Consider the following 57,671-nt stretch of genomic DNA (forward strand, 5'->3'; position numbering starts at 1 on the left):
TGCATAAGAGTTTCACACTGAGGCGACAACTAGCTTGAAATTTTCCGCGACATATTTCAGCATGTTTGGCAGCAGAGTGTTAGCGGGCTTTATGCAGAAAAAATGCCAGTGTGATTGTAGTGCAATGATGCCAACAATTGCACCGTAGGTAAGAGAACTTTCGGGACAATTCGAATAACCGATTCCTATAAAATGTCCCTATAAATCAAACAACCGATATGTTTTGAGAACATCCCGGAAATTTGGCGCGCTATACTCCTACGCAGTACGTCGTCGATGTTATTACAGGATTGTTCGAACGGGAGTCCTTTCTACGATAAACTACGGCTTGATAGGATCAAAAAAACCGCATATTCACCTAAATGTAAAGCTTAATCGCTAGACTGCCGGTATCAGGCTAAATTTGGCTTTTTCGTTGCCAAGGGTGCCCGCATGCCGCTAACCGCTTGCCCAGGGAAAAACCATGGACAAATTTCCACTTTTGGCTTTTTGCATAATCGTACTTCCAGCATGCACCAACCGTACATCGATAAATCATGACACGGCCAATGCCGACCGAGGCTATTTTACCGATACTTTGGAATGCCGCCAATCCGCCATGCGTAAAGAGACGGTTAACGTGCCCACCGCAAGCTCTGTCAGTGTCGTTGAAATACCGACCACCTATGACGCCGGTAAATTTATCGTATGCATGGAGTACGCAGGGCGACCGGTTTCGCGCGCCGGCTTAACCGACGATTACTTTAATGTCTCAAATGCCTGTGTTAATGAAGCCCGAAACATGAAAAATCCCGATGCAGGTTACGCCGACTGTATCAGCCGCAGTCGCTTGAATGTAGAAGTCATCACCGACAAATAGGCTATCCCCCGAAATCATTACCGCTGCACGAATAATCGACAGTAACGATTTGCCGCTTGAAGACCGTTCAATCTCAAACCGACTGTCCCGGCCTCCCAGCAACACCGATCCGGAAACAGCCATAGCCGCCCTTTTAGGCCAAAAATGGCCTGCAAAAGAACATTCAGACTTCAACTCAACTTGTCACCAATCCAATTTGATTTTGGACAGAATGGCATCATAGACAAGGGCACTAAAATGCTTGGCATGCATTTGTAGCTGCAATTCCTCATCGGATTCTACCTTGCCCAATCTGGAATACTTGTGCGCAACATTGTTGCCGAACTTGATTTCCGACTGGCAAGAAACTTCATCGGTCATTCGGTTTTTTTCGATCACTCTCAACGCCAGCGCATGCAGAAAACGATCCTCGATCCCTTCGTAATACCCTGCGATTTTGCAGATGTACTCGTGTCTAGTGGCCGAACTTGTGGAGGGAAAAATGGCCACAGTCAGCAGCAAGTAAAAAAATAGCTTTTTCATAATCATCCCCTTTGTGGCAAGTATACACACTTAAAAACGCCGCTTTAGCCCGGCGCACACCTGCAACCGTCAGTTTTACCCCGGACTTTTGCATGACAAAAGTATCCACAAAAACCCGCGGTTGACAACCGAGCGCCTGGTTTGGACTAGCGGACCCAACCGAACCTTGAGATAAATCTGAATTTTACAGTCAGGATTCGGCGCCCTATTTTAGACGCAGTGGTAGACAACAGACTAATTTTGTCGCGTCTTGCACCGAATAAACCCGCCAAAAACCGGGCAGGGGCTAGCCTCTGAAGCTAAAAATCGTATGCGGTACCGCGCGCGTTAGACGAACAGGAACTTCCGTCCATAGCCGACGGCTTTGTTCACGCCGCCCACGGATAAATCGTGCCGGTCTGCTGTTTGAAGTCAGCGAAGCGGTCGGCGCTGCCATCGGCCAGCTGGCTGGCAAAGCAGCGGCATGCCTTCGGCGGCTTATTTGCAGGTCATGCGCGGCGAGTTCCTGTCCGAACAAACCGGTGCCATCATGATGCCGATTCGGGCGCATGTTACCGGCACAAGATTAATAAAACAGTGCCTATATGCGCCGTTGCTTTCCCGATAGCACGGTATCGGTGCACTGAATTAGTGCAATAAAATCAAAGATAATATCGCCTTTTTTCTTGAACTTAAGAATATGTCAATAGTCTTAAAAATGCCTATAAAAAACATAAAAAGGGATGATTGCCATGAAAACATACAAAATTAAAACGTCACAGTCTTTATCAATTATCGCGGCTGCGATGATCAGCGGATTTATCTCGTTAAATGCCGGCGCCACCGAAATATCAAGCCCAACCAACAACGCCGAATTGATCTACCAATCCAAAGCCGCCAGCCCCAGTATCTACAGCTATCAAAACAGCATTGCGGGGGAAGTGTCGCGCAAACCGGAGCTGATCTATGTCAGCCAGGCTTACGGACCAGCTATTCATAGCTATCCACATGTGGGCAATGAAACGGTTGTGCCCTGGAATGTCGAGTATGTCGATACCGCTTACGGCCAGGCTATCTATAGTTATGACAGACATCAGCCCAAAGGCGCAGTGGATGTGCTTCCGCTGGTGACCAGATAAAACCCCGACAGGAATGCCAAGGGTTATCCCTTCGGCATTCCTGAATTGTTACTATCCCAAGCAAAACTGGCGTGTGACGGCTTCCGGCGGTAAAAATTATTCACCATCTCTGAGTGAATAATCGCGCCCACACTGTCACGGTGATTGCCTTTGGCGGCCTTGGCCGCCCGGGTAACCTCGGTTTTGACCCAGCGAGGGGATCAAAGCCTTGGCTCTGGCATGACTCGACGCCGTGTCGCGATGTCTTGAAATTTTCCACCTCCGGCTATAGATTCTAATTGATAGGAACAACTATGAAGATATCCGGTTTGATAAAGCGCTTATACCCGCATAACACCTCACTCATCCGGACGCTGCGCGCCCCTTAAGACGTCAAGGCATCTACCCTTGCAATCCGCACCAATATCAACGATCTTTCACGCGGCACTCGTTTACTTCGCAATTGTGCTTGGCACAGGCTTCGTACTCGGCGTGTTCCGCGTTCCGATACTCGTTCCACGCGTCGGTGAGCGCTGGGCGGAGCTTGCCGAAATGCCCGTTATGGCCGCAGTGATCTTCTTCGCAGCGGGGCATATACTGCGCCGCTTTCCTGAAATCACACTTCCTGGTCGGTCATTGGCCGCAGGTCTTCTAGCACTTGCCTTTTCAATCGCTGCCGAATTAGGACTTACCGTAGTCCTTCAAGAGCAAACCTTGGCCGAGTTCGTCGGCAGCAGAGACAAGATATCCGGCTCGGTATATATTGGCTTGCTACTGATATTTGGAATCATGCCAAGGCTTCGCCTATCAAGCCATGAGCAAGCAATCCACGAACGCGACGACGCCTAACGAACACAGTGATCGGGCCTTTCAATCGAGTAAAATAGGCAAGAACCGGTTGCGGGTTCAGTTTGATGATTTATAAATGAAGGACCATAAACTCTGAATTTCAATAACCGATGAAATTTCCGGCACAGCAAAACCTTAACTTTGTAACGCCTATTTCAAAGCAGCCAATTTGATAACTAAGAAATTCTTGCAAATTCGCCCGCCCCGGCTTTTCATTCAAAAATTGCTCGCCGATCTCTGTTAAAATGTGCGGTTTTTTGATCGCTGTGCAACGCGGTAATTCTGTATTGCCAATATCGACACCGCACCAGCCAACCTCGGACACACTCTTGATTTCTACCGCCAACATCACTATGCAATTCGGGGCCAAGCCCCTGTTTGAAAACATTTCCGTCAAATTCGGCAACGGCAACCGTTTCGGTTTGATCGGCGCCAACGGCTGCGGAAAATCTACCCTGATGAAGATCCTCAGCGGTGATTTGGAACCCTCGGCCGGCAACGTCAGCGTCACCCCCAACGAGCGCCTGGGTATCCTGCGTCAGGACCAATTCGCCTACGAAGACCGGCGGGTACTGGATGTGGTGATGATGGGTCACGCCGAAATGTGGGCGGCCATGTCGGAACGCGACGCTATCTACGCCAATATGGAAGCCAGCGAAGCAGACTACATGCACGCCGCCGAGCTGGAATCGGTATTTGCCGAATTCGGCGGCTATACCGCCGAATCCCGGGCCAGCGAATTGCTGCTGGGCCTGGATATCCCGATGGAACAGCACAGCGGACCGATGAGTGCGGTGGCGCCCGGTTGGAAATTGCGGGTGCTGCTGGCGCAAGCGCTGTTCTCCGACCCAGACATCATGCTGCTGGACGAACCGACCAACAACCTGGACATCAACACCATCCGCTGGCTGGAAAATGTGCTCAACGAACGCGACAGCACCATGATCATCATTTCGCATGACCGGCATTTTCTGAACAGCGTCTGCACCCACATGGCGGACCTGGATTACGGCGAACTTCGGGTTTATCCGGGCAATTACGACGATTACATGACCGCCGTAACCCAGGTTAGAGATAGCCTATTGGCCGGCAACGCCAAGAAAAAGGCTCAGATTGCCGAGCTGCAAACCTTCGTGGCCCGCTTTTCCGCCAACGCCTCCAAAGCCAAGCAGGCTACCTCGCGCGCCAAGCAGCTGGAAAAAATCAAACTGGACGAAGTCAAACCGTCCAGCCGGGTCAATCCTTTCCTGCGTTTCGATCAAAGCAAAAAACTGCATCGCTTGGCGCTGGAAGTGGAAAATCTAAGCAAAGGCTATGGCGACCAACCCTTATTTAAAGATCTGAATCTGATGATTCCGGTTGGCGAACGGGTAGCCGTGATCGGCCCCAACGGCATCGGCAAGTCCACTTTACTGAAAACCCTGGTCGGCGATTTAACCCCCGACTGCGGCGAGGTGAAATGGTCGGAAAACGCCGACATCGGCTATTACGCGCAAGACCATGCCGAGGATTTTGCCGAAGAGATGTCATTGATCAACTGGATGGGCCATTGGCGCAAGGAATCCGACGACGACCAAACCATCCGCGGCACGCTTGGGCGGCTTTTGTTTTCGCAGGACGAAATCAACAAATCCGTCAAAGTCTTGTCCGGCGGCGAGCAGGGCCGTATGTTGTTCGGCAAATTGATGCTGCAAAAAAACAACATCATGATACTGGACGAACCCACCAACCATTTGGATATGGAATCCATCGAATCGCTGAACAGCGCCTTGGAACAATATCCCGGCACGCTGATTTTCGTCAGCCATGACCGGGAATTTGTGTCCTCATTAGCCACCCGCATCATTGAGCTTACACCAAACGGCATCGTCGATTTCAACGGCAATTACGAGGAATATTTGAACAGCCAGGATTTGTAAGCGGCCGGCCGACAAACACTTACCAATCCGGGAGTACAAACCTAGGTTTGTACTCTAAGTTGACTCGGCGTTGGCAAACAGGCGATACGTTATTTTCGACAGCACGCCAAACAGTACTCAAGCCGGCCTGGGCAATTCTCCGAAAAAGCGCCCTACCTTCGCGGCTATTTTAAGGTAAAATGCCCTGCCTTTTTGACTGCTTGTGCATCCATGCAAATCGGCCCTTACCAACTGCCCAACAATTTAATCCTCGCCCCGATGGCGGGCATCACCGACAATCCGTTCCGACGCCTGTGCAGCCAATTCGGCGCGGGCTTGACCGTATCGGAGATGGTGATATCCAACAGCGAATTGCAGCAGCACCCGCGTACCCTAAAAAAAACCGACTACAGCGGCGAAAGCAGCCTGCGTTCGGTACAAATTTTGGGCACCGATCCGCAACAAATGGCAGCCGCCGCCCGCCTGAACCGAGACAGAGGCGCGCAAATTATCGATATCAATATGGGCTGCCCAGCCAAAAAAGTCTGCTCGGTCGCCGCCGGCTCGGCGCTATTAAAAGATGAAGGTTTGGTCGAGCGTATTTTGAGCGCCGTAGTGAACGTAGTAGAGGTCCCGGTCACCTTAAAAATCCGCACAGGCTGGGATTTAGCTAACCGGAATGCGCTAAAGATCGCCAAAATTGCCGAGGCTTGCGGCATTCAGGCCCTAACTATTCACGGACGCAGCCGGGCCTGTAAATTTAACGGACAGGCCGAATACGACACCATCAGACAGGTGAAACGCCACGTTAATATCCCTATCATTGCCAATGGCGATATCGATAATGCCGAAAAAGCCCGCCAAGTGCTGGACTATACCGGTGCCGACGCCATCATGATCGGGCGTGCGGCGCAAGGCAGGCCATGGATATTTCGAGAATTGCACAGCCAATTATCCGGTCAGGAAATTCCTCCGCTTTCCTTGTCGGAGATCAAAACCGTCATTAATCAACACCTGGAGAATTTATACTGTTTTTATGGGGCTACCAGTGGTGTTAGAATTGCCCGTAAACATATTGGCTGGTACTTCGATCAACTCGGCAGTTTGCCAAGCGAACAAAAAACAATAATCAATCAGGCTCAACAACCGGCGCAACAACTGGCACTGGTCAATGCCTCGTTTACATTCATTACTCCCCGAGTCGCCTAGATGGAAGCAGAATCAATCAAAATCAGCAACGGCAACGGCCATACGCTATCCGAACACGTGCGCCAGTCTGTCGAAGACTATTTTACACATTTGAACGGTCACGACTCTTCAGGCTTATACCAATTAGTACTGACCGAAGTCGAAAAACCGTTGCTGGAAACCGCCTTAAAACATTCCGATTTCAATCAAAGTAAAGCCGCCAAAATTCTGGGTGTAAGTCGCAGCACCCTGCGTAAAAAACTGGAACTCTACGGCATCGGCTAATTTCTTTTCCCTTCCTTATCTTGAGGCTTGCATGAATACCCCTTTGGGCATCAATAAAAAAGTGACCCGGGCGCTAGTTAGCGTGTCCGACAAATCCGGCATTCTGGATTTTTGCCGCGAACTGAATAATCTGGGCATCGAATTACTCTCCACCGGCGGCACCGCCAAACTACTGGCAGAACATCAAATTGCCGTAACGGAAGTCTCCGACTACACCGGCTTTCCGGAAATGATGGACGGCCGGGTCAAAACCCTGCATCCGAAAGTGCATGGTGGCATACTGGGCCGTCGCGGTATCGACGATGCGGTAATGGCGGAAAATGACATCAAGGCCATCGACATGGTGGTGGTCAACCTGTATCCCTTCGAACAAACCGTAGCCAACCCGGATTGCAATCTGGCCACCGCCATCGAGAACATCGACATCGGCGGTCCCACCATGATCCGGGCCGCGGCAAAAAATCATGCCGATGTTGCGATTGTGGTCGATCCCGCCGATTACGCCGCCACGCTGGCCGAATTACAAGCCAACCAAAGCGGATTAAGCCACAAAACCCGCTTTAAACTGGCCTTAAAGAGTTTCGAGCACACCGCCCGTTACGACACCATGATTTCCGCTTACTTAAGTAAATTCATGGATGCCGGCAATTTTCCCGACACGCTGAATCTGCAATATCATCGCCTGCAAAGCATGCGCTACGGTGAAAATCCACATCAAAACGCAGCGTTTTACGGCGAGAAAAATCCGCCCGTCGGCAGCATAGCCGCCGCCAAACAATTACAAGGCAAGGAATTGTCATATAACAATATCGCCGATGCCGACGCGGCTTTGGAATGCGTCAAAGGCTTCGCCGATCAGCCGGCCTGCGTTATCGTCAAACACGCCAATCCTTGCGGCGTGGCTATCAGCGATAACATTCTGGACGCTTACAATCTGGCTTACGCCACCGACCCCACCTCGGCCTTTGGCGGCATCATCGCCTTTAACCGGGAACTGGATGAAACCACCGCCGCCGAAATCGTCGGTCGCCAGTTTGTCGAAGTGATTATTGCCCCAACCGTTAGCGAAGGCGCCAAAGCCGCGCTGGCAAAAAAACAAAATGTCCGCTTATTGGAATGCGGTATTTGGGCTGGCGCAGCCGTCGCGGCCCTGGACTTCAAACGCGTTGCCGGCGGCCTGCTGGTACAAGATAAAGACTTAGGCAGCATCAACGCTGCGGACCTTAAAGTCGTCAGCAACCGCACACCGACCGAGCAGGAAATGGCCGATTTGCTGTTCGTGTGGAAGGTAGCGAAATTCGTAAAATCCAATGCCATTGTCTACGGCAAGAACGGCCAAACCATAGGCATAGGCGCCGGACAAATGAGCCGGGTCTATTCCGCCAAGATCGCCGGCATCAAAGCCGCCGACGAAGGTTTGCCGGTACCGGGTTCGGTGATGGCATCCGATGCGTTTTTCCCGTTCCGCGACGGCATCGACGCGGCGGCGGCGGCCGGCATCACCGCCGTGATCCATCCCGGCGGCTCCATGCGCGATCTGGAAGTCATCGACGCCGCCAACCAACACAACATCGCCATGGTGTTGACCGGCATGCGGCACTTCAGGCATTGATCCGACTCGCCTGTCGAGGCATCTTAGTCCAGCATCGACAGGCGAATTCAAAACCGGAAAGCGTTTCAGCGACGCACAGTCAAATAATTGCGGCTGACTTTAACGGATTAAAAATCAGCTGAATGTCGCATTACCCCGCAAGTCATTTCTAAAGCATCCTGCGCACATGACTACACCTTCAAGCTTACAACAGCCGTCATTTTCCTCAGCTTATCTGGCCATAGGCAAGATCTGAAGCCGCTGTAACGAACTTTACACCGGCGGTAATAGACATTTTCTTAGTTGACGCCAGCTGGATTGCGGCATATGGTGACCGACTTACGCTTCATTTTCAAATCCTGGAACTACCTCAACGGTAGTTTATTTCGACGGGCCGGCATTGCTGACTTTGTGCCTACCCTCAAACTATCATTAGGCGAGGCTTCAGCATGAATATATTCCAATCAATTTTAGGCGACCAAAATTCCCAGTTAGTCAATCAATTGGCCAAACAAGCAGGACTAGACTCCGCCGATGTACAAAACATTCTGGGACAACTGCTACCCGCTTTATCCAACGGCATCAAACAAAACACCACTAGCGGTAATGGCCTGCAAAGCTTGGTGCAGGCCTTACAGAACGGCAGCCACGCTAAGTATCTGGAAAACCCGGAAGTGTTAGCCGAGCCATCGGCAACGGCTGAAGGCAATGCCATTTTAGGCCACATTCTGGGCAGTAAAGACGACAGCCGAAATTTAGCCCGCCATGCGGCGGAAGCTACCGGTGCCGACGAAAGCATTGTCAAAAAATTACTGCCTTTGGTAGCGGCAACCGCCATGGGCGCCTTGAGCAAAACAGCCGGGCAAGCCAATTCAAATAGCACAAGCAGCCCTGACTTAGGCAATCTGTTAGTTTCATTTTTAGATAGCAACAAGGACGGCAACATTACCGACGATTTATTCAATATCGCCAAAAAACTTTTTTAAGCTAAAACATCCATTTTGAAATGGGTACTCAATAACAACACTTAAGTTCGGGAGCATCACATGGGATTATTTGATTTTGTAAAAGACATTGGCCATAAATTATTTAGCAGCGATGCCGATGCCGCGGAAAAAATTACCGCACATATTCTTGCCAACAATCCTGGCATTGAAAATCTGAACATTATTTATAAAGATGGCCAAGCCACTGTAATCGGCAGCACTCAAAGCGCGGAAGCTGCACAAAAAGCAGTTTTGATGGCCGGCAATATTAAAGGCGTTAGCGAAGTAATCGCCAAAATAGACATCGTCGACGACGGCGGTACGGGTGTCGATACCACTACCGCATTAGAACCGCAAAACGTGGAATATTACCTGATTCAAAGCGGCGATTCGTTATCCAAAATCGCCAAAAAATATTATGGCAACGGCAACGACTACCCTAAGATATTCGAAGCCAACCGGGAAGTCATTAAGGACCCCAACTTAATCTTTCCAGGTCAAAAAATTAGAATTCCACTACCTTAATTTCTGCTTTACTGAATCGGTTTGAAATGACGCATCATCCTGACCCGTCATTTCAAACCAAAATAACTGCGGCAAACTAAGCTCAAGTTTAATAGCCTGCCTCAATCGGACAGCCCCCCCCCTGGAGCAACTGCAAAAGTTTGTCTGGATTGTTCCAACCAGTAGGCCTTATGCATGCTGAAACAGCGCTTTATCACTAATGGCAGGCATCTGTGCGAAGTGCCCAGTTTGTAGCCCAGCCATTTCAGACCGGTTCTCAGCCATGCCGATGGAACCAGACTGGGAGCGTACTTCAACAAGTAAAACAATTCCGAGCGGATATACCTCAAGCCTTCGCCGGTAGCGCCGCCAAAATCCCGCTGCAGCCAAGCGGTTTGGGAGTGAAAAACGCCGATATCGAAATAGCGCTTAAATTCTTCCGCGAAACCGTAATTGTGCGAATGAAACACTTGCGCATCCGCACAATAGGCAATTTTCCAGCCCGCCTGCACCATTTTCCCTACCACATAAGTATCTTCGTTCATGATGGTGTGAACAGGAAAGCCGCCTACTTGCATCAAGGCACTGAGGCGATAGGCGGCGAACGAATTGGACGTGAACACGGTTTTAATCCCGAACCGGTCGCGGTCCTCCCATCCGCGTAACCGGCTGGCGGCGGGATAATTGAATAAGCGGGCATGCGCGGCTATCGGCCCGGCATTTTTATGCGGCAATTGCCGGCCATAGGCCGTCGCCACCCACGGGTTTTCGAAAACCGCCAACAGCTGTTCGATGGCGGTTGAGTCCGCCAAGATCGCATCCTGAGTCAGAAAGACGATAATCTGCATAGCCGACAAATGTTCGACACCTGCTTGCCGGGTGCCGCCATGATTAAACTGATTTTTGGTAATAATCTTGATTTCAAAGCCGTAATCGTATGCCGATTGGACGGTTTCGTCGCTGGAGGACGAATCTATCAATAGTAATCTATCCGGTTGGCGGGTCTGTTGCGCCAAGGCCTCCAGCCAAGCCTGCCAGCCGGGGCCGGCATTTAAAGTGGGGACTATCAACCCTACTTTAATCATAAAACCCCGTCTTTGCTGATTTGGGTCTCGGTTTTAGCGGCCGGTTTCTGCTTGCTCAGCACTTGCCAAACCCGCTCTCCCAGTCTGACCGGATTTAATTGTTGTTCCACATAGCTACGTCCGCTTTTCGACATGGTTTGCCATTGACTAGCATCCAGGGCTTGAGCCGATTGCAACGCCTCGCAGACGGAACCTTCGTTCCGCTCAAACACGAACCCTGCCCCCATCGATTCTAAATGATCCCAGGCCAAGCCTTTAGCGACCATAACCGGCCGACCGGCCGCCATGGCTTCCGCCACCACATTGCCGAAATTCTCCCGCATGCCGCCGGCCTGTTCCAAACCGGATGGCAACACTAGAAAATGGCTTTCCGCTAACAACTGCAGGACTTCGTGGCGCGGCAAATAACCCCGGTAGGTTATGCCGCCATCGGCCTGGGCCAGTAATGCTTGAAATGCCTGAAAGTATTGGCCGTCCACACTGCGACCCGCCACCACCAAGCGATCGTTGGGCCGGCGAACTTTTAACCAGGCCCGAATAAAGGCATTGATACCTTTTTCCTGTTGCACATGGCCTAAAAAACACAGTTGCATGCCCTGGTCCGGCGGATAAGCGGCAAGCTCGATATCGCGCGCATCGATGCCGTTCGGTACCAATAAAATACGCGCATGTTCGCCCAATACCTCACGCACGCCGGCGGCTTCCGTGTCGCTGGTGCAATGCACGGCAATGGCCCGGCGCAAGGTTGGGAAGGTCAACAACTTGTAAAACCACCACTTATGCGGTTTGCGTTGGCGGATCAAATCCACATGCTCCGGCATCAAGCCACCATGCACCGCCACCATGAACGGTTTGCGCAACACACTGCAAAACAGCGCCGCCAAAGTAACCGGCCAGGTGGCGATACCGTGGATATACACCACCGGCGCCCGCAGACATAAATTGAGAATTTCAGGTAGCGCCGCCAAGCCGAAGCCCCAGCGTCTGAACCCATAACAACGATATAGCCTGACATCGACGTTAGCGCCGACATCCACGTCTTCGGGCTTTAACCGGCCGTCTATCGATTCGTCCGCGGCGACCAGCGCCAGCTTGTGGCCGCTTTCCGCCCAGGCCTTGGTTAACACCCCGCACGTCACGGACACCCCGCCATAGCCCTTGGCCGGCGGCACGTGAGTGGTAACAATCCCTACTTGCATATTTGTTCTCCTGCCTTGATTCGTGAATTTTTTTTCAAACACCTAATGGGTTGCCGCACCCCTCTTTGGCAAACAGGGGTTGGGGGGAGATGTTTAAATAAATCCCCCTCTATCCCCTTATGCCAAAGGGGGAAGTTATTTATCTTAGGTTCAAGGCTTAAGACCCAGGAAAAAAAGCACGCCGTCCTGTCATACCTTGACACCTGAACCCTAAACCTTGAAATTTGCGCCGCCTCTTCCATATGCGAAAAACCCGCGCCAGATGCCGACCAGGTTATAAAACGAATAAGCCAGTTTGGCGGGGTTAAAAGTCAGCACCGCCAGTAGCATTTTCAACACCGGTGCCACCAGCATCTTGCGCAGGATGTAATACGCGATGAACAGGTCGTGTTGGTTGGCGAATTTGCGGATATAAGCGCCGATACCGGTGGAGTACTTCAACATACGGGCCGTGCCCAGGCTGTAATGGTCTTTATTGGCGTGATAAATTTTGATATTCGGCGTATAGAAAGCCTGATTGCCGGACCGTAACAAGCGGTACAACAATTCAAAGCCTTCGGCGCCGGAATATTTGGAGCCAATCCCGAAATCGTGATCCAGATAAAATTGTCGGCGATCGACTCTATCCATGGCAAAAAACTGGGTAAATTCCACTCCCATCATATTCAGCCGCGAAAAATAGCGGGCCTTGCGGCTGTTGACGCCTATGCTGAAACGGGTGTCGGAAAAATCGTAGGAGCCCACCACCAGAATCGCCAGTTTTTTACGCGTTTCAAATTCCGCAACCACGTGTTCCAGTACGTTTTTGTCATAGACGCAGTCGTCATCCGGAAAGGCGATAATGCGGCCCTGCGCCAATCCTATCCCGTAGTCCCTGGCCTTGGCGTTACCGGTAAAGTCCACCTTCAGATGTTTGATATCCAGGCATTGCTTGAAACCCGCCAAAATATTGTCGATCTTGCCGTCCCGGTTTTGATCGATAACGATTAATTCGAAATCCTGATAGGTCTGAAAAATCAGGGATTTCAACAAATCCAATAATTCCAGATCCCGGCCCAACGTGGCCAATACCAATGAAATTTTCATGCGTGTCCCCTCGCCTGCCGGGCGGCTTTAGCCTGCAGATAAATAGTGGCTTCGTACCAAGTAAACATCAACGCAAACTCCAGACCAGCCCTGCCGTCCAGAAATCCGGCCCGAAACAGGTAGTGATATAAAAAGCGCGCCAGTACCCGCAGCCAGGAGCGCCCAAGCAACACGCTCAAGCGGCCACGCGTGGTTATCACCGCGCCGGCGGTAGGTTTGAGCTGCACTTCCTGCGCGGCTTTATTGACATGTTTATGCATCCATTCGATGATCTCGCCATGGTAGAAGTAATGCAGATAAGGCGTTTTGCCATAGGCTAGCCGGCAACCGTCGAGCACCGCTTCACCGTGGCCGGTATGGTTGCGCACAAAGCGGGTGGTTTCCCGCCGGACCAGACGCGGATGATAAATCGGATAACCCGGCGCGTGATTCAGGCGTTTTTCGCGCAGGTACAAAATCGACGGCACCATCAACACATCGATGTTTTCCAGCTTTAGAGCACCGCTATCGAATTGCCGGTAAAAATCGTCGGGATAGATTTCGTCGGCATCCACGAACAAGATCCAGGCGGTTTGTATATCGCATTGATACATGGCGAAATTGCGCTGCTCGGCGAAACCAGGCCAGGGATTGCTATAAATCTTGCAGCCGTGTTGTTGGGCGATAGCCAGCGTAGTGTCGCTACTGCCCGAATCGACAATGACAATCGGGTACCGGTCCGGAATCGCCGCCAGACAGCGCGGCAAATTCCCGGCTTCGTTATGAGTCAAAATCACCACCGTCAACATAGGCCCTTTTTGTCCTTGGCCGGATTTTCACGGCTTTGCGTTTTCATGCTGTTTTAACCGCGTATACATTGATATAAATCCCCAGCCCCAGTCTATTCATCAAGCCAGTAAAAGGCCTTTGTATGCGCTTGACCAAGCCATCCATCAGCGCGGCCTGCCGGCCGGATAGCTTCAAGCGTTTCGATAGGGCATTGGGCGGAATGCGAGTTACCTGTTCGACTTTGATAATCTGCAAGCCGTGCCGCGATAACAACTGCCGCAAACCTTTCTCGGTAAAATAATTGACGTGCTCCGGCACCCATAAACAGGCGTTATCCCGAGTACCCAACAGCTTGACCAAAAACGAATTGAAATTTGGCACCGCGCAGGCGTAAACACCGCCGTTGACCAACAAACCCGCCACTTTTTTGACGGCCCTATCCGGCTCCAAGAGATGCTCCAATACCTGGGACATCACCGCCACCCCAAATGGTTGTTCGGTTTGATATTGTTCGAACATCATCTGCAGCGGTTCTTCGCCGTTCATGGCTTTGAATACCCGGTTTTCGTATTGCCCCGGATTAATACTAACCGTGTCATAGCCTTTGACGCGCAAGGCCCGGGTATAAAATCCGAATCCGGAGCCCACATCCAGCGCCCGTTGATTACCCGATAAATTCAACTTATCGGCCATCTGACTGACCCGTTCGGCATCGATGCTGCAATTGGGAAACTCGGCCTCTCTGCCCAGCACATCGGCCAAACTAATAGGCTGCGTCAAAGCCTGTCCGGAATATTGATAAATGGTATGCAACCACTGCGGATGCGGCGGTTGGTTCAAAAAACCGGTGCCGCAGCTCTTGCAACGATAAATTAGAAATACCTGCTCCGTGTTACCCTGGGTGTACTGATAATTCTTATGCCGCCAGTACCGGATATTCTCGCCGGCACAACTGACACAGCGGTGTAATATCTGTCCGTAACTGCCTGAAAGGGTGGGTGCATATGTCATAGTTTTCTCTTTAATCAGCTATTGATAACCGGCGAGGGATTTAAGTCGACCGACAGAGTGTCGATTTCGGCAAAATGAATATCCTTGGGCTCGCGCCAGGGTTTGGCCAATAGCGCCAGCACCAGGGCTTCGATGCCGAAATAAACCGGATTGGCGATGGCGGCGCCCGGCAAGCCGTAAACCGCCACCAACAGGGGCAGACTGATGACCGCCGCGATGGCGCCGCAAAGCCGGCCTTTCAGTACCGCCCGGGTGTTTTTTTTAGCCAGCAAAGGTTGCGCGAGAGCGGTTCCCAGCGCATGCAAGGCCGACCCCATGGCGATGGCCGGCATCAAGCCCACGGCCGCGTGGTAAGTCTGGGCCAGTAATAATTCGGCCACCCAGTCTTTGCACATCATCACCAAGCCGGTGCCTATGACGCCCAACCCCGTTACCGCGGTTAACCAGACCTTCAGTATCGAGAAAGCTTCACGGCCGTTGCCTGCCGCAAACGCTTGAAAATAGGCCGGTTGAAACGTACGCAGCAATACCATGGCACTGCGGTTAAAGGCTTCGTTAATAATGGTGTAACTGGCGGCGTACAAACCCACTTCCGCGGCGCTCAGAAAATAGCCGATCACATAACGGTCGCCTACACCGTTCACCCAAAAGATGAACTCCATGGGGATCAAGGGCAAGGCATACACCCAGATATTACCTCGAAGCCGAGCGAATAAACGCGGCTGACTACCTGAATGACTCTCCGAATCGGCACCGTGCACGATGCTCCACACCGTATTGGAAACCACGCTGGCAAAAATATAGCCCAGTAAAATAGCGCCCGGATTAGGCCCGGCCCAATACACCAACCCTATCGCCACTAACGGCCGCAACAAACTGTCACTGGTTTGCCAGAAGCTGGCGCCGCGTTGTCTGCGTTCGCCTATCAACAACTGTATGCCCAATTCCCGCCGCACGGTGACGGCCAATAACAAGCCCGTCAAAACGTACAGGCCAATTTCGCTATCATTGACATAACAGTACACGCTGCCACCCAGCATTAGAACCGCTATGGCCAGGGCCGTGGAACGTGCCGTCAAGCCGAACACCGCCTGATGCAAGGCGGCGCGTTGCTGCTGATTGCGGCATTCCGGCAGCATGCGCATGCCGGCGCAAATAAACGGATAGGAAAACACCGCAACGCCCAAGGCCACAAAACCGCTGAGCAAGGCCACTTGACCGAAAATATCGGGAGAAACCAACTCGGTCAGCATGCGGGTGCCCGCCAGCAGTGCCACCGCGGAAACCAATTGCCCGGCCAAGGCCCAGAAGGCATCCCCCAGCAAACGTTGTTGTTTTAATACTCTCAACATAGTCCCAACCTTACGACCATCGTTGCCGATATAGCGGCGCGGCAAGCGTGTGCGGTATCGGCGACGCTACGGCAGGCTTGCGGTTGGCGCCGATTACCAAGCCCCATAAAAACATCAACAGGGCGTTTTGCGGGAAATATTCCCACATATTGAAGGTTAAACCAGCCACGAAAATAAACATCATTACCAGACCTTTATGGGCGTGGACGGACATCCTTGTCGACATCCACATAAACAGGAGATATGCCAACAACCCCAGCAAACCGTAACCATTCAGTAAAAATAAATACAAACTGTCCGAATCGAATTGCCCCTGAAAATGCTCGGCGCCGAACAAAACGTTAATAGTGTTGGAGCTCAACCCCAGCCCCCAGCCGAACAATAAATCAATCGGATCGTGCACATAATCGGCAAACACCCGCTGCCACAGATCGATACGGCCGTCCTGAGTCGGGTCGGCATCATCCCGACCGCTCAGCATCGGGCTGGAGGCCAGCAATAAAGCCGCTACCGCCAACATCGGCGCAGGCATGATCAGAGCCCAGCGATCGCGAGGCCGCAACGCGGCATACATCTGAAAAAACACCACCAGCAGCGAACTGATAAAAGCCGTGCGCGAACCGCTCAACAAGGCCAAAAACACGCTAACAGCCAACCAGTTGCGCATGCCGGGCACTACCGCGAACACCAGCGCGCAAGTCGCCATGGTCGCGCCGAACAAATTAGGACTGACGAAGGTACCGAACGGCCGACCGCCACCGAGAAACGACACCCCGAACAACGGCGGCGCCCACAAGGCCTGGGCAATCGCCAGCACCAACTGCAACACCATGAAATAACGCAGATAATGCGCGAATCTGATCAATACATAATCGCCCGCCCCTAGGCGGCTGACGGCAAAACCGATCAAGGCCACCGGCAAATATTCGAATACCCGCATCCCTGCCATCGGCACCACCAACGGTAAATCCAGATACAAGGCATAAGCCACTTCCAAGAGTACATAGCTGGTAATAACGGCCAGAAACGCCAGGATAGAACCGGCAAATACCCCCCGCCGCAAGCGGGGTTCCAAAAACATATACATAATCAATACCAGCAGCATGGCTTCCCGCAGGATGCGCAAGCCGAAATCCTGCTGGCCGTAGACTTCCTTGACGCCCATCCAGGCCGACTCCACTTGCGGCAGCGCGGCGACAGTAGAGGCGCACACCAACGCAAACAACAATACCGGCAGGTCTTTTTCCAGACGTATCCGCATGCTTAAATCCGTACGCTGTCGTCCGGGATTTCGGATTCGTCGATCTCCGGCAGATATTCGCCATCTTCCGGTTTATTCAACCACTCGCCCATGGCTTGCAGACTTGCCAACCAGGATGGCGGATTTTTCTGTTGCAGGTCGCTACGCTGGTAGGCATAGCCGTAATAGGGGTAATAAGAAGAACCTTCTTTCATATCGTTGATAATAAAACCGCTCGGTTTCACGCCCACTTGCTGCAAGCGTCTGAAACTGACTTCCATTTCCTGCGCGGTGTAACGGCTTTCCTTGACCACCAAAAAGGTGGCATCGGCGTTTTTGCCCATAATGGCGGCATCGGTGGCACCCAAAATCGGCGGCGAATCGATGACGATATGGTTATAAAAACTTTTCAGCTGTCCCAGGGTTTCGGCCAATTCGCCCAACACCAGCAATTCGGCCGGATTCAATACCATGGTACCCCGGGGTATCAAATCGATACCGAGATCCGGCAGACTGACGATGACTTCCGCCAAAGTCGCCTTACCGGACAACAAATCCGACAGTCCGGGCTGTTTATCGGTCGAAAAGGTTTCGTGCAAGCGGCCGTTGCGCATGTCCGCATCGATAATCAACACCCGCTTTTTGATACTGGCCAGCAAGGCCGCCAGATTGGTGCTGATAAACGACTTGCCCATGCCAGGCGCCGGACTGGTCACCATAATAACTTTGCTTTCATCACTGGCCAAAGTCGCTTCCAGCGTGGTGCGCAAACCGCGCAGGGATTCCACCGAGATATCCAGCGGGTCATGGCTGACCAGCACCCCCGTTTCCCTATCCTTGCCCTTGTCGATCAAACGGGTTAGTTGGCGTTGTTTTTTGCTATGCGGAATGGCGGCATACAACGGTAAACCGACCTGATATTCCAGCAAGGCCGGATAATTGTCATGCCGTTGCAGCGAATGACGCAAAAACACCAGCGCCGAGCCGAAACTCAAACCCAGCAGCCCGGCAATGACCAACAATAAACCCGGCTTGGGCCAATAAGGTTTTTCCGGTATCACGGCAAAATCGACGATACGTGAATTACCCAAGGAACCGGCCGCCGCTATCCGTTGCTCCTGGGCACTGTTCAGCAACGAGGTATACAGTTCGGTATTGACCTGTACATCCCGCGACATACTAACTATGTTTTGCTGGGTCTTCGGCAAATCCTTGATGCGTTTTTCCAAAGCAGCCAGTTTGCGATTGACGCGCTTGATCTGGGCATTGGTGGCCATCATGTCCGGATGCGCCGATTCCAAACGTTGGTTTTGTTCTTCGAATTTTTGCCTTAATTGAATACCCAGAGTCTCCATCTCCGCAGCCTGTTTCAACAAAATCTCCGCTTCTGTGGAAATATCCACCGCACCGTGTTTTTGCCGATAGGCGCTCAACTCTGCTTCGGCTTTCTCCAGATTTTCCTTGACCAGCGGCAATTGGCTTTCCAGAAAATCCAGTTTTTGCGAGGCCTCGGCGGATTCCCAATTCACCGTGGCATTCACGTAAATATTGGCGATATCGTTGACCGATTGAGCCAACTGTTGCGGATCACGGCCTTTCAATTCCACGCTGAGAATATCGGTGTCCTTGGAGACTTCCTGCACCGAAAAGGCTTTCTGCAAGGTTTCGATTGCCGCTAAAGACGTTTTGCGGGTCAGCTCGAACTCGGTACCTGGATGGGCGGCCAATTCCGCCACCTGAATCAGTACCGGTTTGATTTCGCCGATGTCGGCACTGATCAGCTCGCCCAACGGACCTTCCGCCAAAATTCGATCCTTAGGATCGCGCAACTGAAATTGGTCATCCGCCAGCGCAACGACGGTAAATTCTTTATCCAAATAACGATCCGGCACTTCGAATTGCGCAATTTTTAATTTTTCGCCACCCCAGGCCCAGCGGCTAAAGCCCCACCAGGGTTGAGCGATACCGTCATGTTTATCATGCTTGCGAGCCAGCGTTTCGCCGATGATGGGAAAATAACGCGGCGAATACTCGACCATTAAACTCAGGTCTTCCACCACCTTGCCCAATACCGAGCGCGAACGCAATATCTCCACTTCCCGCTGCGCGCGCGGGTTTTCCGCTTCGCTGGACATACTATTGCTGTCGCCGCGTAAATTGGCCGCCAACAAGGCTTTGTTTTTATCGATCCGCAGCAAGGCATCGGCTTTATAGGTTCGCGGCGCCAATACCAGATAGATACTGGTGACGCTTAACACCACCAATAAGCTCAACAACACGGTCCTTTTGCCTTCCAGCAATAGATCGAGATAATCGCGGATACTGACACCCTGTTCCTCGATTCGAGAGTGATGCATTGGCGGCAGTGCGGGAGTAGCTTGATTGTGTGGATACATCATTTTTCATAACCCAATAGGTTGAAAACATCTTTAATAAAGGCGCGTACCATGGCTTAAATTCCCATCATCGCGGCTGTCGACATCATGGCGGTAAAGGAACCCGGTAAAATCTGGTTCAACACGCGCGACCACTGCGTTACCCCGGCGGTACCCACAAACAGCGTGTCATGCGGCTGTAACGGAAATTGCTCGGCTAAAATCATGGCGTCGGGCGATTCGGCATTTAACCGGAAAATCTCCGGCTGCATGTCGCCCGCCCGCAGCACGTAAATATTGCCTGGCCGGGAGGTATTGAAATCCACCCCATAGGCCTCTGCCAGTGCCTGCGACAGACTCATCCGACCCTTATTGATCTGAATGGCCTGCTGCCGACCCACTTCGCCCATCACATATATTTTGCTGTCTTTTTGATCGCCAACGTTCAGTACATCGCCGTCCCGCAGCAGTAAATTATGAGTAGTCAGGCCTTTTTCATACATTGCTTGTACATTCAATCGGTAAAGCTTGCCGCCCCTAGCCAATGCCACATTATTGAGATCGGATTCCTTGGTGGCACCGCCCGCCCGGCTAATCGCTTCGGCGACAGTCAGCGGCGTTTCGGTCATGGCCACGATGCCCGGGTTAGTCACTTCACCCACCACCGCGACCCGATGCGATTGAAACGACAGTACCCGCATGTCGAGCTTGACCTTCTTGAAGTATTTGGACAGTTCGCGGGTCAGTTCCTCGCGTACCTCCGGTACCGTTTTGTCGGCTACGTGCAGGGTGCCGACATAGGGGTAATACAGATCGCCATTGTCGTCGACGACTTTACCGGCCATGTCGGGGTTAATTCTTTCGCCACCGGGATCGTTGAGTTCCGGATGCTCCCACACCGTGATTTGCAATCTGTCCTGAGGGCCAATGCGATAACTGGTTCTGTTGTCGCCAGCCAACGGCAAATGACTCACCGCCTGCCGTTTGGCAGTTTCCCGCTGGATGATCAGGTCAGCGGTAATCGGCTGAATGGGGAGCTTTTCCTTGACCAGTTGGCCGTTTTTCAGGGTCGGCAACTCGATTTCGCTCATGCCGTGGTCGGTTTGCATATCCATGCCGGGCGTCAGAAAACAGCCCGGCAATGACACAATCAGCAACAAGAAAGTCAGTCTTAACATCACATATTTCCTAGTAGGCATTTTTATTAACAAAACCGGTTACAACGGTACGTAAGGCAATCTCCAGATCGAACCACAGCGACCAATGTTGGATGTAGTACAAATCGTGTTCGATGCGCTGGTTCAAATCGGTATCGCCGCGCCAGCCGTTGACTTGCGCCCAACCGGTGATGCCGGCCTTGACCATGTGTTTTTTCATGTAATTGGGCACTTGTTCCTTAAACACTTCCACAAAATCCGGGCGCTCGGGGCGCGGACCGACCAATGACATATCGCCTCGCAACACATTGATCAATTGTGGCAATTCGTCCAGACTGGTTTTGCGTAAAAAGGCACCGAAGGGCGTGGCGCGGCTTTCGCCGGGCTTGGCCCACACCGCGCCGGTTTCGGCTTCCGTATTGACCGGCATGGAGCGAAATTTCAGCATCACGAATTTGCGATTGTTCCAGCCTACCCGTTCCTGTTGGAAAAACACCGGCCCGCGCGAACTGAGTTTGACGCCGATGGCAATCAGCAACATCAATGGGCTGATCAGCAGTAGAAAAATCAGCGCCAGCAACCGGTCTTCCAGTTCCTTGATATAACGGTTGATGCCATGCAAAGGCGATACCGACACATCCAGGGTGGGAATACCGGCCACCGTGTTCAGGCTGAGGAACTTGCTTTGTTTAAAGGCAAAACAATCGATCACCAAACGGATACTGACCGGCAAATGTCGCAGTTCGTGTTGTACCCGTTCCGCCAGAGACGCGCCCGGAAAGGCCACCCAGACTTCGTCCACCGCTTGTTGGGTCACGATATGGGTAAGATCGCTTAATTTACCGAGCCGCGGCAGCGCATAATCCTCAACCGAATATCTATCTTCTTCCCGATCATCGACAAAACCGATCACCTGCAAACCCGCCCAGGAAGACTGGTTCAACTGCCGACTGACGGCAACCGCCATATGATTCAGACCTACTAAAATGATACGCCCCTGGCTCCAGCCGCGGGCCCGCAACCAGGCCAGTATCCGTGACATCACGCCGCGGGCGGCCAACACCAGCAGCAAACCCAGCACACCCCAGGAGGCGATCCAGCGATAACTGGAACCGAACCAGAAATGCATTCTCACCAAAAACACGATGGAGACCACCGTCAGTAGCGCCAGTAACCAAGCCCGCACGATACGCGGAATTTCTCCGCGCATCGCATCGTTGCGCCAGGGCCGGTACACCTGGCCTATTTCGAAAAAAATGATGGCGCCCAACACGCCCAAGGCAATCACGAAGCGGTAATGTTGGTCTATGACATTGTCCGGCAGCCAGAAGTAATGCGCCAGCCAGGCTGCAGCCAATAACATGACTACATCGATAACCCTCAACAACAGGATCACCGTGTGCCCGTATTGCTTGAACAGCCCGTTGAAGATATTTCCCAAACCGAGTGGCATTGTTGTTAAACCCCTGTTTCTCTGTAAACAATCGAACGGCTATCGCCATTCCGCCGCCGCGCATCGAAAAAATCGACTCGCGACCCTTGGTTACAAAGGTTACAGAAGCAAGATGAGGAACAACTACTGATTAGATTAAGATCGGATGAGTCTGAAATTAAGGATTTATGAGGATGCTTATCAAGCGGTCCGGCCAACGACGTCGATACTTAAGCCATTGCAGACAGTAAAATATCCAAACGCGGCGCCTTCAGCCCAAAGGGGGGGTATCTTGGCTAAAATCAGGCAAAAAAAGCCTCTACCCTGAACAAGGATAGAGGCTATAGAGTATGCGGCACAGGAGTTACCGCTTGACAAGCAGGGAGGTCACACAGAAAAACTTAGCTACGAACGGGTTTAGCTAAAATCAGGTTACTGCTAAAAAACGACATGCCGAACAAAAAGGTAGACGCTACAAACTGACCGGACATAAAACTCAAAATACCCGTAACCAGAAACAACTTGGTCATGACGTCTCTATACACATTTTTGGATCTATTCATATTCGCCACCTTGAAATGTTTTCAGTCGTTGTTGAGTACGGTTTAACTATATACCCCTAATTAATATTTTCAATCAGGCATTCATCGTATTGTTTATTTCGTATTACAAAACAATTGCCGGTTAATTTTTCCTATATACTCAACTAATTACAAAATTTAGCATCTTATAGCCGACGATCCTGCCTTGCCCTACTATCTGTACCCATATAGGTCTCCAGCAGCTAGTTGCGAAGGAAATTAAAGCAAGGAAAACGCTTATGATTCCCTCCTCGCGGCCCTCTCCCGCGAGGTGAAAAGGCGAAATGCCTCTCCGAGCAATGCCTGGTTTTCTTTAGCCATCAAATCCTGAATCTGCTGCCTCACATCCCGCCCTCGACCATCCTGCTCGACCGGCATAATAAACATACTCTGCCTCTGGCTGGAGTTAGCAACCGCACGTTTTTCAAGCCGATAACCAGCACCGATAGGAGGCGCATCGTTCGCGTGGCTCAACACCATTAATTTCCACTTCCTCAACATTTCGCCAATTTTCCAAATAAATGCCTTACTCAACATAACCATGAAAACTTGAATAAGGCCAATCGAGTACTCGTTCAATAATTCCCACGCTGGAGCGTGGGATCTATAAATCGTTGTTTTTTAGCACCCGAAAATTTGCCTTCAGCATTCCGCAAACCCAGTCTTTTCAATCGCATTTAGCCCGCTTAAAGCCTTTATTGGCCTGTTCCTCCCACACAACATTAATTCCCCAGTGTTTGAAGGCGGTCACATTGGGCTTGGAAATTGGCTGTTTCAAGCGGGCGAATAAACGCCTATACTCGGAACCTCCTACTAACGGATGGAGATTAAGCATGAAAAAATTGGTATCAATTCGCGCACTTACAGCAAGAATTAATCGCAAGCTGGCTAAAGAATCCAAAAAACTCATGAAGTACAAGCCGAGGCTGGAAGAGAATGAGCCGCTTGTCGAGTACGCAGTCGTGGATTTAAAGACAAACTCCATCCTCAATTTTCACATGGCCAGCGAGATACAGGAATTTGCCAGGGGGCTGGGTTGCTTAGCGTCCTTGGAAGATGTTTCACTCGAAATATAAATAAACATCGCCAATAGTTAAAGCCGGGGTAACCCGGCTTTTTTGTGCCGGTTACCTTGCTCAACAAACAGCCATGCGTACGGCTATCCTTCGCGCCCTACCCCGAAGGGAAAAGCAATCGAGATACCGAAATTCGATAGGCAAAAGCTATAGTCTATAAGCAGCGCAGCATATCCATTGTTTCAATGGCGGGTTAAGGCTTGGTAATCCCGCTGTTGCAACACATAAACCGGGCTGGCTGAAATATTCAAATACGCCCTCCCCGTCTGGTCAACCGGCAAATCGCGGCGCGCACCCACCACATCGACCACCACCCAGCTTTTACCTGGATCGAGCTGTAACGGCCAATCAGAGACGCCGGCATCGTCGCGCCAGATCATCAATGTAGTTCCGAAATAGGCTGCTTGAATCGCGGCATCGCGGGTATCGACAGCTTGATACGGCAAACCGTCGATTAAGGCGCTGGCGGTATATAACGCTGCCTCGCCCGGCTTGTGTCCCATGGAATAATCCCAAATGCGACCATAAGCCAGATCGTATTCGTGGGCAATGCAAAATGCCAGGCCCAGATAATCCTGACGGCTATTCACCCAGGCAATCATCTTGGCCGCCTGCTCGGCTTGCCAGCGCCGACCGCTAACACCGTGCATGGCTTTAGCGCCGGTTTCGCCCAGCCAAAACGGCAGGCTGTTCTGTTTGCCCAAATCGGCATAAACCGCCAGCACCCCGCGTTCGTCTTCGGTACTGCCGTTGCCCAACGGCTCGCCGAAGCGCGGGGCATTTTGCGGATAGGCGTGTACATCCCAGGCATCCTGGTATTGGTCCAGCCCCAGTTGCAAGACTTGCTTGAACCAATCGCCCTCGCCCGGCCGCACCAAGCTGCCGCCCAGGTAATGCGCATCCGGGCGCGCCTGATGCGCCAGTTGAAATTCCCGCTTGGCCCGTTCCAGCCAATGCCCGGGATCGCGCAATTTTTGCCATTCAGGTTCGTAGCGAATATCAATTTCATTGCTGGCTTTGAAGTAGCGGGTATAAGCGGCGGCGGCATTGACGAAATTGCGCCCTTGTTCCGCTTGGTCATTCAGCCAATGACTATCGCCGGCGGAATCGGCAAACAGCTGCAATCCCAACTGCTTTGCGCGCCGCCACTGGCTTTGATATTGGTTATCGAAGCCCGGATAACTGCCAAAACTGTTAAAAATACCCATGCGTTGCAGCCAGTTAAAATACGCTCCGGCCTGTCCGAAACTATTATCGCCGTCGGCCAAGGCGTAATAATCGTTATTCCAGAGTTTTTTCAGAGCCAGACGCTGTCTTTGTGCCACATTACCCGCCACCACCGAAAAACCGTCGGACGGGTAGTTCATAATCAAGTGGCCGTCAGGGGTATATAACGACGGATAAACCGCGTAATAGCCGGGTTCGGCAATCGGCCCCAAATCGATTTCAACCTGACCTGGAAAAAGACTGCTGATTTCGTGTACGGCGATCTGCTTACCGTTATAGTCCTTCAGCCGCAAGCGCAATTTGGCCTGAAAGCGAGGTAGCGGGGCCGGCAGGGTTTGTTGTTCCAATATCGGCTGCCAGCGCATATCCATCCGCAGTTTTAGCGGCTCGCCCGGATGCGGCAAATTGGCGGGTGCATCGACGAATACCAACGGTCGAATTCCGGCCGCGATGGCGTTCAAAGCCAGCTCGGCGGCCGGGTCGCTAAGTCGAGTCTGAATAGTCTCGCTGGCCTGACCGTTGGCATCCGTGAATTGGGCTGTAAAGGAAAAACGCTGGCCTTGATCATGCTGCATGGTCAGTTTCAGCAACAGACTATGCCAGCCGGGCGCCAACGCCAGTTTGGCGAGTTGCGGTGCTTCCCGGCGCTCGGCAATAGCTGTCGCCGGCAAACCCTCCGTGGTCAGCCCCGTTAGCAAGCCGGCGATTGCGCCGCCGCTGGATGAAAAGCCGCCGGGTGGCTTGGAATCAACCGCAAACCGAAAGGCTTGTCCGTCCAGCCAACCCGCGGACTGGATGCCGGATTGGGCCAGATGCAGCCAAACATCGGTCGCGTGTTCGGTATGCAAATATAGCTGCGCGTATCCGGTACCGCGCGACCAGCCGTAGGCATGCGGCGCGGCTTTAAGTATTTCCACACTGGCATCGCTTTGGGTCGCGGCAGGCTGCCAGCTTTTCATCTCCCCGCCCATCATTTGCAGGCTCAAATAGGGCTGCCCCGGATTAGGCCGCAGTATCGTTTCGGTATCCAAACCGGCGATCGACACTCCCGCCAATCCGTCCTGCAAACCGCCCACCAACCATGCGGCCGGCCTGCCGTTCCGCAGCGGTTTCGGTGTATCGGCAACGACTGTCGGCGGGACAGGCATGCCGCCGGCTTTGTCCGGATCGGCCAGAAAATTCACTACCTCGGCTGCGTGTTTCGGATTGCTCAATACGCCCAGCAGCGTGAAATGATCGTCGCTGATCAAAGCCGCCGGTAATTGCGAAATATTCAACTGCCTTGCCATCGTTTCGGCTGGCTCGCCGAGCAAATAGGTTATGGGCAATTGTCGACCCGTTGCTTGGGCCGCGGTGGCTGAAAGACCGGCAAACAAGACTTTATCCCCCTCGCCCTTGCCATCCAGTACGTACAAACGCCGATCTGGATTTGCTACCGGCCGGGACTGGGCGAGAAAGCGGTTTCTGGCTTGAGCCTGCTCGGGGCTCATCCATTCCCCTACCGGCATTTCCAGTTGCAGTAAAAACGCATCGAATACCTTGGCGCCATCAGCCTTGCCGCTGTTATCGATTTCCAACCAACGGTCGCCCGGCAACAGGGTGACGCTTTCCTCGGCCGCCAGCCACTGATATTGCCATGGGGTGTTATTGGTCGTCACTAATTCGGCACGGGTCGCTAATTGCTCCGGCTTGGCGCCGGCCTTGAGCACAAAATGCTGCGCGACCTGCGATACTTCCCCGCCGCTTTTGTAACGGGCGAAAAAACGATAGCGGCCGGGCACGATGCTGGATTGCAGCGGAAATTTGAAATTGGCTGCCCAATCGCCAAAACCCGCATGAAACACTTGCACTTCATCGTCTAGTGTCAATAGGGATTCGGCACCCTGCCCTGCTTGGGCACTACCGATATCGACCTGTAAATCCGTCTGTATATCCACAGCGGCTAAACGAGGGGTATTGCCCAACTCCAGCAGCAGCAGCGGATGATTAACGCTACCACTAACGGGTAACGTGGTTTGCGGTTGGGCCAGTAAAAAAGCATCAAAGGCTTTGGCGTCTTGCCCGGCACCGTGATTACGCAGCTCGATAACTTTATCGCCGTCCTTCAAGTAAAGTGTCGAGTCCGCTCCGATCCAGGCCGGCTCCCACCCCTTGGGCTTTAGACTAAATATTGCCCGTTGCGCCAAATGTTCGAGGTCCGGCCCCGCCCAAATTTCAAAACGTTGCACACAGAGATCGGGCTCGCCGCCCTGACGCCAGCGCGCCCAAAACTGATAAACGCCCGCCTTGGGAGCGGCGGCCAGTTTAAATCTAAAATCCACGCCCCATCGGCCAAACCCCGGGTGCAGACTAACCGCTTCATTTTTATCAACCTGAACCGTGGCGTCTGCTGCGTTCAGCAATAACTCGCCTGCCGTCCGACTGAGCTGCGCCGTTTCGGGAACCGCCATCGGTTCAGTGCCTAAATCGAGCAGCAGCGCCGATAAAGGCCTGGCCGTAGGCGCGGGGAACTGTATTACATCCGCGTTCGCAGTTGTTGACACAAGCACTTGCGCAAGCCCTGCAACAAACAAAAATGTTAACTGGGACAATGTTTTCATAGTTCGGTTAGGGGAAAACGACGAAACGGCTTCGCAACATGAAAAGCGTGCTAAATTAAGGGTATCATAATGCTATAAAACTCCAACCAGCCAAATGCTTTTATTGCCAAACCATGCATTGGTCTTAAAACTATTTGTAGACTGCCACTTCATCGAATCGATGCAAAAATCTAAACACCGTTCAAAGTTTAATTTTCATGAAATCTGAATTTGTCGGTACTATGGACACGTTATTTTCTTTGTTGAGTGCGGATGAAATATAAGAATCTTTTATCGTTAAAATCTCTGATCGTACTGGGCTTTGCCACAGCTGTTATTCCACTCTTTCTGGGCGTAATGTATGCCGCATACGGCCTGCGGGAAACCGCGGAGCTTGGTAGAACCATTAATTCTCAGGTTTTCGAACAAACCAAAACCATACGCACGGTATTGCAGAAATCATCCGATATAGAGCGCAAAGCCCGGCTGTTTGTTTTGTTATCCGATCCCGCGCTTCGGCAACCCTATGAACGCGAATCCTATGAGGCGGCCCGTGCATCGTTCAAACAGTCGCTGAGCGATTTGCTGAAGCTGCACGTGGATAACAAAATTGCCCTGCTGGTAAACGAATTATCCGAAAAGGAGAACCTGATTTATCAACAAATCATCGGCTCGGAAACCGACAATAGTTTTAAATTACCCATAGATGAAGCGTTTCAAGGTTTACGGGAATCCTCCAATGTTTTATCGCGCGAATTTGAGAATCATGTCGAGCATACTTTTAACGAATTGCGCCAGTTATCGGAGTCCCTGGAGCAAGGTTTATTAATCAAGGGCGCCATTTTACTGATGCTTTCCTGTGCCTTGGTGTTGGCCTTACTCAACGTACTATCGGGATCAATGCGCCAGTTGGACACGGCTATTCGCCGCTTGGGGTCCGGCGAATTGCAGGAACCGATCGAAGTCAGCGGACCGGCCGATTTACGTTATCTCGGCGAGCGTCTGGAATGGCTACGCACGCATTTAATTTCGCTGGAATCGTCCAAGCAACAATTGATGCAAAATCTGGCTAGAGAAATAGAACAACCCTTACAACAAATCCGTCATGGCGCTGGACAACTGGCCACGCCGGACGAACAGTTTACCTCGCACACGGAAACCGAGCTTGCGCTTCAAATGGAAGCCAGCGTCGACAAGCTGAAGACAGTTTCCGAACAATTGTTAAAATACAGCCAGATTCAAGCGTCCCAGCCTATTCGGGAGATACAGATCCTAAATATGCACGAACTGGTGGAAACCACGCTGGAGAGTTTCGAGGATGCTTTACAAGCCAAATCGATCCACGTGAAAAAACTGATCAAACCTTTACAGATAGAAGGCATAGCGGAGCAATGCCGCGGTATTGTCGAGGAATTGCTGGCCAATGCCATCCAATTTTCGCCTGAAAACGGCGAAATCCGGATTATGTTGCGGGATAGCGGCAATGTCATGGAACTGGAAATTGAAGACGACGGCCCCGGCATCGAGCCCGATACCCGTCTGCAGGTGTTTGAACCATTTTACAGGGGCAACCCGACCGCTCAAACCGAACCTGGCGAAAACCACGGTTTGGGATTGGCCATGGTGCGTGAATATGTCGCCCACCACCAAGGGCAGATCGAATTTATCGACCCGAGACAGGACCATTTGGGTGCTCGCGTCAGAGTTCAGATACCCTTGGATATTGCAGCCTAAATTCAGGAATTTTTATGCCACTTTTACGAGCCATACGGCTACTTTGTTTGATTTTGAATGTTTTACTGGTAACCGGCTGCGCGGGGTTTAATTCCGCTAACGATAGAGATGCACAAAACCGTTACGATCCCTATGCACAGTCCGGCATTGATGAACTGCTGGCTTTTGGCGCCAGCATGGCAAGCATGTCCGATGCAGGCAGGGCTGAACTATGCAAATCTCTGCTTAACACTCAAAAAATATCGCCTTCGGATGGCAAACAGTTGCATCTGATGGTCGGCCGCTTGTTATCCAATGCCTGCGGGGATATCCCAACCATACTCGCCGGCGTCCACGCCATCAGTCCTGCATATGCGTCGGATGAACGGGTGCAGCGCCTTATCGCTATTCATACCCAGGCCCTGCAACGCATCCATCGTCAAGCGGAAAAACTGAACGTAGTCGAGCAAAAACAAAAGAAAATAAAAACCACTTTGGAATCAAAAGAACCGGCGGGCCCCCAGAAAAACGAAAACCGCTTACTGAGGGAAAAACTGGAGGCCATTCGCACCATGGAAAAACAAATGGATGAAAGCGTAGACAGCAACTAATCAGCATGTTCCGTTTTCGCCTGGCATTGGTCATTGCCGTTTCTTTTGGTTTCGTGTTGCTGTTGGGCGGCATTATGTATTGGGGGGCCGACCAAGTCGCCAAACATTTCCAACGCAGTCAAACCGCTTTCGAAGCCTTTGACCACTACGAAAACTTATCGCAGGAAGCCTACCGGTATTTCAAGCAACAAATGGATAGGCTGATCACCAGCGGCACTAAGGCGGAATCCGATTTGGAAACCTCCAAGCAGCGTTTGCTGGAAGCCATGCAGGCGCTTCGGGAACAAGCGATAAAAGATCCGCTGCTGATAGCGGATAAGCAACAGCGCAACCCGGAGAAGGCCACCGAACTGGAACGGGTTGCCAACCTGACCGCATTTCTGGACGCCAGCGAATACCGTTTTAACGAAGTCGAGCGATTACGGGAACAAGGGCTACGAAACGAGGCCTTGCAAGCCTTATCCAAGTTTTCGGATGAAGAAATCGACATCAAATTTCAGCCGCTGATCGACGCCGCCATCCACGCCGAGCGAGACAAAGCCGCTCAAGCCAAACAAGAACTAGAAAATCTGGTCGCTCAATCGCGCTGGGTGACTATTTCAGCGGCTTTAATTGCCGCCATTTTCAGCCTGACCGCCGGGGTATTTTTACTGGGGCGAGTCAAAAAACCCATAGAAGCCTTAATGCAAGGCACTAATGAAATCGCCTCGGGCAATTTAAACTACCGTATCATTTTAGATAGCCGCGACGAGTTTGCCTATCTTGCCAGCCACTTCAATAAAATGGCGATCGAGTTAGGCGTGCAACAAGAAAAATTGCGCCAAGGCCGAGAGGAGTTGGAAAACCGGGTCGCCGAACGCACCTACGAGCTGCAACAATTAAACCAAGCCTTAAAACGTATGGACGCCGAACGGTGCGAATTTTTGGCCGACATTAGTCACGAACTGCGTACCCCCATCACGGTGATCAGAGGCGAGGCCGAAGTGACGCTGCGCGGCCATGAACGCGATCCGGAAGAATATAAAGACACTCTGCAGCGTATCCTAGACTTAGCCATGCAACTGGGTAAATATGTCAATGATCTGTTATTTTTGGCTCGCTCCGAAACCGCCAATCTACAGTTTGAATGGGACGAACTGGATCTGACGGAATTAATCAGCAGTAGCGTGGAAGATTTTAAGATGATGGCGGAGGAAAGCGCTATTTGCCTGTCCTATACCGCGCCCGAACAACCCATTTGGTTGTTCGGCGACAAACAACGTCTGCGGCAGGTTTTATTTATTTTAGGCGATAATGCCTGCCGCTATTCAAAACCCGGCGGACAGATCATAATTAACACTTGGCTGGATGAAACCCATGTTTACATCAGTCTGACCGACAAGGGAATCGGCATCCCTTCCCAGGATCTGGAACGCATTTTCGAACGTAATTTTCGTAGCGAAAATGCCCGCCATCTGCACGATGACGGTTCCGGTCTGGGTTTACCGCTGGCAAAATCCATTTTAAAAGCGCATGGTGGTCAAATCAGTGTCGATAGTTGCGTAAACGCCGGCACTACCTTTACCATCAAATTGCCGTTAATTTCCACAGGCGAGGACCAAGATTCCCATGAGTGAACTTCCCCCTAAATCCAACCATAACGGCGACTTCGGATTCCTACGGATTCTGTTAGTCGAAGACGATAAACGGATTGCCGATTTTGTCGAACGCGGCCTGAAGGCCGAAGGATACGCCGTGGAAACGGCCCGCTGCGGACAGGACGCCATCGCCATAGGTTGCGAGAGCCAATTTCAGGCGATTATTCTGGATTTGGGCCTACCCGACATCAACGGCCGCGAAGTGTGCGAACGGCTGCGTAAGCACAGCGTCGATACGCCTATCCTGATGCTGACCGCCCGCGATACGGTTCAAGACAAAGTCACCGGTCTGCGTTCGGGTGCCGACGACTATATGACCAAACCGTTTGCTTTTGAAGAGCTGTTGGCGCGGATTGAAGTTTTGATGCGCAGGCGCAGCGGCGAAATCAAACTGGATTCAAAAGAACTGCAAATGGCCGACTTGTTGTTGAATGTGGATACACATGAAGTCAAACGCGGCGACACCGGTATAGAACTAACGCCCAAGGAATTCGCTTTGCTGGAATGCTTTATGCGCATGCCGGGCAAGGTGTTAAGCCGTACCCGGATTTTGGAACAGGTGTGGGGCTATAGCGCCGACCCCTTAACCAATGTGGTGGATGTGTATATCCGCCAGCTGCGCCGCAAGATCGATGATAATTTCGAGCTGAAACTGCTGAAAACAGTGCGCGGTTATGGCTACAAAATGGATGCAACCTAAGGCGATTTCCCACCTAAAATCTCAACCCGGCAAAATCATGATCTGAAACTGCCGGGCAGTGCTTATTCCGCCGCCAGATACTGTCCCGGATGGATAGGCGTTTCGTAAAATATGCCTTCACGAAAGTAAGGTTCCGGATTGCTGGCGATTTCCCGCGCCGCTAAAAATTGCGCATAATAATTCCGGGAAGCAAACCCAAAGGCCGGGCCGTCATATTGCTCTACAATCCGCACAAAATCGGTTCCCATTCTGTTTTGCGCCCGGTTCATCCCGCCGATGCCATGATTGTAAGAGGTCAACGCCGCCGGCCAATTACCTAATTTTCTATAGGCGTAACTCAAATAATTGGCGGCACCGTTGGCGGAAATAAACGGATCTAAACGTTGATCCACTCGGTTATTGCCGGGCATGAAGGTTTGTGCCGCTGCCTTGGTAAATTGCCACATACCGACGGCACCGGCCGAAGAGCGCGCCGACGGTTGGAATGAAGATTCCACATGCGGCAAATAAGCCAACTCTTCCGGCAATCCGGCATCACGAAACACTTTTCTAAATTGCAAATTGTACTTACCGCTGATTTCCAGACCGCGCTTAAAACGCTCCCGAGTACCGCGCTGCGCCCTGACTCTATCGCCGGCGCCGGGCAAAATACTGTTTAACGGCCGACCGCTGCTTTCCAGTTTAGCAATCAACTGCCGATCATCGGCATTCAAGGCGGCGTTATAACGTAATTTGTTTTCCAGTTCGCTCAAACGTGATTTCCAGAAATCGCGCCGACTGCTCATCGCCATTTTTTGCTCGGTCGTCAAGCCTTCCGCCACATATCCCGGCAAAGGCATGACTTCATAAACGACGTCCATGAATCGATCATCATGGTAAGCCACTTCCGAGCGCCGCCAAACCGCATAGGTTTTACGCCAAAAATCCACCGCGGGCTCCAAAGCGGCCGGCTTGGGAAACAGGCCGGTGTAACTCGCGGGGGCAATATTATTCCTGGCCTGATTGGGCGCATGCGAAATATTGGCTCTGTAGGGAATGGCTTTATCGCGTTTATAGTTTGTCTGAGAGGTGCTGCAACCATTTAGCATGATTAACAGAACGGGAAAAAAGGATACTTTTAAAAACTGTCGATTCATAGTCTTACCGTGGTTTGGTTCCGCTGGGAATGATTCTTGGTAGCCGGTCTTTGAAGAATAGCGCTCATTTCAACATTAAGCTTAGAACAAACGTGAAGTTCGTCACATTTATTATTGTAATTGTTCTGATTATTTTAATCTTAAAATCGCTACTTTTAAGGATACTTTGTTATAAAGCCAGCTGGATAACCTAACTTCACCGATTTTTTTCCACCCTTGAAATGACTTATGATTGACTGGAACACCACTTTTGCAGCCATCTGGCGCCAGCGTCAGGCGTTTTTACGCCCCGTAAAACAAACGGATCCCATACGCCTGGAGCAACTTTTCGGCATCGATGCCCAAAAACAGCAATTGATGGCCAATACCGAACGTTTCCTGGCCGGCCGGCCGGCCAACAACGCCTTACTCTGGGGAGCCAGAGGCACCGGCAAATCGTCTTTGGTGAAAGCCTTGTTAAACGCATACCGAGATCAGGGGCTGCGCATTATCGAAGTGGATAAACAGGATCTACTGTATCTGCCGGAAATAGTTGACGATATTCGCGAGCAACCGCAACGCTTCATTATCTATTGCGACGATTTATCCTTTGATAACGGCGACACCTTATATAAACCCTTAAAAAGCGTACTGGAAGGTTCCATCGAACTGCCGCCCGAAAACGTACTATTTTATGCTACCTCCAACCGCCGCCATTTGCTACCCGAGCACATGCGCGACAACCTGGATACCCAGTTAATCGATGGTGAAGTGCATTATTCCGACACCATAGAAGAAAAAATTTCACTTTCGGACCGATTCGGTCTACGGCTGGCCTTTTATCCGCAACCCACCCCCACCTTTCTGGATATTGTCGACAGCTATTTCGTCGATTTTAGCGGCGACAGAGCGGTTCTACATAAAGCGGCGCTGGATTTTGCCCATCAGAACGCCGCTAAAAACGGCCGTACCGCTCGCCAATTTTTTAACGCTTACAGTCGCCAAAGCGCCGCCGCCAGCAAACCTTAACTCTAGCAAGCCGGGTATAATCGGCCACCTTTTGCTCTTTATCCGGCTCCGATAACCTTCTATGCCATCCGTCAAAATACTTAGCAGTTTGCTATTAATCATAGTAATTCACGCCACATTTGCCTGGTTCCACAACCAAGCCCGTGACGCCGGCCCCGATGTACCATCGGGTAAATTGCGCAGCTTGTCGTTCGCCCCCTATCACGACGGCTTCAGCCCCATCACGCGAAAATTCCCGTTGCCCGAGCATGTAGACCAGGATGTACAAGCCGTGGCCAATAAAACCTATAGCATTCGCACTTACTCGGTACGCGGCGGCATGCAGCCGACACCCGCCTTTGCCCGGCAATACGGCGTCGATATGATGATGGGCGCCTGGCTGGGCGACGGGCATCCGGAAAATAGAATAGAAATCCAGACCTTGATTGATGCCGCCAACCAAAACTGGGATGTGGTTAAAAGAGTCATCGTCGGCAACGAAGTGCTGCTGCGCAAGGATATGGATATCGACACCCTGATCGGCTATATCCGCCAAGTAAAACAGGCCATTAAACAACCGGTTACCTATGCCGATGTCTGGTCGAGCTATATGCAATATCCGCAATTGTTTAAGGAAGTGGATTTTATTACCATCCATATCCTGCCTTACTGGGAAGACGAACCGGTGGCGATTGAACACGCCGCTGCCCATGTGCGGAAAATCGTCCGGCAAATTACCGATAAAGCCCACAGCCTGGATGTCAGCAAGCCGATTTTAATCGGTGAATCCGGCTGGCCGGCCATCGGCCGGCAACGCGGCGCGGCCGTGCCCAGCGTGGTCAACGAAGCCCGCTTCATCCGCGAATTGATTCAGGTTGCCAATCAACAAGGTTTCGACTACAACATCGTCGAAGCGTTTAACCAACCCTGGAAAAGTAACAGCGAAGGCGTGGTCGGCGCCAACTGGGGCTTGTTGGATATCGATCGCGAACCGGTATTTCCGCTAACCGGACCAGTCACGGAAAATCCTGCTTGGATAATGCATTTTGCCTGGGCCACCGGCTTCTGCTTATTGGTCGTCGGCATTGGTTTCAGTTCGCTACAAAGGTTATCTTTGGCGCAGTTGCTGGTATTTTTAACCTTTGCGCAATTGTTTGGCATTGGCTTGGTCAATCAGGCCGATTTGCTTTGGCATACCAGTTACAGTCTTTGGCAGCAAAGTTACACGCTGTTCATGGTGGCCGCCAGCGCCGTCCTGGCCGGTCTGTTACTGCAGCGTTGTTATGCCGTGTTAAGCAAACGTGCCTCAGCCCAGCCATATGCGCAAGCCCTGCGATACGGCTATCTGTTTTTCGTGGCGCTGGCCATTTACAAGACATATCACTTGGCCTGGGACGGCCGTTATTTGAGTTTCCCGATTGCCCAATTCAGCATTCCGGCATTGGGCGTGATAGCTGTGGCGGCCTGTTTCTGGTTAAACCAAGGCCGGCCAAGAATCAACCTCGCTGAATTGACCGGCAGCCCAGTTCGACATCCCAAACAAGGCTTGCTGAGCTATTTACTGGGGTTTGGGATGCTGGCGCTGATCGCGGGCGAAACCTATTCCTTCATGTCGGCCTACGACTTTATACAAGCCCACCCCGACTTCCAGGCCGGCCTGCCGATAGCGCTGGGTTACACGCTTCAAAATCACCAATTACTTAACTGGTTGTTATGCGCCCTGTTGCTGGCCTTGCCTTTTTGGCCCGCCCGCATATCTATCCCTCCACGTGAGTAGCGGCTACTATGCCAAGACGATCGGCAGACGCCGCCACGGGATTGTTTGTATAATCCAGCACAGCTTTTTCAACTATTTTCACCCCATGCCCACACCTTTTCATCGTATCGGCATCGTCGGCAAATTCGGCGACCCTGGCATAGCCCCTACACTACGGGAGCTATACGGATTTCTGCATGGCCGTGGGCATGAGGTTCTAATGGATAGCCAGAGCGTTGAGCTGATCGAAAATGCCGACGTTAAAGGACTGCATATCGACCGCTTGCCTGAATATTGCGACCTGATCATCGCGGTCGGCGGCGACGGCACCTTCTTGGCCGCCGCCCGCGCGGCGGCCGATTTCGAGATACCTCTGGTAGGCGTGAATCTGGGCCGGCTGGGGTTTTTGGTGGATATTTCGCCGGAGCAACTCACCAGCCGAATGGAACAGATTCTGGCCGGACAACACAAAACCGAGCAGCGTTGCCTGCTGCATGCGTCTATTTACCGGGACGGCGAGGAAATACACCGGCAAACCGCCGTCAATGAAGTGGTGGTGCACCGCTGGGTGACACCCAGCATGATAGAAATCGTCACCAGCATAGACGGCGTATACCTGAATACCCAACGGTCCGACGGTTTGATCGTCGCCACCCCTACCGGCTCCACGGCCTATTCGCTGTCGGCGGGCGGGCCGATTCTGCATCCCGGCCTGAACGCCTTGGTGTTGGTGCCGTTAAATCCGCACACTTTGTCCAATCGGCCGCTGGTGATAGACGATAATGTAGAGATCGAAATCGGTTTTACCGATGCCAAGCAGATCAACGCCCTGGTCACCTGCGACCATCTGGAAATACCCGATGTACTGATCGGCGATAAAATCGTCATCAAAAAAGCCGACAAAGCGATTAAAATTTTGCATCCGGAAGACCACGATTATTTCAATATCCTCAGAAGCAAACTCAACTGGAGCCGCGGTTAAACCGCCAGACCTATGCTGTTAAACCTGAACATCATCGACTTAGCGGTCGTCGACGCCCTGGACCTGGATTTAGACCCCGGCATGTCGGTGCTGACCGGCGAAACCGGCGCCGGCAAATCGATTTTACTGACAGCGCTGGGATTGGCGCTGGGCGACCGGGCCGATTCCGGTTACGTGCGGCCCAACAGCAAACGCGCCGAAGTCAATCTGGAGTTCGACTTAAGCAAGGCACCGCAGGTCAAACACTGGCTGGAACAACAAGAGCTGGACGACGACGGCCAATGTCTGGTGCGCCGCACCATCAGCGAGGACGGCCGCTCCAAAGCGTACATCAATAACCGGCCGGTCAATCTGCAAACCCTGCAGGCGCTCAGCCGGCAGCTGGTGGAAATCCACGGCCAACACGCCCATTTAACCCTGCTGGATAAAGACGAACAGCGCCTGCTGCTGGATGGCTTCGCGCAAAATCAGGCCTTATTGGAAGCCGTGAATAACTGCTACCAAACCTGGAAGCAAACCCACAAAACCCTGCAACAACTGCTGAAAGCCGGCAGCGATCAGGCAGAACGGGAAGAATTGCTGCGTTATCAGCTAGAGGAATTGCAGCAGTTGGATCTGGACAATTTCTATTATCCAGCTTTGGCGGACCAACATAACAAACTGGCCAATCTGGGCAAGATACTTGGGGTCGGCCAACAGCAACTGGATATTTTGTACGACAACGATCAGCAATCGGTCGCGCAAATGCTGGGACATTGCATACACGCCATCGGCGAACTGGCCGAATACGCCGGCGAATTGAATACCATCGTCGAATTACTCAACGAAGCCGAGATTCAAGTGGGTGAAGCCGCCCAGCAATTGCGCCGCTTTCTGGAAAATCAGGAAGCCGACCCACAGCAATTGGTCTGGCTGGAAAACCAGATCGGCATCGTGCAAAACCTCAGCCGCAAGCACAAAACCACCCCGGAAGAACTGCCGCAACTGGCCGCTCAACTGGCGACCGAACTGGATAACATCAGCCATAGCAGCGAACGCATCGAAAGTCTGACGCAGGACTGCGATAACCAGTTAAAACACTACCGGCAACTGGCCGCCGAACTGTCCGCATCCCGCCAAACGGCAGCAACTGAATTGCAGCAACGCATCTCGAACACCATCAAGGAACTGGGCATGCCGCACGGCGAGTTTCTGGTCAACATTAACAGCGACAAAGCCGCCGAACCGCAACGTAACGGCCTGGACGGCATCGAGTTTCTGGTCAGCACCAATCCCGGCCTGCCGGCCAAACCGCTGACCAAAGTCGCCTCCGGCGGCGAATTGTCGCGCATCAGTCTGGCGATACAGGTCACCACCAGCACCGACAAAACCACTCCCACCATGATCTTCGACGAAGTCGACTCCGGCATCGGCGGCGGCATCGCCGAAATCGTCGGCCAGAAACTACGGCGTTTGAGCCAAAACCGCCAGGTATTGTGCGTCACCCACCTACCGCAAGTCGCTTCGCAAGCGCATCAACATTTATTTGTGGCGAAAAACCAAAATGCCGCAGTCACCTCTTCCACGGTGCGGCGTTTGAGCGAGGAAGAACGCGTAGACGAAGTCGCCCGCATGCTGGGCGGGGTGACTATCACCGAGAATACGCTGGCGCATGCGCGGGAAATGTTGCAGGTTGGGAAAGGTTAGCAACTGGATCAAGTTGTTCCCGAGATAGCCAATTTGCTTGACCCCATGGATATAAAGGTAAGCGGTAGCTCCGAATAGCGAAGCGTATTCGGAGCTACCGTCCCTGTCACACGGTCAATACAGTTAAAACTCCCACCAAATAAGGGTATATTTGCCATCAAATGGTTGTATTCTTATCTCTATTCTTCTGGCACCCGCCCGTAACGCTTCTTTGACAGAAAAGGTAACTTGGTCTTTCGGTATGTTTTCTAGCCTGTGCATCTAAACCTCCTTAATTGCAAGAAATAGATAGATCTTTAACTGCGGCAACCCGCAAACTGTTAGCACTTTTGCCGATCATAAAAGTGACGTGATCGATGCCGCCAGCCGTTAGTTCGCGCCATTTGGTCAACTTCGCCATATTTGCAGCCCCTGAATCGAGCCAAGATTCGATGCAGGAAGTGGTTTTCAGATCGCCACCGTCAAACTCATCTGAAGTTCCGGTAACCCTGGCTTCATCTATCTTAATGGCTTTTAGAATGACATCTTGACAAAGACTAAAATATTGCGCTGCTTTACTGGTGTCATCCGACGAGACTATAGCCATGCAATAATCCAAGACATAGGGTTTATTCAGCACGTTGTTTACCATACTGGATACCGCTCCTGCTATGGCTACGGTTGACTGATCATTGAGGCGGTTGTAACTTCCACTACCTGAAAACTCAGCACTACCGGAGGATGATGCTGCGGCCGTTATTGCACCAGAGTCCAGCGTAGCTTTTAAAGATTCGACGCGTTCCGTTGCTGCGTCGAGAGTTTTTTGCCGCAGAGCGCGAATTTCCTCCGCCAAAGCAACTTCGCGATCGGCGGTCGCAAGTTCTCTCTCGGCTCGCAATAGCCTTGCGGCCGCGCTTTGTCCAGCAGTATCGTCTCCTGAATTATTTTCTCTATTAGACTGGGCTGATGCAAGTTCCGCTTGGGCCAGATTTTGTTTGCCTTCGCTATCGCTTTTCCGCTCAATAGCTTGTTCTAAACTATTCTGGGCTTGCTGTTGTTGTTTCAAGGCCACTTCGAGCAATTGAGAGGTGGCAGTCATCACCGAGGTAACATCAGCCGAGGCACTACTAGATAAACCTGCTTGTTGTGCAACAACAGCCCCCGTCAGTTGCTCGGTGGCGAGAATGACGGCCGTTAAATCTTGGCTGCGGCTCAACAGCGCCATAACCTGAGGCCCGCTCAGCATTTTGTTACCGTAAGCCTCGCACATGCGATAGAGAGCATCACGCATCAGGGTAATGGACTGGGTCCTGAGGCCGATACTCGCCACGCTCGAACTGCCACTAGCAGCTAACGAACCAGTGCCATAAGGTGGCACACTGGCCCCAATGCCTAAAGCCGCAGCAAAGGCTGCTAACGCGTCCGGACTGGGTTCCGCGCAGTACTTACCCATTTGGTTGACGATAAACAGTCGTTGTTGGATATCCAAATGGACTGCCTTGCCTTCGTTATTGCTAAAATCCAGCGGCGTGGTCCGGCTGAGCGTATTGATGTTAGCGCATCCTGCCAGCAAAAATAACACTCCAAACAATAAAACCGCGTTTCTTAGCCATGCCGGGTTAATTGCCATTTTCATCTCAGTTCTCCGTAATAAACACCTAGCAAAAAGTTGCCGTGTATTGATAGCCAAATGCGGGCCTAATCTCATAGATAGGCTACTCAGGTTCATGCTGCACAAACGGTTCGAAGATGAGGGCGGTCAAGGAGCCTTACAAAACCTTACAATAGAACATCCGAAAATTTTCTATCGAACCTAATCGTGGATATATATACACGTCAACCAGCACTCCTCCTGGGTTTTCAAAGTTCCACTATTTTTAATCTCGGCGTGATTCTCCAGCCTCCATAAACTATTATCCAGCCACCTTTCGTAATGGTACAAACGTACTGGATAATGACTCCTCAGTTTAGAGCTACACTTGCGAGTCACGTTATCTTGATAGGCAACCCATAGATGAACGTCCTGCTCATCGACGACCATTTTTGCGCCCGCGAAGGCGTGGCGTGTTTGTTGAAACAAATCATCCTTGAGCTACAGGTCTTCGAAGCGGATAACTTCGAAGAGGGCTTGCTGTTGGCGCGCGACACGCCTTTGAATCTGGTATTGCTGGATGTGCAGTTACCGGGCACAGATGGGTTGAAGGGGCTGCAGGAATTGAAAACAGCCTTCCCTAATTTATGCGTGGTGATGTTTTCTGGATTGGACGATAGAGAACTGGTATTCGAGGCGTTGCGGCAGGGCGCGATGGGGTTTATCGTCAAAACCGTGTCGCGGCAGGCTTTTGTCGAGGCTTTGCGGGATGTGCTGTCCGGCAAGGTGTACTTGCCGGCCTCGGCGGTTGGGCCGCAGCCGGTTTTGCCGCCTGTAAAAACGGTTGACGCCGACATTCGCCCTCCATCCGACCCGACAAGCCTGGGTTTGACGCCGCGGGAGTTCGAGGTATTGAGTTGGCTGGTGCAAGGCAAATGCAACAAAGTGATTGCCAAAGAGCTCGGTATCGGCGAACAGACCGTGCGCAACCACCTGCGGCCGATTTTTCAGAAATTCGGCGTGGCGCGGCGGGCGGAGCTGCTGGTCAAGGTGTTCGAGCAGGGGATTGTGTTCGGCAAGCCGGGAGTCGGAAATTGAAGGCTTAGCGGCCTAACGCCCGCGCCATGGTTTCCATTAAATTCGCAGGCCCCGCCGGTTTGCGCAACAACAAGGTATCGGCGGGCAATTTGGCTTTTTCCTGATCCGGAATGGCGCGGGCCGAGAGGATGATGGTCGGAAGCGGGCCGCAGTCGGCGTACACAGCTTCGATAATGTCGTGCGCGGTTTCCCGCTCTTGCAAGTAAAAATCGCTAATCAATAAATCCGGCGCACGGATATTTTCCGCCAACGCAGCCAGCGTTTCCGCTTTGCAAGATAGCGATTGCACCAAACAACCCCAGGTCACCAGTTGTTTGGTCATCGCATCCAGCACTTCAAAATCGTCATCTATCAGCATGACGAAACTACCGGCAAGACTGTATCCCAAAGGCATGACAGTGCCGATTTTCGGCATGCTTACGGCAATTGGCAAATAGAGTTGAAAATCGCTACCGCGCCCCGGCCTGGAATACAGTTGCAAGCTATGCTGCGGTAGGCATTTGGTGGCTGCTGAGACGTAGGCCAAGCCTATACCCAAACCTTGAGAATGATGATCAGATTGGCGGCGGTTACTGCGGAAAAATTCCTTGAAAATGTCATCGCGCATGGTTTCGATAATACCCGTTCCGCTGTCGACAATATGCAGTTTTAATCGCTCAGGGCCGATTTTGACGGCTGCGACCACAATCCAGCCTCTATCGGTGTATTTGATAGCGTTATCGATCAAGTTGCCGATGATTTGACTAAGCATACAGGCATCACTGTAGATGTTGTAAGGCGGCGATTGACGCAAGCAGACTTTTAGTTTTAGTCCGCGTAAGGCGGCTTGGGCGGTGAATTGATTTTCCAATCTCGCTAACAATAGGTTGATATCGACATTCGTCAACAACGGAATTTGCTTACCTGACTCCAAATTGGCGATATCCAGCACATGGTTGACCGCTACGTTGAGTTCGTCTATCACCAGGCCCATCCGACCGGCAATGTGTTGTATAGGATGATTGTCTTGCTGGCTGCAAGCGGTATCTAACACAGAGGAATAGCAACTGAGCGCTTGCAACGGTTGGCGTAGATTATGGCTGAGCTGATGCAGAAAGCGGGTTTTGTCCTCGGTGCTATTTTCCGCATTGCGTTTTTCGCGGAAGGATCTCCGGGAGTAGGCTTCCAGTTGGCAACGGGTACATAAGCCAAAAATATTGACGATCAGCAGATTCAATATTGAAGGGATCAGGGCGACGGTTTCCACGCCAATATACGCACCGCTTAACGGCATCGCCACTGCGGTGCACCAGCCAAACCCCAAGGTGGCGCGTAACGACATGAACATTTGTCCGTAGCTGAAAAAATACATCGGCAGCAACCCAGGCCAGGTGTCCTCATAATATCTGGGGTCACCATCGAACAACATCACAACCAATAAATGCGAGGCGGACAGACCGGCGCCGAGTTTGGCGATGGTATTGATGCGACTTACGGCATGTGGGCTGACCTGTAAATAACTGAATAAACCCAGTAGCACTAATACAACAGGCAGCCTCGACAAGGCTTCGACAGGCGTAATATTACCGGTGTAAAGATCCAAAATGATGTAAGCCAGGAAGGCGCTCGCGCCCAAAACTAATGCAAATTTTAATGGCGTGAGTAAGACTAGATAACGCTCCTGCCAAAATAAATGTTCAGTCTCAGTGTCGAAATACCGGATAGCGAATAGATTGCGTAAATTTATGTTGAATAAACCGCAGCCTAGGTGATCTGCACCAGGTTGCCGAAAAAACGCTTTAACCGCGAGTTTATCGAATAAGGGTTTTGGTATGCGCATGCCGCTGATCCTTGGCTACGGTTGAGAGTCACGACAATGCTGTCGCATTATCCACACCGATAGCCGGAAGTTATTATTTTTATAGCATCTATCGCATTCTCGCCGTTATTGAGCGCTTGAGCAATGTTTGTTCGCCAACGCCAAAATCCCCGCGACCTCTAACATCCCACCTGCAGAATCAGCGCCGTCCGCAACCGGCTTTTTTTGAGCAGTACATGCGTTCGAAGTCTATGTGACAATCGGAACACCTGGTTAACCCAGCTTGCTCTGCCCGCCCGTCTCCCGATCAGGGTTGTGATTTAATGCCGCAGTCCAGTTGAATTCGATGTCGATGACATCATTCACGCCGACCCAACGGGTGGAAATATTTCGCCGCGGTGATGAAATTATCCTTCGTGAGACACCGGCCAGCACAGCCGCAATTTTCGACACACTCATCGCATTACCCGACGACTTCATGCGTGACGGCCGCGAAGACACGCCGCCTCAGGAACGCGAGGCCTTGTGATGAGCGCTCGCTATTTGCTGGATACCAATATCTGTATCTATATTGCCAACCTGATTCCGGTATATGCCCTGCCGGAAACCTCAGGCGAACATTAGCGCCGAATTGCAACGAAACGGCCTACCCATAGGTAATAACGATTTGTGGCTGGCGGCGCACACCAGAGCACAAGGCTGGATTCTGGTTACCAGCAGCGAACGCGTGTTTGTGCGAATTCCAGGCTTGCAAATTGAAAACTGGGCTACATCGCTAGCCTAAAACAATTTCAAATATGGTTACGGAACATTTGATGACTGTTCCGGCATTGCTTTACATCCGTACAAGTTCGTTGTATCACGCACAAACCTACCAACTGCGTTTTATTTAATGTCTGCGCCTTTCGCGCCTCTGCCCACTACACCCTTCGACATCTCGGTTTTGGATAGCCAATATAATCCGGTTCTTAGTTCTACCTGATTATAAAGCTTCTTCCGCTGTAACAAAGTTGACCATCATACCCGCCGGGACGCGGGAGCCAAGGCAATGCATGCTGCAGTTGCCGAAACCAGTGCCATTTTTCGCTTTGTCCCACTAGCCAATACCCTACCAACCACATTCTGAACCGCAATCAGCGCACCAATTCGGATAATTACGCACCATTTTTGTGCACACCTTCGGGGCTTCACTTTCTCCTCTATAGAATCGCCTTAGCTCTTTTACAGTGGTATTCAGGTATTCACCAAGACGACATAAACCATCCGTATCGCGCCAGCAAACCGCCGCCGCAGCGCATCATTAGCCAGTCGTCAAGCATAGAATGAACGAATTTACACACAACTTGGCCCATTATCTGCATTTGGATACAGGTATGTTTGCAAAGTTTGTTTCAGACTGGCGACTCGTTCCAGGTCATCCCGAGATATTCGGACCGATTCAAGTATGACCGTCATCGGCTAAGTCGCAATCATTCATTCAAATGAAAATAATGGGGAAAGGTTATGAAAATTATAATGTTGGCTATCTCGCTTCTATTAATGACAGCATGCGCGCCTAATTCTAAACTGATAACTCAGGATGGAAACGACGAACTTGCCGTTAAAAGCGAAAACGATAAATTATGCGAAAATCATAAAAATGATTTTGAATATTTTCGTGTAGCGTTTGACAAAGAGCATTCCGAAATCTGTTCGACAGGTTGCGCGTATACGCCTTCCATGAACAAGAATTCCGATACGATGGAGCGTGTTGCCGGTCTGTATTATTTAATGAATTGCGATTCCGAACACGGACGATTGTAAAATATAAACACATACCCAGCGGGGATTTTGGTTCTGTGTGCGTGGTTTAGGCAAAAGCCGATGAATGCAGGCTTGCTGGTTGCAAGCCTGGTTGGCGGACACCAGACTTTGCATAGAGTCCCCTTCAGATTCGAAAGCGATTAACGCCGTTTAAGGTTTTTCGGTTAAGGGACTAGCTATTTAACCCGTCGCGGCGTAAATCAAAAAACTCGCTGCCGACCTTTTTTCATTAGCTGTTACAACTGTAAACCCGGGCGACAGCGTAGCCGTTGAATACCCCAACCGGGATCATCCGCTCCCAAACAATATGGCTGGCTCCAAGTTTTTCGGCACGACCAAGCGCGGCAGCTTTGGCCTGTCTATGCCAGTCATAATGCTTGCCGTAACCCGACCACCCTTCTACCTTGCTTAAGAATTGGCAACTTCCTAGCGTAGCCAGCCGCGCCTCCACAGGCTTGGCCATGCTCAAAGACGGAAAACAAGCTGCCAACAAAATTAACAGGGTACCGTTGAGTAAGATCTTATGGTTAATTGCGCGCGTGAAAACACTGAACATACGGACTCCTCTGCTTTTATAATTAATGCGACAACCACCGTCGTCGTTCAGTCAAGCGACTTTGGGCGTGCCTTTTTTATGAATTCGTGTTGATAAAATAATCGGGGTGAATAGCTGACTAAAGACCGAAACAATCTCCGTCAAAACGCACCACTATGGTGAATAACACCCGCAAACACGCAGGCAGTATACGTAGTTTCGAATCGAAATCAATAGTTTTTAGCAGAGAAGCCCCGCACCAAGTTAACAATCGGCCTACTCTTGACCTTGGCAAGGTGGGTTAGCAAACTCCGCTCGTTTAGCTAAAACCAAACGCATTAGGGACGATACAGCCGTTAAAACAAAAGCTTACTTTGCCATCAATTGTTGACTCCAAAATGATAGTCTAGTTTCAAATCGATTTGTGCCTTTATACTGTCTACATTCCAAATGTATTTCTCATTTATTTGAATGAACATTTTAAAATCAGTTTCCTAACACGCCAAAGCCTTGTATCAGCAATACTTCCAATTCAGCGAGTCACCCTTCTCTATAGCACCAGACCCGCATTTCATGTTTATGAGCGAACGCCATCAGGAAGGTTTGGCGCATCTGCTTTACGGCATCAATATAGGCGGCGGCTTCGTGGCGTTGACGGGCGAAGTCGGTACCGGCAAAACTACCTTGTGCCATTGCCTGTTACAACAATTGCCCATTAATATCGATATCGCCTTGATATTAAACCCGAAGTTGAATGCCCTCGAATTACTGGCCACGCTCTGCGACGAGTTGGGCATCCCTCACTACGGCATCCCGCAAACCTCAAAGAACCTGATCGATGCCATCAACCAGTACCTGCTGTCAGCGTATTCCAACGGCAGGCGGACGGTGTTATTAATCGATGAAGCTCAAAACCTAAGCCTGGAAGTTCTGGAGCAAATTCGACTGCTGACCAATCTGGAAACCAGCAAGGCCAAGCTGTTGCAAATTATCCTGGTCGGCCAGCCCGAGCTTCAGCAATTGCTGTGCCGTCAAGACTTGCGCCAACTCAATCAGCGCATTACCGCCCGTTACCATTTGTTACCGCTGTCTTTCGAAGAAACGCGGGCTTATATTCAACATCGTTTGACGGTTTGCCATGGAAACCCACGCCTGTTCAAAGAGCGGGCCATCCGCAAGATATACCGATTTTCTTCCGGTATCCCCAGAGTGATCAATATCCTCTGCGACCGGGCCTTACTGGGCGCCTATGCCAATAACGTCCGTAGCATTTCCGCCGAGATCATCGACGGCGCGGCGCGAGAAACACTGGGACTAGGCAACACACGTCGTTGGTTAATTACCGTGGCGGCAACGATTTTATTCGGTGGCATCGCCGTAGGGGGTTATTTTGTTAGCCGGAATCCCTCCTCAATCGATCAAGCCGGTCAAATCTTCTCGAGTCCATCCCTGCAGCCACATGCCATCGCAGACATTCGGCAAACGCCATCCAAGCCGGAGCCCCCGCAAAAAGCCGAATCAACCAAAACCGAAGCCAAGTCTTTTACCGTCTGGCTGCAGGATCCCACCCGATCGATAAATACAGCCATGCTTGCCGCGCTGAAGGTCTGGCAAAAACCCCTGCCACCCGATGGCGTGATCGATTGCGATTACATAGCAGGCTTGGATCTGCATTGCCTTTCCGATAACGCGAGTTGGAAAGATTTGCTGGCCCTTGACCGACCCGCCATTTTGCAGTTCTCCTTACCCCCAGAACAGAAACGCCATGCCCTGTTGATCGGTGTCGATAAGGGGCACGCCATTTTCCGTTTCGACGACGATTTAAGATTCCCAATAGCCGAGGTGCTGAATTTATGGGACGGCCATTTCCTGCTATTTTGGCGCTCGCCGCGCCAGGATATGACGCTCATTGCCCCGCAGAAATTATCCAGCAACGTAGCCTGGCTGCGCGAACAGCTAAACGCGCAGGATGAAACACCCGCGAGCAGCAATCCTTCACTATTTTTTGATGAAACGCTTAAGGCGCGGGTGATCGGATTTCAGCACCGGCATCATTTACTGGAAGATGGCATAGTAGGTGCGCAAACGCTGATTCATCTGGATAACCAAACAGGAGCCACCACCTCACCCCATTTGGAAATGACGGAATAGTATGTCTTATATCTTAAATGCATTGCGAAAATCGGAGCGGGAACGGCAAGCCATCGAGCCGGATACGGTCACCAGCAGAATCGTCGTTCAGCAGCCACCGCATCATAAAAGTTCGACCAAACTGATTGCCGCGTTAATCGTCATAAATCTGAGCGTTTTGATTTATGTGCTCGGATTTACCCAAAAAAATCCGCCGGTCCCGGAACAGACAATAGCTACAGAGGTTAAACCGGCGCTATCGCCTGCCAAAATAGTCTCGCCATCGCCCGCGCCGAAAACGCCGCCAATTGCCCAAATCAGCAAAACTGATAGCCAGGCACCGGTAATGGCATTGCCGGCCAAAATACCAACCGTAAAGAATCAGCCGGTTAAACCCGTTAAACCGGTAATTGCGCCGCCACTACCACCTGCGTCACCCAAACCTACTGTTATCAAATCCGAGACTCCACCAAGTAAGTCGATTGAGCCCCTTAAAGAGGCCATTACGCCGTTAAAACCGGCAGCACAACCCATTGCATTAGCCGGGGACGCTACCGAAAAAACCGTGCTGCTTCGGGTGAAGAACGACCTGCCATTCTTGGAGGATTTGCCCAGCGAAGTCAGCCGCTCACTGCCGAATCTGCCTATTAACGTATTCAGTTATTCGTCGATAGCCGCCGAACGGTTTGTGATGATCGATATGGTCAAATATGTTCCCGGCCAACGCATCAAGGATCAGTTGGAGCTCAGGGAAATACGCGAGGACAGTATCGTGGTCAATTTCGACAACCGCACTTTCAAAATCAGGCGGCCATAAAGCTTATCTTTTAATTTGCCCGTACCATGTTGATAATGGCCGTCGGCATAAGCTCGAATTTGCCAACGTGCAGACCTCAAATAACGTTTCGCTTATCGGGCAGAGGAATTCTGCCTCGAGCTGGTCCTCCCCGCAAAAAACAAATATCCACGGAAAATTACGGCTAACCGCTAACGTCCGCCCCGAATAATCACTGCCGTCCGTAGCCTGTTTTTCCCAAAGCAGGACATACGCTCGAAGTCTTCCCTGGCAATGGGAATGAACTGACAGTCCAGCTCGCTTTGCCTGCCCTCTTCCGGATCGGGATCGTGCATGTACAGACAGTCGTTGTCGAAACCACTCATCACCACCCAATGCGGGGCTTTTTTACCGTCCATCGTAAAGGTACTGATTAATATCAATGGGATGGCGCCGGCCTCGAATGCGGTTATCAGGTCGTCTTGGGTGATATTGCTGTAATTGATGACAATGGCTTGCTGCTCCGCTTCGCGCTTGAAACAGTTGTCCACCAATTCAATCACCTGTTTTTTATCATCGTTACGCACACTGTCGATAAACAAGGGGCCGACTTGATTAATCCAAACCTCGACGGAAAACCCTCTCCGTTTCGCGGCTAAAGCCAGCCCGATCGGATGGCAGCCGCCGTGACCCGAGGTCATGAAAATGGTGGTGGCTTCCCGCCATAAGTTGATTTCCTCTTCCCGCGACGGCAGGTAATTTTTGTCCAGGGCATGCATGGCCATCATCAACGATGCCGGGCCGCAGGTGAACGGCGTGGTCTGCCGCAACCAATGTACCTGCCGATGCTGAGGCGTATCGCGATAGCGGCGGATACGCTTCTGGTAACGCAAGGCGTCTTTATGGTCTTCGTAGTAATCGCGGTAAAAACCGAATTTCTGAAAGCCCAGCGCTTGGTACAACCCGATTGCAGCGGCATTGTCCACACTCACTTCCAGCCGCAAATACAAGCGGCCGTCGTCGCGCGCGGCCTGCTCGCCGGCCAGCATCAAGGCCTTGGCTATCCCCTGCCCCCGCAGTTGCGGCGACACTGCTAAGGAATACACCCGTGCCAGGCGGGTGCCGGGGTAATAAATAATCAGAATATAGCCGGACACAGCCTGGTCATTTTCCGCCACCAGCAAAGCCCGATGCGGCGTAGTCAGCCAGTGTCGAAAACTGCGCCGACTTAAGCGGTCGGTATCGAAGCTGGTATTTTCCAGCACCACCAACGCTTCCAAGTCCTTCATTTGCGCGGCGCGTATCGCAATACTCAAGACGATACTCCCCGCAACGCCTGCACGATGACCTGCCGACCGCGAAACAACACCATCTCCCGCCAGGCCGGATCGGCCGGATTAAAATGCCGGCGCATCAATTTGCTATGCACGATGCGTTCCGACTCGTTGCCGGATTGCGACCACAATTGATGATCCCGTAACAGCACATCGAATAACTGCTCGGTGCTGTATGTACCGAATTCCAGCGTGATATAACAACCGCTGTCGCCCATTACGGCGTGCCACAGATAATCCAGCAAGCCCAACTTGGGTACCGAACTGGAAGTACCGGCCAACGGCAAAGTCACCGAATCGCCATACCATTGCCGAGCTACCGCCGCACCGGCACTATCCGGCGCATGGTCACAGATAATTTCCCCATAGCCATAGGAACCCAACCCAGTATGTAAATCGACTACCGCCACGCGGCGTTGAGCCAGGTCATACGCTTGAATCAAAGCCTCGCAAACCAAGCGACCGTGCGCAGGCTTATTACCGCCGTAAAACGGTCCCGCCGGATCCAGATACTGGCCGCCGCTGACGGCTTTTTCCAAAACGACCCGGCCGTGGGTTTCGCCGAATGCCAACAACGCCCGACGTCTTTCTTCATCGTCGGTGGTAAACAACGCGGAACGCAGCAATAGGTATTCCGGCGTTTCCGGTAAAGGTTGAGAAAAATCCACCACATTCCGGTTCAAATCCACCCCGTCGTTATCGCAACGCCGCGACCAAGCATAACCCCAGGGGGTCAACGCATGAACCAACAGCAAGGCAGTCTGTTCGGGAATAACCAAATCGAACTCCGTCAGCAGACGTAACAGATCGATTTGCACGGCGCTACCGGCAAAACCCTCCACACCGTGAGTGCCGGCGATGACAACCACTACATTGCTAGCCTCTTTGTCGCCTATCCAGACGGTATCGGTCTGCAAGCTTTCGCCGTCCGGTCCGGCACCGGCACAGGGATAAAACCCAACTTGCGGCGGATAAGGCAGCGTGTTCAATTGCTGCAGCCATCTCTGGCGCGCGCGTGCATAATCCGCCGGGAAAACGTCGGTATCGATACCGGTAAATACAAAACGGACAGTCATACTGATTTAGATGAAATTTTCTGGTTTGCCATAATTTTTCAATGTTACTCCTTGTTTAAAAGTCTGTCTGGTTTCAGAATCAGCGTTCTTTTTCGCATCGAGCTTTCCCTGCCATGGCAAACACATTACTAGTGGTTGACGACCTGTCCGACTGGAACCCTTATTACCCCAGCGATCAGGTGATCAGCTTTGAACATTATCTTGCCACAGAACATGTGCACCCCGATCAGCGGGTGCGCGTGATTAATCTTTGCAGCAGTTACGCCTACCTGTCCGACGGTTATTATTGTTCGTTGCTGGCGGAAGCCCGCAATCACCACGTAATTCCCTCGGTCAAGGTCATCAACGATTTAGGCAAAAACGCCCTGTATCGCCTGCAATTGGAAGATTTTACCCAGCCGTTGGCACGGGCCTTTAAAAAACACGCCAAAGAAGGCGAACTCAAGCTGTACAGTTATTTCGGCAATACTGCGGAAGCGGATTTTCAGGATTTAACCCGGCGGCTGTTCGAACGGTTTCCCTGCCCGGTGCTGGAAATTACCCTGCATTTTAATCAGCAATGGGAAATTACCGATCTGAATGCCGTCTCGCCGCGCAGTCTGGACGACGCCATGCAAACCCTGTTTGCCGATGCTCTGGACAACTTCAGCAAAAAAGTCTGGCGCAAGGGCCGCACCCGCAAGGCGGCGCGTTACGATCTGGCGGTGCTGATCAATCCGTTGGAAAAACTGCCGCCCAGCAACCGCGGTGCACTGAAAAAGTTTATCGCCGTCGGCCGGCAAATGGGCATCGACGTGGAATTGATTACCCAAAAACATTATGGCCGGATTCCCGAATTCGACGGCCTGTTTATCCGCGAAACCACGGCTATCGATCACCACACCTATCGCTTTGCCAAAAAAGCCGAAGCCGAAGGTTTGATGGTGATCGACGACCCGACCTCGATCTTACGCTGCGCCAATAAAGTTTACCTGGCCGATCTGTTCCGCACCCATAAAGTGCCGACACCCAAAACCTGGATACTGCACAAAGGTAATCTGGATCATCTGGATAAACTGGAAGCAACGGCCGGTTATCCGGTGGTGATCAAAATTCCGGACGGCTCGTTTTCGCGCGGCATCGTCAAAGTCAATAACCGCCGGGAACTGGACATTAAAGTCGCGGAATTATTCGAACAATCGGCACTGTTGCTAGCCCAGGAGTTTCTGTACACCGACTTCGATTGGCGTATCGGCGTCTTCAACAACAAAGCCTTGTACGCCTGCCGCTATTTTATGGTGAAAAACCATTGGCAAATTTACCGCCATGGCGCCAGCAGAACAGACAGCGGCAGTTTCGCCACCATGCCCACCTTCGAAGTTCCCAAAGCCGTACTGGATGCGGCCTTGAAAGCCACCCAACCTATCGGTAACGGTCTGTACGGTGTTGATGTGAAGGAAATTAACGGCAAGGGCTATGTGATCGAGGTCAACGACAACCCCAGCATTGACAGCGGCGTGGAAGATCAATATCTGGGCGACGAGCTTTACCGGGTCATCATGGGCGAATTTCTGCGCCGGATGGATAACCGCAGCAAGGGGCTGGACTGATCCGCCAGCCGTTCATTTTCGCGACAGACTCAGCACGCCTGCCATCACCAACGCCGCGCCGCCGATTTGTTGCGGCGTCATCGGCTCATCCAGTATCGCAGCGGCCATAAACAGGGTCGCCACCGGCCCTATCGAACCGATCAGCGCGGCGCGGCCGGAGCCGATCAAGCGGATGCCGGCCGACAGCATGAACACCGGCAATACCGTGGAAACGATGGCCATCACCGCGCTGAGTTGGTAAACCCGCGCGGAAAGCAGCAACAGATTCCGCGGCGGATGCGTCAACACGAATTGTAAAACCGTGGCCGCGCAGGCCACCAGCATGGCCAGTGCCGTAAAGCGCGCCACCCCGATGCGTGCCACCGCTTCGCCGGTACCGATCAGGTAGGCCGAGTAAGTCAGGGTGCTGGCGAACACAAAACCGGCGCCTTTCAGCACCTGCGGCGAATCGAACTGCATCTCGTGCATAAACACCACGCCAATGCCGGCGTAACTAAGCAGCAATGCGACCGCTTCTTTAGTACCGACCGATTTACCAAGCAACACAGCCGACAACACCACCACCATGGTCGGATACAAAAACAAGATCAACCGCTCCAGGCCTGCGGAAATATATTGCAGCCCGACAAAATCGAACAGACTGGACATGTAATAGCCTAACAAACCCAATACCAAAATCGACAAATAGTCCTTGCCGCTCAACGGCGATGCGGCACCGCGACCGATATGCCGTAACGCAACCAGCAGAAAAAACGGGGTGGAAAACAGCATGCGCAGGGCCAACAGCGTTACCGCATCGACGGGTTCGAAATACACTAGTTTGACCAAAATGGCCTTGCCGGAAAAGCCGATAGCCGCCAAGGCCGCCAAGCAAAAGCCAAGCAGAATGCTGCGATCGGTTAAAGGGGATGGTGTCGTTGTCGCCATGGAGCCTCCAGGGTAAGTTGCGGGCCGCTGGCGAAAAGCTAAGCAAACGCGGTAGAGCCCGCGGTTGCTGTTAAGTCGATTAGAAAGACGCAAGCACCACGGCAATAGAGAAACCCCATAGCCAAGCTTGCTTATTGGAAAAAAAGACATCAATGTTCATGGCTGGAGACTATAAAAGCCGATCTCTCCGCTGTCAATCGGATATATTTTTAGCCGGTAAAACATTCCCCAGGCAGCATTGATACAATAGCGCATCCGTTCCGAAATCATTATTTAATCCAGGGAGTATTTCATGATCCGTTTTCCAGCCGAATGGGAACCGCAATCCGCCGTTGTCATTGCCTGGCCGCATGCCAGCGGCGACTTTGCCAACCTGTCCGCCGTCGAGGACTCCTATCATTTCATCGCCACCACCATCAGCCGCTTCCAGCCGCTGATCATCCTTTGCAAGAACGGCGAACATGAAGTGCATATTCAAAGTCTGTTGAAAAGCACCGGCAACATCCATTTCGTGCAGGCCGATTACAACGATATCTGGGTACGGGACACTCTGTTTTTGAGCCTGGAATGGCAACACCCGAAAGCCAAACTGCAATTGGTCAATTTCCGCTTTAACGGCTGGGGCAACAAGTATCCTCACGACGCCGACAATGCCTTGAATCTGACGTTGTTTGCCCACCCGCTATTTAAAGGCCACCCATCTGCTTCAGTAGATTTGGTTTTGGAAGGCGGCAGCGTGGAATCAGACGGCCAAGGCACGGTGATGAGCACCAAAAACTGCCTGTTCAACCCCAATCGTAACCCTGATCTATCCGAGCGAGCCATTGCCAGCCAAGTACAAAAATATCTCGGCGCACAACGTATGTTATGGCTGGAACAGGATAATCTGGCCGGCGACGACACCGATGCCCACATCGACACTCTGGCCCGCTTTTGCGCCCCCAATACCATTGCCTACAGCAGCTGCGACGATACCGGGGATACGCACTATCAAGGCCTGAAAAACATGGAAACGCAGTTAAAAGCCTTTAAAACGGCAACCGGCGACGCCTATAAACTGATCGCCCTGCCGCTGCCTAAACCGATCAGCGACGAAAACGGCCAACGCCTACCGGCCAATTATGCCAATTTCCTGATTATCAATGGCGCGGTTTTGGTACCTATTTACGATGATGGCAACGATAAGGTGGCATTGGAACGTTTGACTGCTTGCTTTCCGGACCATGAAATCATCGCCGTTCCCTGCCGGCCATTGGTGCATCAGTACGGCAGTTTACATTGCGCCAGCATGCAAATCCCGGCGTTTGTCAGCTTAAACTTTGAACCGTAACTTGTTCACCCATTAGGGTACGCGCTGCGTACCCTAGCCTTTTTCATAATGCATTCTTTTACCCCCTATGAAAAAATCCATCATCGCCTGCGCCGTACAACAACCCTGCAATCGCGGCCGAGAAACCAATCTGGCTTATTCCATTAGCCAGATCGAAGCGGCCGCCAAGCAAAATGCCGAACTGGTGGTACTGCCCGAACTGCATCTGGACCATTATTTTTGCCAAAGTGAAGATACCGATTGCTTCGATATGGCTCAAGCCATCCCCGGCCCGACTTGCGAAACGCTGAGCCAAGTGGCCGCCGACAACGGTGTGGTTATCGTATCGACGCTATTCGAAAAACGTGCCCCCGGCCTGTACCACAACACGGCCGTCGTGTTTGATAAAGACGGCAGCCTGGCCGGCACTTTCCGCAAAATGCACATCCCCGACGATCCGGGCTTTTACGAAAAGTTTTACTTTACCCCCGGCGATTTAGGTTTTACACCGATTGAAACCTCGATTGGTAAACTAGGCGTATTAATTTGCTGGGATCAGTGGTATCCGGAAGCCGCCCGCTTGATGGCCTTGGCCGGTGCCGACGTATTGATTTACCCCACCGCGATCGGCTGGAACCCGGATGATGATTCGGCGGAAAAACAACGTCAGCTGGATGCCTGGATTACCGTGCAGCGCGGGCATGCCGTGGCTAACGGCTTGCCGTTAATCGCCTGTAACCGAATCGGATACGAGGCGGCGCCGGACCAAACCAACGGCATTCAATTCTGGGGCAACAGCTTCATCGTCGGCCCGCAGGGCGAATATCTCAGTCATGCCGACGACCATCAAGATACCCTGTTAACCGCTGCACTCGATCCCAAACGCAGCGAAGATGTGCGGCGCATCTGGCCGTTTTTACGTGATCGGCGTATCGACAGCTACTCAGAACTGGTAAAACGTTATATCGACTAACAGGGGAATCAACCATTTTCAAAACGGATATGCAGCTAAGCATTTGTATCAATCATGAAATCTCATCCACCCGGCCATGCTTGAGTTAATCTGGATAGGCAGCGCCTATTTTATGGGATTGGTGGCTTCGCGGTTAATGCTGCCGCCACTGGTTGGCTATCTTCTGGCCGGCTATGCTTTGCATGCCGCTGGTTTCAGCCCGCTTGCCGCGCTGCCCCATATTGCTGACATCGGTATCGAATTGCTGTTGTTTACGGTTGGTCTGAAAATCAAGCCCCGCTCGCTGATTCGTAGCGAGGTTCTCAGCGTAGGCGGCTGGCATTTGCTGATCGTGGCCGGGTTTTCGACGCTGACATTTTTCTGGCTGGACCAGCATATTACCGGCGGTTTGATACTTGGTATCAGTCTGGCCTTCTCCAGTACCGTGCTGGCCATCAAGGTGCTGGAAGACAATGGCGAACTATCTTCGTTTCATGGCCGCGATGTAATGAGTATCCTGATTTTGCAGGATTTGATTGCCATCGCCTTGTTGGCTTTTACCGATGGACATCAACCCACGCCTTGGGCACTTGAATTGCTGCTCATTCCTTTTTTGCGTCCAATCGCCTATCTGTTACTGGAATCCAGCCGCAACGAAGAGTTGCGCCTACTGCTTGGCGTAACTATGGCGTTGGCGGGCGGCGTGTTTGCCGAACATCTGGAAATTTCCGCCGATATCGGGGCGTTGTTAACCGGCATCATGCTGGGCGGGCACAGTAAAACCGATGATATCGCACATAAACTCTGGAGTTTGAAAGAACTGTTTCTGGTGGCGTTTTTCTTGCAAATCGGCCTTAACAATTTACCCACCCAGCAACAAGCATTGACCGCTTTGGCTTTATTAGCCTGGCTACCTCTGCAAGGCGGGCTGTTTTTCCTGCTCTTTATCTTGGCGGGTTTACGCGCTCGTACCGCCTTCGTATCGTCGCTAGCGCTGACGACCTATAGCGAATTCGCCCTGATCACCACTGATGCGGCGGTCAATTCAGGGTTGTTGGCGCAAGAGTGGCAAGCCATTATCAGCCTGACGGTCGCCGGCTCTCTGGCCATTGCAGCACCATTAAATCGTTATTCGCATATCCTGTTCGCCTGGCTGGAGCCGGTATTGAGTCGCTTTGAACGCAAACAGCGCCAACCCCATCTGGATCGTATTCCAGAATCGCTAGGCGTGGCCGAATGGCTGGTGATAGGCATGGGCCGCACCGGCACTTCCGCGTACAGAGCCTTGCAAGGCCAGGAAAAACGCGTGGTTGGCTTCGATGCCGACCCTACCGTCGTAGAAATCCATTTAGCCCAAAATCGCCGCGTGGTCTACGGCGACTCCGAGGATACCGAATTATGGAACGGCTTGCCCTTGGACAGGGTAAAAGGTGTGATTCTGACCTTACCGCAATTCAGTTTGAGATGTTCGGCCATCACACAGCTGAGAAATCTCGGCTACCAAGGTAAGATCGGGGCGATTTACTATTACGATGACGAGCAAAAAGAAATAATCCGCTTGGGCGCCAATTTTGTAATTCACCCACTAGCCGAAGCTGGAATCCAAATGGCAAACCAGAT

The 57,671-nt window shown here is 51.8% G+C and carries 51 protein-coding genes (1 of these 51 running past the window's edge); 29 read left to right on the top strand and 22 right to left on the bottom strand.

The features are described from left to right. Nucleotides 1-463 precede the first annotated feature (463 nt). Complete coding sequence (locus M0R33_RS05675; protein ID WP_292566321.1) at nt 464-859, top strand: hypothetical protein; 396 nt, start codon at nt 464-466, stop codon at nt 857-859. Between the two features lie 183 nt (nt 860-1,042). On the opposite strand, the gene M0R33_RS05680 is transcribed toward M0R33_RS05675, so the two are convergent. Then, nucleotides 1,043-1,381: a hypothetical protein gene (locus M0R33_RS05680; RefSeq protein WP_292566323.1), complete on the bottom strand. Its 339-nt coding sequence runs from the start codon at nt 1,379-1,381 to the stop codon at nt 1,043-1,045. A 463-nt stretch (nt 1,382-1,844) separates the two neighbouring features. On the opposite strand from M0R33_RS05680, the gene M0R33_RS05685 reads away from it, so the two are divergent. From M0R33_RS05685 to M0R33_RS05695, 3 genes are all read left to right on the top strand, one after another. Next, complete coding sequence (locus M0R33_RS05685) at nt 1,845-1,988, top strand: hypothetical protein (RefSeq protein ID WP_292566325.1); 144 nt, start codon at nt 1,845-1,847, stop codon at nt 1,986-1,988. Between the two features lie 124 nt (nt 1,989-2,112). Continuing rightward, nucleotides 2,113-2,499, top strand: coding sequence for a hypothetical protein (locus M0R33_RS05690; RefSeq protein ID WP_292566328.1), 387 nt, complete (start codon nt 2,113-2,115; stop codon nt 2,497-2,499). 387 nt (nt 2,500-2,886) lie between these two features. Next, nucleotides 2,887-3,327: a hypothetical protein gene (locus M0R33_RS05695; protein ID WP_292566331.1), complete on the top strand. Its 441-nt coding sequence runs from the start codon at nt 2,887-2,889 to the stop codon at nt 3,325-3,327. Between the two features lie 100 nt (nt 3,328-3,427). Here M0R33_RS05695 and M0R33_RS05700 read toward each other — a convergent pair whose 3' ends face one another. Continuing rightward, nucleotides 3,428-3,676, bottom strand: a complete 249-nt coding sequence (locus M0R33_RS05700) for a hypothetical protein (RefSeq protein WP_292566334.1) — start codon at nt 3,674-3,676, stop codon at nt 3,428-3,430. Between the two features lie 4 nt (nt 3,677-3,680). On the opposite strand from M0R33_RS05700, the gene M0R33_RS05705 reads away from it, so the two are divergent. The 6 genes from M0R33_RS05705 (at nt 3,681) to lysM (ending at nt 9,800) form a co-directional block, all read left to right on the top strand. Beyond that, nucleotides 3,681-5,246 (top strand): ABC-F family ATPase, encoded by a 1,566-nt coding sequence (locus tag M0R33_RS05705; RefSeq protein WP_366043167.1) that lies wholly within the window; start codon nt 3,681-3,683, stop codon nt 5,244-5,246. A gap of 210 nt (nt 5,247-5,456) precedes the next feature. Then, a complete protein-coding gene (dusB, locus tag M0R33_RS05710; protein ID WP_292566338.1) occupies nt 5,457-6,434 on the top strand; it encodes a tRNA dihydrouridine synthase DusB in 978 nt (325 codons plus the stop codon). Next, complete coding sequence (locus M0R33_RS05715) at nt 6,435-6,698, top strand: helix-turn-helix domain-containing protein (protein WP_292566340.1); 264 nt, start codon at nt 6,435-6,437, stop codon at nt 6,696-6,698. It begins immediately after the preceding gene. 31 nt (nt 6,699-6,729) lie between these two features. Further along, on the top strand, nt 6,730-8,310 hold the full coding sequence (purH, locus tag M0R33_RS05720; RefSeq protein WP_292566343.1) for a bifunctional phosphoribosylaminoimidazolecarboxamide formyltransferase/IMP cyclohydrolase: 1,581 nt from the start codon (nt 6,730-6,732) through the stop codon (nt 8,308-8,310). A 428-nt stretch (nt 8,311-8,738) separates the two neighbouring features. Further along, nucleotides 8,739-9,275 (top strand): DUF937 domain-containing protein, encoded by a 537-nt coding sequence (locus M0R33_RS05725; protein ID WP_292566346.1) that lies wholly within the window; start codon nt 8,739-8,741, stop codon nt 9,273-9,275. Nucleotides 9,276-9,335: 60 nt separating this feature from the next. Next, on the top strand, nt 9,336-9,800 hold the full coding sequence (gene lysM, locus M0R33_RS05730) for a peptidoglycan-binding protein LysM (protein WP_292566348.1): 465 nt from the start codon (nt 9,336-9,338) through the stop codon (nt 9,798-9,800). Nucleotides 9,801-9,901: 101 nt separating this feature from the next. On the opposite strand, the gene M0R33_RS05735 is transcribed toward lysM, so the two are convergent. From M0R33_RS05735 to M0R33_RS05790, 12 genes are all read right to left on the bottom strand, one after another. Further along, nucleotides 9,902-10,864 carry a glycosyltransferase gene (locus M0R33_RS05735; RefSeq protein WP_292566351.1) on the bottom strand — a complete coding sequence of 321 codons (963 nt, stop codon included), beginning with the start codon at nt 10,862-10,864 and terminating at the stop codon, nt 9,902-9,904. Next, on the bottom strand, nt 10,861-12,063 hold the full coding sequence (locus M0R33_RS05740) for a glycosyltransferase family 4 protein (RefSeq protein ID WP_292566354.1): 1,203 nt from the start codon (nt 12,061-12,063) through the stop codon (nt 10,861-10,863). The genes M0R33_RS05735 and M0R33_RS05740 overlap by 4 nt, the downstream gene beginning before the upstream one ends. 210 nt (nt 12,064-12,273) lie before the next feature. Continuing rightward, nucleotides 12,274-13,149 (bottom strand): glycosyltransferase family 2 protein, encoded by an 876-nt coding sequence (locus M0R33_RS05745; protein ID WP_292566357.1) that lies wholly within the window; start codon nt 13,147-13,149, stop codon nt 12,274-12,276. Further along, nucleotides 13,146-13,937, bottom strand: coding sequence for a glycosyltransferase family 2 protein (locus M0R33_RS05750; protein WP_292566360.1), 792 nt, complete (start codon nt 13,935-13,937; stop codon nt 13,146-13,148). The genes M0R33_RS05745 and M0R33_RS05750 overlap by 4 nt, the downstream gene beginning before the upstream one ends. A 43-nt stretch (nt 13,938-13,980) precedes the next feature. Continuing rightward, nucleotides 13,981-14,928, bottom strand: coding sequence for a class I SAM-dependent methyltransferase (locus M0R33_RS05755; RefSeq protein ID WP_292566363.1), 948 nt, complete (start codon nt 14,926-14,928; stop codon nt 13,981-13,983). Between the two features lie 14 nt (nt 14,929-14,942). Then, on the bottom strand, nt 14,943-16,280 hold the full coding sequence (locus M0R33_RS05760; protein ID WP_292566366.1) for a lipopolysaccharide biosynthesis protein: 1,338 nt from the start codon (nt 16,278-16,280) through the stop codon (nt 14,943-14,945). A 10-nt stretch (nt 16,281-16,290) separates the two neighbouring features. Then, complete coding sequence (locus M0R33_RS05765; RefSeq protein WP_292566369.1) at nt 16,291-17,541, bottom strand: O-antigen ligase family protein; 1,251 nt, start codon at nt 17,539-17,541, stop codon at nt 16,291-16,293. Between the two features lie 2 nt (nt 17,542-17,543). Beyond that, nucleotides 17,544-19,877, bottom strand: coding sequence for a polysaccharide biosynthesis tyrosine autokinase (locus M0R33_RS05770; protein WP_292566371.1), 2,334 nt, complete (start codon nt 19,875-19,877; stop codon nt 17,544-17,546). A gap of 95 nt (nt 19,878-19,972) precedes the next feature. Beyond that, nucleotides 19,973-21,073, bottom strand: a complete 1,101-nt coding sequence (locus M0R33_RS05775) for a polysaccharide biosynthesis/export family protein (RefSeq protein ID WP_292566374.1) — start codon at nt 21,071-21,073, stop codon at nt 19,973-19,975. Nucleotides 21,074-21,083: 10 nt separating this feature from the next. Beyond that, nucleotides 21,084-22,505, bottom strand: coding sequence for an undecaprenyl-phosphate glucose phosphotransferase (locus M0R33_RS05780; protein WP_292566377.1), 1,422 nt, complete (start codon nt 22,503-22,505; stop codon nt 21,084-21,086). A gap of 380 nt (nt 22,506-22,885) precedes the next feature. Further along, the gene (locus tag M0R33_RS05785) at nt 22,886-23,047 is read right to left on the bottom strand and encodes a hypothetical protein (RefSeq protein WP_292566380.1); all 162 of its coding nucleotides are present in this window, start codon (nt 23,045-23,047) and stop codon (nt 22,886-22,888) included. Between the two features lie 255 nt (nt 23,048-23,302). Beyond that, nucleotides 23,303-23,644, bottom strand: coding sequence for a hypothetical protein (locus M0R33_RS05790; RefSeq protein ID WP_292566383.1), 342 nt, complete (start codon nt 23,642-23,644; stop codon nt 23,303-23,305). A gap of 254 nt (nt 23,645-23,898) precedes the next feature. On the opposite strand from M0R33_RS05790, the gene M0R33_RS05795 reads away from it, so the two are divergent. Then, nucleotides 23,899-24,141: a hypothetical protein gene (locus M0R33_RS05795; protein WP_292566385.1), complete on the top strand. Its 243-nt coding sequence runs from the start codon at nt 23,899-23,901 to the stop codon at nt 24,139-24,141. 182 nt (nt 24,142-24,323) lie between these two features. On the opposite strand, the gene M0R33_RS05800 is transcribed toward M0R33_RS05795, so the two are convergent. Beyond that, nucleotides 24,324-27,911 carry a hypothetical protein gene (locus M0R33_RS05800; RefSeq protein WP_292566388.1) on the bottom strand — a complete coding sequence of 1,196 codons (3,588 nt, stop codon included), beginning with the start codon at nt 27,909-27,911 and terminating at the stop codon, nt 24,324-24,326. A 309-nt stretch (nt 27,912-28,220) separates the two neighbouring features. Between M0R33_RS05800 and M0R33_RS05805 the strand changes: the two genes are divergently transcribed. From M0R33_RS05805 to M0R33_RS05820, 4 genes are read left to right on the top strand one after another with little or no spacing between them, the layout of a single operon-like run. Continuing rightward, a complete protein-coding gene (locus M0R33_RS05805; protein WP_292566391.1) occupies nt 28,221-29,681 on the top strand; it encodes a HAMP domain-containing sensor histidine kinase in 1,461 nt (486 codons plus the stop codon). Nucleotides 29,682-29,695: 14 nt separating this feature from the next. Then, the gene (locus M0R33_RS05810) at nt 29,696-30,271 is read left to right on the top strand and encodes a hypothetical protein (protein ID WP_292566393.1); all 576 of its coding nucleotides are present in this window, start codon (nt 29,696-29,698) and stop codon (nt 30,269-30,271) included. 5 nt (nt 30,272-30,276) lie between these two features. Beyond that, nucleotides 30,277-31,887, top strand: coding sequence for an ATP-binding protein (locus tag M0R33_RS05815; RefSeq protein ID WP_292566396.1), 1,611 nt, complete (start codon nt 30,277-30,279; stop codon nt 31,885-31,887). Next, nucleotides 31,880-32,608, top strand: coding sequence for a response regulator transcription factor (locus M0R33_RS05820; RefSeq protein WP_292566398.1), 729 nt, complete (start codon nt 31,880-31,882; stop codon nt 32,606-32,608). The genes M0R33_RS05815 and M0R33_RS05820 overlap by 8 nt, the downstream gene beginning before the upstream one ends. Before the next feature lie 62 nt (nt 32,609-32,670). Here M0R33_RS05820 and M0R33_RS05825 read toward each other — a convergent pair whose 3' ends face one another. After that, on the bottom strand, nt 32,671-33,744 hold the full coding sequence (locus M0R33_RS05825) for a lytic transglycosylase domain-containing protein (protein ID WP_292566401.1): 1,074 nt from the start codon (nt 33,742-33,744) through the stop codon (nt 32,671-32,673). A 228-nt stretch (nt 33,745-33,972) separates the two neighbouring features. On the opposite strand from M0R33_RS05825, the gene M0R33_RS05830 reads away from it, so the two are divergent. The 4 genes from M0R33_RS05830 (at nt 33,973) to recN (ending at nt 39,155) form a co-directional block, all read left to right on the top strand. Then, complete coding sequence (locus M0R33_RS05830; protein WP_292566404.1) at nt 33,973-34,752, top strand: ATP-binding protein; 780 nt, start codon at nt 33,973-33,975, stop codon at nt 34,750-34,752. A 61-nt stretch (nt 34,753-34,813) separates the two neighbouring features. Then, nucleotides 34,814-36,508 (top strand): glycosyl hydrolase family 17 protein, encoded by a 1,695-nt coding sequence (locus M0R33_RS05835; protein WP_292566407.1) that lies wholly within the window; start codon nt 34,814-34,816, stop codon nt 36,506-36,508. 85 nt (nt 36,509-36,593) lie between these two features. Then, the gene (locus M0R33_RS05840; protein ID WP_292566410.1) at nt 36,594-37,469 is read left to right on the top strand and encodes an NAD(+) kinase; all 876 of its coding nucleotides are present in this window, start codon (nt 36,594-36,596) and stop codon (nt 37,467-37,469) included. A 12-nt stretch (nt 37,470-37,481) separates the two neighbouring features. Beyond that, on the top strand, nt 37,482-39,155 hold the full coding sequence (gene recN / locus M0R33_RS05845) for a DNA repair protein RecN (protein ID WP_292566413.1): 1,674 nt from the start codon (nt 37,482-37,484) through the stop codon (nt 39,153-39,155). Between the two features lie 271 nt (nt 39,156-39,426). On the opposite strand, the gene M0R33_RS05850 is transcribed toward recN, so the two are convergent. Next, nucleotides 39,427-40,770, bottom strand: a complete 1,344-nt coding sequence (locus M0R33_RS05850; RefSeq protein WP_292566416.1) for a hypothetical protein — start codon at nt 40,768-40,770, stop codon at nt 39,427-39,429. A gap of 378 nt (nt 40,771-41,148) precedes the next feature. Between M0R33_RS05850 and M0R33_RS05855 the strand changes: the two genes are divergently transcribed. Further along, complete coding sequence (locus tag M0R33_RS05855) at nt 41,149-41,823, top strand: response regulator transcription factor (protein WP_292566418.1); 675 nt, start codon at nt 41,149-41,151, stop codon at nt 41,821-41,823. Nucleotides 41,824-41,827: 4 nt separating this feature from the next. On the opposite strand, the gene M0R33_RS05860 is transcribed toward M0R33_RS05855, so the two are convergent. Next, nucleotides 41,828-43,642 (bottom strand): ATP-binding protein, encoded by a 1,815-nt coding sequence (locus M0R33_RS05860; RefSeq protein WP_292566420.1) that lies wholly within the window; start codon nt 43,640-43,642, stop codon nt 41,828-41,830. 325 nt (nt 43,643-43,967) lie between these two features. Here M0R33_RS05860 and M0R33_RS05865 point away from each other — a divergent pair, with 325 nt between their 5' ends. From M0R33_RS05865 to M0R33_RS05875, 3 genes are all read left to right on the top strand, one after another. Next, a complete protein-coding gene (locus M0R33_RS05865; protein WP_292566423.1) occupies nt 43,968-44,150 on the top strand; it encodes a hypothetical protein in 183 nt (60 codons plus the stop codon). Between the two features lie 102 nt (nt 44,151-44,252). After that, nucleotides 44,253-44,405, top strand: a complete 153-nt coding sequence (locus tag M0R33_RS05870; protein WP_292566426.1) for a hypothetical protein — start codon at nt 44,253-44,255, stop codon at nt 44,403-44,405. A gap of 719 nt (nt 44,406-45,124) precedes the next feature. Further along, nucleotides 45,125-45,424, top strand: coding sequence for a hypothetical protein (locus M0R33_RS05875; RefSeq protein ID WP_292566428.1), 300 nt, complete (start codon nt 45,125-45,127; stop codon nt 45,422-45,424). A gap of 229 nt (nt 45,425-45,653) precedes the next feature. Here the strand turns inward: M0R33_RS05875 and M0R33_RS05880 are convergent, their stop codons facing one another. After that, the gene (locus tag M0R33_RS05880; RefSeq protein ID WP_292566431.1) at nt 45,654-45,980 is read right to left on the bottom strand and encodes a hypothetical protein; all 327 of its coding nucleotides are present in this window, start codon (nt 45,978-45,980) and stop codon (nt 45,654-45,656) included. A gap of 558 nt (nt 45,981-46,538) precedes the next feature. On the opposite strand from M0R33_RS05880, the gene M0R33_RS05885 reads away from it, so the two are divergent. After that, nucleotides 46,539-48,110: an AAA family ATPase gene (locus M0R33_RS05885; protein ID WP_366043182.1), complete on the top strand. Its 1,572-nt coding sequence runs from the start codon at nt 46,539-46,541 to the stop codon at nt 48,108-48,110. A 1-nt stretch (nt 48,111) separates the two neighbouring features. Beyond that, on the top strand, nt 48,112-48,906 hold the full coding sequence (locus M0R33_RS05890) for a general secretion pathway protein GspB (RefSeq protein WP_292566437.1): 795 nt from the start codon (nt 48,112-48,114) through the stop codon (nt 48,904-48,906). Nucleotides 48,907-49,076: 170 nt separating this feature from the next. Here M0R33_RS05890 and M0R33_RS05895 read toward each other — a convergent pair whose 3' ends face one another. Together M0R33_RS05895 and M0R33_RS05900 are read right to left on the bottom strand one after the other, a co-directional pair. Next, nucleotides 49,077-50,180 carry a GNAT family N-acetyltransferase/peptidase C39 family protein gene (locus tag M0R33_RS05895; RefSeq protein WP_292566440.1) on the bottom strand — a complete coding sequence of 368 codons (1,104 nt, stop codon included), beginning with the start codon at nt 50,178-50,180 and terminating at the stop codon, nt 49,077-49,079. Further along, on the bottom strand, nt 50,177-51,274 hold the full coding sequence (locus tag M0R33_RS05900) for a DUF2817 domain-containing protein (RefSeq protein ID WP_292566444.1): 1,098 nt from the start codon (nt 51,272-51,274) through the stop codon (nt 50,177-50,179). The genes M0R33_RS05895 and M0R33_RS05900 overlap by 4 nt, the downstream gene beginning before the upstream one ends. 113 nt (nt 51,275-51,387) lie before the next feature. Between M0R33_RS05900 and M0R33_RS05905 the strand changes: the two genes are divergently transcribed. After that, a complete protein-coding gene (locus M0R33_RS05905) occupies nt 51,388-52,863 on the top strand; it encodes a RimK family protein (RefSeq protein ID WP_292566447.1) in 1,476 nt (491 codons plus the stop codon). A 12-nt stretch (nt 52,864-52,875) separates the two neighbouring features. Here the strand turns inward: M0R33_RS05905 and M0R33_RS05910 are convergent, their stop codons facing one another. Beyond that, nucleotides 52,876-53,790, bottom strand: coding sequence for a DMT family transporter (locus tag M0R33_RS05910; RefSeq protein WP_292566449.1), 915 nt, complete (start codon nt 53,788-53,790; stop codon nt 52,876-52,878). Nucleotides 53,791-54,082: 292 nt separating this feature from the next. Here M0R33_RS05910 and M0R33_RS05915 point away from each other — a divergent pair, with 292 nt between their 5' ends. The 3 genes from M0R33_RS05915 to M0R33_RS05925 form a co-directional block, all read left to right on the top strand. Then, nucleotides 54,083-55,120, top strand: coding sequence for an agmatine deiminase family protein (locus tag M0R33_RS05915; protein ID WP_292566452.1), 1,038 nt, complete (start codon nt 54,083-54,085; stop codon nt 55,118-55,120). A gap of 67 nt (nt 55,121-55,187) precedes the next feature. Then, nucleotides 55,188-56,072, top strand: coding sequence for a carbon-nitrogen hydrolase (locus M0R33_RS05920; RefSeq protein WP_292566455.1), 885 nt, complete (start codon nt 55,188-55,190; stop codon nt 56,070-56,072). Between the two features lie 76 nt (nt 56,073-56,148). Further along, nucleotides 56,149-57,671: the 5' portion of a cation:proton antiporter family protein gene (locus M0R33_RS05925; RefSeq protein WP_292566458.1), read on the top strand. Its footprint extends 37 nt past the window's final position; the window shows 1,523 of its 1,560 coding nt (coding positions 1-1,523); it begins with the start codon at nt 56,149-56,151; the stop codon falls past the right edge of the window.

Origin of the sequence: Methylomonas sp. (assembly GCF_023228165.1) — a bacterium.
In the GTDB taxonomy this organism is placed as follows: domain Bacteria; phylum Pseudomonadota; class Gammaproteobacteria; order Methylococcales; family Methylomonadaceae; genus Methylomonas.

What these genes read in the sequence shown, in the direction of transcription:
- M0R33_RS05780 (WP_292566377.1), bottom strand. Translation starts at nt 22,505, where the DNA reads ATGCCACTCGGTTTGGGAAATATCTTCAACGGGCTGTTCAAGCAATAC.
- M0R33_RS05705 (WP_366043167.1), top strand. Translation starts at nt 3,681, where the DNA reads ATGCAATTCGGGGCCAAGCCCCTGTTTGAAAACATTTCCGTCAAATTC.
- M0R33_RS05715 (WP_292566340.1), top strand. Translation starts at nt 6,435, where the DNA reads ATGGAAGCAGAATCAATCAAAATCAGCAACGGCAACGGCCATACGCTA.
- M0R33_RS05810 (WP_292566393.1), top strand. Translation starts at nt 29,696, where the DNA reads ATGCCACTTTTACGAGCCATACGGCTACTTTGTTTGATTTTGAATGTT.
- M0R33_RS05765 (WP_292566369.1), bottom strand. Translation starts at nt 17,541, where the DNA reads ATGCGGATACGTCTGGAAAAAGACCTGCCGGTATTGTTGTTTGCGTTG.
- M0R33_RS05805 (WP_292566391.1), top strand. Translation starts at nt 28,221, where the DNA reads ATGAAATATAAGAATCTTTTATCGTTAAAATCTCTGATCGTACTGGGC.
- M0R33_RS05775 (WP_292566374.1), bottom strand. Translation starts at nt 21,073, where the DNA reads ATGTTAAGACTGACTTTCTTGTTGCTGATTGTGTCATTGCCGGGCTGT.
- recN (WP_292566413.1), top strand. Translation starts at nt 37,482, where the DNA reads ATGCTGTTAAACCTGAACATCATCGACTTAGCGGTCGTCGACGCCCTG.
- M0R33_RS05725 (WP_292566346.1), top strand. Translation starts at nt 8,739, where the DNA reads ATGAATATATTCCAATCAATTTTAGGCGACCAAAATTCCCAGTTAGTC.
- M0R33_RS05890 (WP_292566437.1), top strand. Translation starts at nt 48,112, where the DNA reads ATGTCTTATATCTTAAATGCATTGCGAAAATCGGAGCGGGAACGGCAA.
- M0R33_RS05835 (WP_292566407.1), top strand. Translation starts at nt 34,814, where the DNA reads ATGCCATCCGTCAAAATACTTAGCAGTTTGCTATTAATCATAGTAATT.
- M0R33_RS05815 (WP_292566396.1), top strand. Translation starts at nt 30,277, where the DNA reads ATGTTCCGTTTTCGCCTGGCATTGGTCATTGCCGTTTCTTTTGGTTTC.
- dusB (WP_292566338.1), top strand. Translation starts at nt 5,457, where the DNA reads ATGCAAATCGGCCCTTACCAACTGCCCAACAATTTAATCCTCGCCCCG.
- M0R33_RS05760 (WP_292566366.1), bottom strand. Translation starts at nt 16,280, where the DNA reads ATGTTGAGAGTATTAAAACAACAACGTTTGCTGGGGGATGCCTTCTGG.
- M0R33_RS05885 (WP_366043182.1), top strand. Translation starts at nt 46,539, where the DNA reads ATGAGCGAACGCCATCAGGAAGGTTTGGCGCATCTGCTTTACGGCATC.
- M0R33_RS05910 (WP_292566449.1), bottom strand. Translation starts at nt 53,790, where the DNA reads ATGGCGACAACGACACCATCCCCTTTAACCGATCGCAGCATTCTGCTT.
- M0R33_RS05735 (WP_292566351.1), bottom strand. Translation starts at nt 10,864, where the DNA reads ATGATTAAAGTAGGGTTGATAGTCCCCACTTTAAATGCCGGCCCCGGC.
- M0R33_RS05690 (WP_292566328.1), top strand. Translation starts at nt 2,113, where the DNA reads ATGAAAACATACAAAATTAAAACGTCACAGTCTTTATCAATTATCGCG.
- M0R33_RS05920 (WP_292566455.1), top strand. Translation starts at nt 55,188, where the DNA reads ATGAAAAAATCCATCATCGCCTGCGCCGTACAACAACCCTGCAATCGC.
- M0R33_RS05825 (WP_292566401.1), bottom strand. Translation starts at nt 33,744, where the DNA reads ATGAATCGACAGTTTTTAAAAGTATCCTTTTTTCCCGTTCTGTTAATC.
- M0R33_RS05680 (WP_292566323.1), bottom strand. Translation starts at nt 1,381, where the DNA reads ATGAAAAAGCTATTTTTTTACTTGCTGCTGACTGTGGCCATTTTTCCC.
- M0R33_RS05785 (WP_292566380.1), bottom strand. Translation starts at nt 23,047, where the DNA reads ATGAATAGATCCAAAAATGTGTATAGAGACGTCATGACCAAGTTGTTT.
- M0R33_RS05700 (WP_292566334.1), bottom strand. Translation starts at nt 3,676, where the DNA reads ATGTTGGCGGTAGAAATCAAGAGTGTGTCCGAGGTTGGCTGGTGCGGT.
- M0R33_RS05795 (WP_292566385.1), top strand. Translation starts at nt 23,899, where the DNA reads ATGAAAAAATTGGTATCAATTCGCGCACTTACAGCAAGAATTAATCGC.
- M0R33_RS05840 (WP_292566410.1), top strand. Translation starts at nt 36,594, where the DNA reads ATGCCCACACCTTTTCATCGTATCGGCATCGTCGGCAAATTCGGCGAC.
- M0R33_RS05820 (WP_292566398.1), top strand. Translation starts at nt 31,880, where the DNA reads ATGAGTGAACTTCCCCCTAAATCCAACCATAACGGCGACTTCGGATTC.
- M0R33_RS05850 (WP_292566416.1), bottom strand. Translation starts at nt 40,770, where the DNA reads ATGAAAATGGCAATTAACCCGGCATGGCTAAGAAACGCGGTTTTATTG.
- M0R33_RS05770 (WP_292566371.1), bottom strand. Translation starts at nt 19,877, where the DNA reads ATGCATCACTCTCGAATCGAGGAACAGGGTGTCAGTATCCGCGATTAT.
- M0R33_RS05905 (WP_292566447.1), top strand. Translation starts at nt 51,388, where the DNA reads ATGGCAAACACATTACTAGTGGTTGACGACCTGTCCGACTGGAACCCT.
- M0R33_RS05750 (WP_292566360.1), bottom strand. Translation starts at nt 13,937, where the DNA reads ATGTTGACGGTGGTGATTTTGACTCATAACGAAGCCGGGAATTTGCCG.
- M0R33_RS05675 (WP_292566321.1), top strand. Translation starts at nt 464, where the DNA reads ATGGACAAATTTCCACTTTTGGCTTTTTGCATAATCGTACTTCCAGCA.
- M0R33_RS05860 (WP_292566420.1), bottom strand. Translation starts at nt 43,642, where the DNA reads ATGCGCATACCAAAACCCTTATTCGATAAACTCGCGGTTAAAGCGTTT.
- M0R33_RS05855 (WP_292566418.1), top strand. Translation starts at nt 41,149, where the DNA reads ATGAACGTCCTGCTCATCGACGACCATTTTTGCGCCCGCGAAGGCGTG.
- M0R33_RS05830 (WP_292566404.1), top strand. Translation starts at nt 33,973, where the DNA reads ATGATTGACTGGAACACCACTTTTGCAGCCATCTGGCGCCAGCGTCAG.
- M0R33_RS05865 (WP_292566423.1), top strand. Translation starts at nt 43,968, where the DNA reads ATGTCGATGACATCATTCACGCCGACCCAACGGGTGGAAATATTTCGC.
- M0R33_RS05880 (WP_292566431.1), bottom strand. Translation starts at nt 45,980, where the DNA reads ATGTTCAGTGTTTTCACGCGCGCAATTAACCATAAGATCTTACTCAAC.
- lysM (WP_292566348.1), top strand. Translation starts at nt 9,336, where the DNA reads ATGGGATTATTTGATTTTGTAAAAGACATTGGCCATAAATTATTTAGC.
- M0R33_RS05740 (WP_292566354.1), bottom strand. Translation starts at nt 12,063, where the DNA reads ATGCAAGTAGGGATTGTTACCACTCACGTGCCGCCGGCCAAGGGCTAT.
- M0R33_RS05915 (WP_292566452.1), top strand. Translation starts at nt 54,083, where the DNA reads ATGATCCGTTTTCCAGCCGAATGGGAACCGCAATCCGCCGTTGTCATT.
- M0R33_RS05900 (WP_292566444.1), bottom strand. Translation starts at nt 51,274, where the DNA reads ATGACTGTCCGTTTTGTATTTACCGGTATCGATACCGACGTTTTCCCG.
- M0R33_RS05755 (WP_292566363.1), bottom strand. Translation starts at nt 14,928, where the DNA reads ATGACATATGCACCCACCCTTTCAGGCAGTTACGGACAGATATTACAC.
- M0R33_RS05875 (WP_292566428.1), top strand. Translation starts at nt 45,125, where the DNA reads ATGAAAATTATAATGTTGGCTATCTCGCTTCTATTAATGACAGCATGC.
- M0R33_RS05685 (WP_292566325.1), top strand. Translation starts at nt 1,845, where the DNA reads ATGCCTTCGGCGGCTTATTTGCAGGTCATGCGCGGCGAGTTCCTGTCC.
- purH (WP_292566343.1), top strand. Translation starts at nt 6,730, where the DNA reads ATGAATACCCCTTTGGGCATCAATAAAAAAGTGACCCGGGCGCTAGTT.
- M0R33_RS05745 (WP_292566357.1), bottom strand. Translation starts at nt 13,149, where the DNA reads ATGAAAATTTCATTGGTATTGGCCACGTTGGGCCGGGATCTGGAATTA.